Raw genomic sequence first — 56,190 nt, forward strand, 5'->3', positions numbered from 1 at the left:
GAATTTTGACACGCTCAGCCCCCTGCGGCGCTTCCGGCCTGAAGGGCTGTGGCCACGCCATCGAAAGGCACCTCGGTCTGCTGTCCGCTATCAAGGTTCTTGAGCTGCACCACGCCGCGTGCAATCTCGTCGCTGCCAATCACCACGACATGCGACGCATTCATGCGGTTGGCGCGTTCCATGCGGCGTTTCATGTTGCCGCGATAGGATGTTTCCGCCCTAATGCCAGCCGCCCGCAGGCCCTGCAGCACGGTCAGGGAAGCAGCCTGCGCATCCGCACCCATCGGCACGACGGCAACCGGCCGCGGCTCGGCCGGAACATCCTCAAGCAGCATGGACAGGCGCTCGATCCCGCCCGCCCAGCCGATGGCCGGCGTGGCAGGGCCACCCATCTCGGCCACGAGGCCATCGTAGCGCCCACCAGCCAGCACGGTACCCTGCGCGCCAAGGCGCTCGGTTACGAACTCAAAGGCGGTATGGCCGTAATAATCCAGTCCCCGCACAATGCGCGGGTTTTCCCGAAAGCGCACGCCCATCGTGTCCAGCGTGCCGCGCAGCCCATCCCAGAATGCCTGGGCCTCGGGCGTGAGGAACTGGGCAATAGTAGGCGAATCCGCCACCAGCGCGCGATCCTGCGGGGCCTTGCTGTCAAGAATGCGCAGCGGGTTACGCTCCAGCCGGGCCTGGCTGTCAGCGGAGAGTTCGGCGCCGCGTTCGCTGAAATAGGCGATCAGCGCCGTGCGCCAGGCGTCGCGGCTGGCGCTGTCGCCCAATGTGTTGAGTTCCAGCACCACTTCATCGCCAATGCCGAGCGCGTGCAGCACATCGCGGCCCATGGCAATGACCTCGGCATCGGCCAGCGGCTCGGCAGCGCCCAGCAGTTCGGCGCCGATCTGGTGGAACTGACGGTAGCGCCCCTTCTGCGGGCGCTCGTAGCGGAACATGGGGCCGGCGTAGAACACCTTCTGCGGCAGGGACTGGGTCAGCCCGTTGGTGACCAGCGCGCGACAGATGGCTGCCGTGCCCTCGGGCCGCAGGGTCAGGGATTCACCGCCACGGTCCTCGAATGTGTACATCTCTTTCGAGACAACATCCGACGTATCGCCCAGCGAGCGCGAAAAGACCCGCGTATCCTCGAACACGGGGGTCGACCACTCATCAAACCCGTACAGGCCGACAATGCGGCGCGCGGTTTCCACTACATGGTTGAACCGCCTGCGTTCCTCACCAATCAGGTCATGGGTGCCACGAACGGGCTGTAAGCTGCTCACTACGCGATATTCCTGTCTTCACGCCGATGGGCCGCGCGCCCCTTGGCCGGGCACGCGGCATTTGTTTCAGTCCGTGGTGGACATGGTGGCCTCGCGGGCCATTTCCTCGGCGGGGGTGTTGTTGGCATCCGCCTTTTCCAGCACGGCCACCTTCTTTTCAACCAGCTCCACGATATGCTCGATCATGTCACCGGCGGGCATGGTGTGGTCCTGCTTGCCTGCGGAATAGACCATATGCCGGCCCGAACCGCCGCCGGTCACACCGATATCGGTCATCAGCGCCTCACCGGGGCCATTGACCACGCAGCCGATGATCGACAGCGTCATGGGCGTCTTGATATGGGCCAGGCGATCTTCCAGCGTCTGCACGGTCTCGATCACGTTGAAGCCCTGCCGCGCGCAGGACGGGCAGGAAATGATCTTCACGCCACGGTGGCGCAGCCCGAGCGACTTGAGAATATCCCAACCAACCAGCACTTCCTCTTCCGGCTCGGCCGAGAGCGAGACGCGCATCGTGTCACCCACGCCCGCCCACAAAAGGTTGCCCAGCCCGATGGAGGACTTGACCGTGCCCGCGCGCTTGCTCCCCGCCTCGGTAATGCCGATATGCAGCGGATGGTCGCATACATCGGCAAGCTGCTGGTAGGCCGCGACCGCCATGAACACGTCCGACGCCTTCACGCTGATCTTGAACTCATGGAAGTCATGATCTTCAAGGATCTTGGCGTGTTCGAGCGCGCTTTCCACCAAGGCTTCGGGGTTGGGCTCGCCGTATTTTTCCAGAAGGTGCTTCTCCAGCGAACCGGCATTGACGCCGATGCGGATGGAGCAGTTGTGGTCCTTTGCCGCCTTCACCACCTCGCGCACGCGCTCGGCGCTGCCGATGTTGCCGGGGTTGATGCGCAGGCATGCCGCCCCGGCCTGGGCGGCCTCGATGGCGCGCTTGTAGTGGAAGTGGATATCGGCCACGATCGGCACGTTCACTTCGCGCACGATCTCGGCGAGCGCCTTGGTGCTTTCCTCATCGGGGCAGGATACGCGCACGATATCCACGCCCGCGAGCTCGGCGCGGCGGATCTGCGCGATCGTGGCCTCGGCATCGGTGGTCAGCGTGTTGGTCATGGTCTGCACCGAAACCGGGGCATCACCACCGACCGGCACGCTGCCGACATGGATCTGCCGCGACTTGCGGCGTTCGATGTGCTGATAGGGACGATAGCTGCTCATTTCTGTGCCCTCCACATTAAGGCGGCGGTTGTGCTCCGGCCCGCCGTGGCGGGGCGTGGCACGGCCCGTTGGTCTGTTACATGCCGGTTCCCGGCATGGTGACCACAGTGTGGACCATGCCGTAGGAGACCCTTTTACTCTGGATTGATGTGCTGCGGGAGGGGCGGAGAGAGATTATTGCCGCCCCCTGTGGCGGTTGTGCCGCCTGACTGCATGGATGAAGGCATTGGCGGGTGGATATTTTCCGCCGGTGCGGCGTGCAGCACCGAGCCATCAGCCACGCCCGCCGGGCTGAGCGGAATATTGTGCCGCACTTCACCAATACGGCCGAGTGGCTGGGTCGTGACCCCGCCTGCCGCAAGTGTCAGGCCACCTGCATTGCCCACGGTCAGTTCCAGGCCGGACTGGCCCGGTGGCGTCTGCCATGTATCGCCAGCATGGAGCACATGCTCATACAGCACCGGACCGCCATGCTGGCGCACCTCCACCCAGGTCGTGGCCGATGCGTTCAGGGTCACGCTGTCAGTCGCTGTGGTAGCGGGTGCGGGCACTGCAGGCGCAGCCTGCTGGGCCAGCACGTTACGGTCCTCGCCCATTTTCTCAAGCGGCTGCGGGGGGGCAGCCGGTGCTGGCATGGGCGGGAGCACTGCCGCTGGTGGCAGCGTGGCGGGCACCCCGGTCAGCGCATCACGCTCCTGCGGTGGCAGGGGCTGCGGCGCGGGCCGTTCATCTGCAGGCGGCAGCACGGAGGCCACCTGCGGCGACGCGGTCGTGCCCGATGACAGGCCCGGCAGGGTCAGCTTGGCCGGAAGGTCGTGAATGCCCTGCGAACCGGTCAGCTTGTACCATCCGGCATAGGCACCCACCAGGATGACGAGGCCGCACAGCAGGAGCACGCCGGTTGGCAGCCCCCGGTCAGGCAGGGGCACGGGAAAGGACAGTTCGGCCCTGCGGGTGAAGGCCCCGCGGCTTTCTATCTTGAAGCGTTCGACAAGCTGTTCGCCTTCCAGCCCCAGCGCATTGGCGTAGCTGCGCAAAAAACCGATGGCATAGGCCGAGCCGGGAAGTTCGCCGGGGCGTCCATCCTCAAGGGCCTGCAGGTAAGGCAGGCGGATGCGCAGCCATGCCGCGACATCAGGCAGGTTCCAGCCCAGTTCCTCGCGGCGCGCGCGCAGCATGTCGCCTACCGAGGCGATGGAAGTGACGCCGGGTGCCGACGCGGGCGTGTCCGGCGTTACCTTGCCGCGGAAAATGCGCTTGCCATCAGTCATCCGTAGCGGGCCCTCTCTTCCTGACGGATCAGGGCATCGATGGCCTGATCGACCAGCTGATTGATAATTTCGCTGACCGGCTGCTCTGCGGTGATCATGCCCACGGACTGCCCGGCCATGACCGATCCGTTCTCCACATCGCCATCAATCACGGCGCGGCGCAGGGCGCCCGCCCAGAAATGCTCGATATCAAGCTGGGCGGCTTCCTTGGTCAGTTCACCACCCTGGAAGCGGCGCAGCGTTTCCGCCTGGTGCTGCATGAAGCGCCTTGTGCCGGCATTGTTCAGCCCCCGCACCGGAATGACCGGAAAACGCTCGTCAAGCTGCACCGATGTCACGGCATCACGCGCGTTGGCGCGGATGAAGGCCTTCTTGAAGTTTTCATGCGCGATGCTCTCGCGTGAGGCGGCAAAGCGCGTGCCAAGCTGCGCGCCCGATGCGCCCTGTTCAAGGTAGGACAGGATCGCATCCCCCCGCCCCAACCCGCCTGCCACAAACACCGGCACGTCATGGATATGGGGCAGGATTTCCTGCGCCAGCACCGTCAGCGACACGGGACCGACATGCCCGCCCGCTTCCGATCCCTCGATCACCAGCGCATCGACGCCCAGCCGCACCAGCCGCTTGGCCAGCACGAAGGCGGGCGCGAACGCAATGACCTTCGCACCCCCGTCCTTGATGGCGCGGATGACCGGCCCGGACGGAATGCCACCTGCCAGCACGACATGGGTAATGCCTGCCCTGATGCACACCTGCACCAGATCATCAAGCCGGGGGTGCATGGTGATCAGGTTCACGCCAAAGGGCTTCTTGGTCAGGGCCTGTGTCGCGGCAATTTCCTCGGCCAGGCGATCAGGTTCCATCGCGCCGCAGGCCAGCACGCCAAAGCCGCCCGCGTTGGAAATGGCCGAGACGAGGTTACGCTCGCTCACCCATGACATTGCCCCTGCCAGCAGCGCGTATTCGCTACCCAGAAAGCGCGTGCCCCGCCCCCACAGGTGATCGAGCCGGGCGCGGGCCTCGGCGCGGCGCGCGGGGTCGGTCAGGACGGACGGGGCATCAGGGGTGGCGGCCATGGTCGTGCTCACGCCGCATCCAGCCCATAGGCGGTATGGAGCGCACGCACGGCCAGCTCGGTATATTCGGCGGCGATCAGCACCGAGACCTTGATCTCGCTTGTCGAGATGACCTGCACGTTGATGTTGCGCTCGGCCAGGGTGCGGAACATGGTGCTGGCCACACCGGCATGCGAGCGCATGCCAACGCCCACGACGCTGATCTTGACCACGCTGTCATCGGTCTGCAGTTCGGCGTAGCGGGTGGTGGCGCGCGTGTTTTCCAGCACCGAGATGGTGCGCGCGAGGTCGGTCTTGCCAATGGTGAAGGTCATGTTGGTCATGCCGTCATCGCCGGTGCTCTGCACGATCATGTCCACGTTCACATTGGCATCGGCCAGCGGGCCGAACACGGCGGCGGCAATGCCTGGCCGATCGGGAAGCTGGCGGACGGAAACCTTCGCCTCGTCCCGGGAGTAGGCAATTCCGGCGACCTGTTCCTGTTCCACGATTTCGTCCTCATCCACGACTAATGAACCGGGCAGATGCCCTTCCGATGGTGCTGGCCCGTCATTGAAACTGGAGAGCACCTGCACGCGCACGCGCTTCTTCATGGCCAGTTCCACGCTCCGGGTCTGGAGTACCTTGGCGCCGACCGACGCCAGCTCCAGCATCTCCTCATAGGTGATGCGGTCCAGCTTGCGTGCCTTGGTAACAATACGCGGATCGGTTGTATAGATTCCGTCCACATCCGTGTAGATGTCGCAGCGATCCGCCTTCAGTGCCGCAGCCAGCGCCACGGCCGAGGTATCGGAACCGCCACGGCCCAGCGTGGTGATGCGCCCGTCTTCCCCAATGCCCTGAAAACCGGCCACGACCGGCACCTGGCCCGCGCGCATGCTTTCGATCAGCGCCGTGCCGTCGATTGATTCGATGCGGGCCTTGCCGTGGGCGTTATCGGTGCGCAGCGGGATCTGCCAGCCCAGCCAGGAGCGGGCGTTGATGCCCAGCTTCTGCAGCGCGATGGCCAGCAGCCCGCTGGTCACCTGCTCGCCGGTGGAAACGACGGCATCGTATTCGCGTTCATCATGCGTTGCGGAAAGATCGCGGCAGTAACCGACAAGGCGGTTGGTCACGCCAGACATGGCGGAGACCACAACGGCAACCTCGCATCCGGCCTCGACCTGTTTCCGGACTTTTTCCGCCACGGCCCGAATCCGCTCAAGATCAGCAACGGAAGTGCCGCCGAATTTCATCACGATCCGTGGTACGGTAGGGGACATCGGAATAATGGCTCCATTATGGCTCGGGCTTCAGCATATCCGGAACGGGGGCCTGTTGGCCAATCCGGGGCATTGCGTTATGCGCAAGCCGCGTCACATACATCTCCCCAGCTTCCGCGTCCAGCGGGAGAAAGCCAATTGAAAGGCGGTGCACCCATGCAGCATCACGATTCGACCGTCGTGTCGGCGGATTCCGTCGCCCCGGATGAAATCGCCCATTTCAGCGATCTCGCTGCCCGGTGGTGGGATCCCGCAGGCCCCATGCGCCCGCTCCACGCCATGAACGACCTGCGCACGGGCTGGGCCATGCGCCACCTGCCCGCCCCCGTGGCGGAGGATGGCACCCGGCGCACGCTGCTCGATATCGGCTGCGGCGCGGGGCTGGCCAGCGAAGCCTTTGCCCGCGCGGGCTTTGATGTGACCGGGCTTGATGCCTCGCAGGCGGCGATCACGGCGGGGCGGTTGCACCTGCGCCACCACCCCCTGCCCCAGTCCGCAGGCCCGCTGGCCTATCGTTGCGGCAGCGCGGAAGAACTGGTGGCCCATCATGCGCGCTTTGATGCGATTTCCGCCCTTGAGGTCATCGAGCACGTCACCGACCCGGCCGCTTTCCTGTGCATGCTGGGCAGCCTGCTCAAGCCGGGCGGGGCCATGGTGGTCTCGACCATGAACCGCACCTGGCGCTCGATGGCCATGGCCAAGATCGGGGCGGAATACGTGCTGCGCCTGCTGCCCGTGGGCACGCATGACTGGAAGAAGTTCATCACGCCCGCCGAGCTGGGCCAGTACGCCGCCCGCGCCGGCCTGCGCGTGACCGATGTGGCGGGCATGGTGCCCGGCCTGGGCGGCTGGCGCGAGAGCCGTGACATGGCGGTAAACTACATCGCAGCCCTCGTGCGCGACTGAGGAAGCCGCGCGCCCGTTGGGGTCAGGCCACTCAGATCGTGTTCATGAACGCGAAGGTGGTCGGACTGCCCACCGGGGTGAAGTTCCATGTAAAATCGAGCACGCCGGTCTGGGCATTGGCCTTGAAGGACGTGACCGAATCACTGCGCTGGTTGGCACAGAACAGGAAGGTGCCGCTGGGGTCGAACATCATGGCGCGGCCATAATCGGCATGCATCCAGATTTCTTCCACCAGGTTGAGCGTGCCGTCATCGTTCACGTGGAAGCTGGCCAGCGAATCGCCCAGCCGGTTCGACACGTACAGATATTTGCCGTTGGGCGAGAGCAGGATGCCCGCCGCCAGCGTGCTGCCGCGGAAATGCGGGGTAACGGTGCTCACGGTCTGCTGCGGCACGATCTCGCCGGTCTGCGGGTTGAAGGTGGCGGCGACCACTTTCGAATCCTGCTCGCCCAGGATGTAGATCATCGTTCCTTTCTCGTTGAAGGAGAAATGGCGCGGGGCGGAACCCGGCGTCATGGCGATGAAGGGTGTCTTGGCGGGCACGAGGCGGCCGGTATGCAGGTCGAGCGTCCAGACATAGACCCGGTCCAGCCCGGCATCACAGGCCAGCACGTAACGGCCCGAGGGGTCGGAAGCCACCATGTGCACATGCGCCATGGAATGATCGCTGATGGCGAAGTTGCCCGGCGGGTTGTCCGCCGCGCGATCGGGCATGCGCGGGCCGGTGTTGTGCACGACATCGGTCGGGTCGCCAAGGCTGCCATCGGGGTGGATGGGCAGCACGCCAACCGTGCCGCCCATGTAATTGGCCACCAGCACGTATTTGCCCGAGGCATGGATGCTCAGATGCGCGGGCACGGCACCGCCTGAACGCATGACGTTGAGCTTGGTCAGTTCCCCGCTCGAGCGGTTGACCGAGAACGCGGTGACGCAGCCTTCCTTGTTGGCATTGAAATCATCGATTTCGCTCAGGGCGTAGAGATGCCTGAAATCGCTGGACATGGCCATGAAGGACGGGCTGGCGATATCCACATAGGTCATGAGCGGGGAAAGGCTGCTGGTATCGGGGTTCATCTCGAACACCGATATGCCCTGCCCGTTGCCCGCCCCGCCAGGGGGGCCGTGCTGGGTGTAGCCGCCAATGTAGCAGATGGTGCGGGGCTTGTTGCCCGGCGCGGTCTGCGCCACGGCGCGGCGGGAGAGTATGGGCACGCTGGCCGCCAGGGCGGTGGCGAAGGTGCGGCGTGAAAGGGTGGTGCTCATGACAGAAAGGACGATCCTGGTCAGTTGGAACTGTTTTTATTGCTTGCTACGGCAGTCTGCACGCAGGGCCGATATCTCCGGTATAGCGGGTCCATGTTTCGGTTTCACCAAATAAAGGCACCGCCACGAAGCCACGCAGCTTCAGGTCGCCTGATTGCGAGACCCACAGCTTGGCATGGTACACATGCCCGGTATCCGGATCGGTGACATGGCCATTCCAGTGCCCCTTCGTCTCGGGGTCAGGCGTAAACCCGTTGAGCATGGGCAGGTTGCATTCAGGCTCGCCCCGTTTGTCGCGCGGCATGTCGGTGGTGTAGCGCAGCCCTGCCAGCCTTCCGCACACTTCCTGCCCGCACTGGCTGATCTCGAACACGCCATCATGGTCCTTGGTCATCCACCGGCCAATAATGTCCGCCCCTTCGGCATGGGCAGCGACGGGGGACGCCAGCCCGACCGCCATGGCACATAACGCGGTCATGGCCGGCAGGGCGAACGCCCGGAGGATGCGGCCACCCTTCTGGCGCAGGGTCATGTTCCGTTTTGTGTCGTGCATCTTGAATCGTTCCCCCGACATGGCGCGCATTCCGGTCAGTGCCCCGGAGCGCGCTTGCGTCTACCCTCTAGCTGTCAGCACGCCGGACCCATGGGATGGCGTGGATTTCAACCCCCGCCTCATCAAGTTCGGCATGCTCCTCTTCCGTCATGCTACCATAAATGCCCCGGGCTTCACGCTCGCCACGATGCATGCCCAGAGCTTCCTCGGCAAAGCGGTCGCCCACGTCATCACAATGCGCCTCAACGGTGTCACGTATTTTCTGTAACAGGGCGAGCATGGTATCGGGCATGGCCTGTGGCGCATGGCCGGGTGGCGTGGACGTGGGCGCAGGCATGGGCGTAACGGGCGTGGTAGCGGCTTCAGCCTGCCGCGCGGGCATGCCCGTATGGACGGCGGGCGCCATGAGGGCGCGCGTTACATCGGGCGTGCCGCAATGCGGGCACGACAGCAGCCCGGCCGCGGCCTGCCGCTCGAACGCGGCGCTGCCGGGAAACCACCCTTCAAACTCATGCCCCGCGCCGCAGCGCAACTGATACCGGATCATGCCGTCATGTCAGTCCTTGCCAAGCAGGCCATCGAGCCGGCCTGCGCGTTCAAGCGCCATCAGCTCATCGCACCCACCAATGGGCGTGTTGTCGATGAAGATCTGCGGCACGGTGGTGCGCCCGCCCGAGCGGCTGATGGATTCCGCGCGCTCGGGCGTGCCGTAGGGGGCATCGATTTCGTTGAAGGAGACACCCTTCTGCTTCAGCAGCCGCACGGCGCGGATGCAGTAGGGGCAGCCGGGTTGGGTGTAGATATCGATTGCGGGCATTGAACCTTCACTTGGCTTGCGGGTTGATCCGCCACCCATAATCCGGGGCGAATGCGTCTGTCTCGGGTCATCCTATCCTATTGCGGCGCATGCTGGCCACTGGCACGCGCGGCGGCAAGCACATCAACCCGCGCAGCGCCCGCCGCAAGCAGGGGAACAGCGCAGGCCGCCAGCGTGGCGCCGGTGGTCATCACGTCATCCACCACGATGACATGCCGCCCCGACAGCGCGGGAATCCGCTCGGGCCGCACCGTAATCGCCCCATGCATGAGGTGCTGGCGCTGGCTGCGGCCCAGCCCTTCAAGCGGGCGGGTGGCGCGGATGCGCTCAAGCCCGTCGCACAGGGCCATGCCCCCCGCAAGACGCGCCAGCGCGCGGGCCAGAAGTGCTGCCTGGTTGTAGCGGCGGCCAAACAGCCGCAGGCGATGCAGCGGAACCGGCATGAAAAGGCTTTCCCCCGTCATGATGTCCCTCCCCGCCATGGCCATGTAACGCGCCAGCAGCGATACGTTTTCCGTGCGGTCGGCATATTTCAGCGGCAGGATGAGGCCGCGCGCGGTCTCATCATACATCATGGCGGCACGGGCTTCGCGCCACGGCGGCGGGTTCTGCTGGCATGTGGTGCAGGTCATGTCCGGCCCCGCGGCCGCGCGGGAGGAGAACGGCAGGGCGCAGCGGCGGCAGAAGGGCGGCGTAATCAGATGCATCTGCCCCACGCACGTCCCGCACAGATGCCCCGCCTGCGTCACCTCCGCCCCGCAGGCAAGGCAGCGGGGCGGAAACAGCAGGTCAAGCACCGGCGTTGCGGCCCTGCGCCACCACGGGGCGGAACGGGTCATCGGCTCACACGATCGTGGGCTTGGCAGGGCGCGGGCATGGGTTCAAACCAAGGGGCATGAGCCCGGATGTGCCGCAGATATTCGACCGCCATGCCGTCAGGTTGCACCGTGACCGCGCGGCGCGCGACGTGGCGGCGGTGCGCCCCGTTGTGGAGGAAGCCGCCACCCGCCTGCTCGACCGGCTTGATGATGTCACGCGCCCGTTCGCCACGGCGCTGGATATTGGCGGGCGTGGCGTTGTAAGCCCGATGCTGCGCGCGCGCGGCATCGAAACCCTTGCCGCCGATCTCTCGCCCCGCATGGCGGCCCTTGATGCCGGGCCTGCCGTGGCCATGGATGGGGAATGGCTGCCCTTTGCCCCGCACAGTTTCGATCTGGTGGTGGCGTGTCTTTCGCTGCACTGGGTTAATGACCTGCCGGGGCTGCTGGCGCAGGTACGCACTGTTCTGGCGCCGGATGGGCTGTTCCTGGCCTGCATGCCGGTCCTGCCCACGCTGGGCGGGCTGCGCACGGCGCTGATGGAAGCCGAGATGGCGCAGCGCGGGGGTGTCTCGCCGCGCGTCTCGCCCTTTCCCGGCCTGCGCGACTGCGCGGCCCTGCTGCAACGCGCGGGGTTTGCCCTGCCGGTGGCCGATGCGGATGTGATCGAACTGAGTTACGCAACCCCCATGGGCCTGCTGGCCGACCTGCGCCACGCAGGCGAGACCAATGCCCTGTGCCAGCGCGCGCGTGGCCTGACATCCCCTGCCCTGTTGACCGAGGCGCTTGACCGCCTGCCGCGTGATGCCGATGGTGCCGTGGCACAGTCGCTGCACATCGCGGTCATGACCGGCTGGGCCCCTGCCCCCACGCAACCCCGGCCGCTGCGGCCCGGCCAGTTCAGCGTGAGCCTGGAGGAGGCGCTGCGCGGGCCACCGTAACATTCAGCCGCCCGTAACACTCATGTGGCGCCGCACGCGGGCGGGATCATCCGCATCGCGCCCGATCTCGAAATCATGCCCCTTCGGCTTGCGCAGGATGGCGGCGCGGACATGGTCCATCATCGCCGCATCATCCTCACCCGCGCGCAGGGGCGCGCGCAGGTCGGTCGAGCCTTCATGCCCAAGGCAGGTGTAAAGCCTGCCGGTGCAGGACAGGCGCACGCGATTGCAGCTTTCACAAAAATTATGGGTCATGGGCGTGATGAAGCCGATGCGCCGGTCCGTCTGGCCAATGCGGGCATAACGCGCGGGGCCGCCGGTGCGGTACGCCAGCGGTTGCAGCGTCCAGTTCTGCTCAAGCCTGCGGCGCACGGTCGAGAGTGGCAGGTAATGGTCGGTGCGGTCCTCGCCCGTCTCGCCCATGGGCATGGTCTCGATCAGGCACAGATCGGCGCCGATCTCGCCGCACCAGGCAATCAGCGTGTCGAATTCATCTTCATTCACGCCCGCCATGGCCACGGTGTTGATGCGCACGGCAAGTCCCGCCTCCCTCGCCGCGCGGATGCCATCGAGCGTGCGGGCAAGGTTGCCGCGCCGGGTGATGCGGGCAAAACGGGCGGGATCAAGCGAATCAAGGCTGACATTGACGCGGCGCACGCCACAGGCATGCAGGCCATCGGCAAATTCGGCCAGCCTGCTGGCATTGGTGGTGAGCGTGAGTTCATCAAGCCCCGGCTGGCCGGTATCGCGGTGCAGCCATTTACCCATTTCGTGGAAGAAGGACATGACATCGCGCCGCACCAGCGGCTCGCCTCCGGTCACCCGCAGCCTGCGCACGCCGTGGCGGATGAAGGCTGCGCACAGGCGCTCGAGTTCAGGCAGCGACAGGATTTCCGCCTTGGGCAGGAAGGTCATGTCCTCGGCCATGCAGTATATGCAGCGCATGTCGCACCGGTCGGTGACTGACACGCGCAGGTAGGTCAGCAGGCGGCCGTAGGAGTCGGGTAGCGGGGCATGGTTCATGCAGTCACTGGCCCTGGGACAGCACGGTCAGGTGCACGACCGTGGCATTGACCATCACCTTGCCTGCATGGGGAAACATGACCGTAACGCGTTCGCCAATGGCCGACTGCACCGCGCCATCGCCCCATTCCGGGTGCTCGGGGTGGCGGACGATCTGCCCCGGAACGAGAAAGGACCGGAAAGGTAAAGGGGCCATGATGCTGCGCGGTTCCTGCATGGGGGTCATGACCGGCATATCGGACCGGTGCGGGCCTTATTAAACCCCATTGGCGGGTATTCAACAAAAAAACAGCCTGCCTGCCGTCGCAGCCCCGCCTTTTCCCCCATCACAAGGCATGTTACCGCAAGGACATGCGCACGCCCTTTTCCCGGCCGGTACAGGCATGACCCAACGCCCCACCATAAGGGGGCGCCTGTGCGGAGCCTTGCTCGGGGCGGGGTGGCATGGCCTGTCTGCCCTGCTGGCCCCTGTCTTGCGCCTCAACCTGCGCCGCAGGCTGGCGCGCGGTAAGGAAACCCGGGCCAGCCTGCCCCAGCGTCGCGGCCTCGCCACCCGCCCCCGCCCTCCGGGATTGCTGGTGTGGCTGCATGCGGCCAGCGTGGGCGAGACGGTTGCCCTCCTCCCGGTCATGGCACACCTGCTTGAGGCTGATCCCGCGCTGCACGTTCTGGTCACGACCGGCACGGTCACGGGAAATGCCATCCTGCATGACCGCCTGCCCGCAATAGCTGGACAGGACCAGGTCATCGCGCAATTCGCGCCGCTCGACGTACCGCGCTGGAGCGCGCGGTTTCTTGATTACTGGCGGCCTGACGTGGGCGCGCTGGTGGAAAGCGAACTGTGGCCCAACATGATTGCGGCCTGCCACGCGCGGCATATGAGGCTGGCGCTGCTCAACGGCCGCATGTCCGATCGCTCGCTGGCCCATTGGCGCAAGGCCGCCTGCCTGCTGGCCCGCATGCTCTCGGCCTTTACATGGGTCATGGCCCGCAGCGCGGAAGATGCGGCCCGACTGCAACAGGGCGGCGCGACCCGGATCGACCTGATTGCCGACCTCAAGGATGCAGCCGCCCCCCTGCCACATGACCCCGCGGCGCTGGCCGAACTGCAAACCCTTCTGGCCGGTCGGCCGGTCTGGGTCGCGGCCTCCACCCATGAGGGAGAAGACGCCACCGTCATCGCCGCAAGCGCCCTTGTGCGGCAGGTGGTGCCCGATGCCCTGACCATCCTCATCCCCCGCCACCCCGAACGCGGCGCGGATATAGCCGCGCGCGCCAGCGCCCCGCGCCGCGCATTGGGTCAGGTCCCTGCCGCGCAGGACGGGCTATGGATCTGTGATACGCTGGGCGAGATGGGCCTGTTCCTTGCCCTTGGCGCGCCGGTGCTGATGGGCAACAGCCTGCCCGGCTGCGCGGGCGGTGGCCATAACCCGCTGGAACCCGCGCGCGCTGCCTGCCCTGTAGCCAGCGGGCCGCAGATCGGCAATTTCCGCCAGGCTTATGCCCGGATGGCAGACAGCGTGCAGTTTGTCGAAACCCCGCCCGATATTGCCCGATGGCTTATCCCGCTCCTCCAGAACCCTGATGCCTGCCACAAGGCTGGCGCATGCGCCAAGCAGCACGCCCTGCCCGATTCCGCGCTGGTCGGGCGCATAACCCAGGCCCTTCTTGCACTGGACCCGCGCTAATGCAGCCGCCCGCCTTCTGGTGGCGGCCAGCCACCGATTCTGACCTTGCGGCGTGGCTCCTTGCCCCCCTCGCCCATATTTACGCCGCCGCAACCGCACGTCGCCTGCGCCGTGCATCATGGCAGGCCCCCGTGCCGGTGCTGTGCTGTGGCAATATTGGCGTGGGTGGCGCGGGCAAGACGCCACTGGTGATGGATCTGGCAAAGCGCGCCATAAGCCGGGGGCGCAGGCCCGCTTTTCTCTCACGCGGATATGGTGGCCGGGCACGGGCGGGAACACGGGTTGACCCGAAACTGCACACCGCGCGCGACGTGGGCGACGAACCCCTGCTGTTGGCCCGCATCGCACCATGCTATGTGGGCGCTGACCGGGCTGTATCGGCACGCCGCGCCGTGGCGGATGGCGCGGATTGCCTGTTGATGGATGACGGGTTCCAGAACCCCACCCTGCATCAGGACCTGGCGCTGGTGGTGGTTGATGGCGCGGTCGGTTTTGGCAATGGGCGCGTGCTGCCTGCTGGCCCCCTGCGCGAGCCGGTAGCCACGGCATTCGCCCGCGCCGGTGGCGTCGTCATCATGGGCGGTGACCAGCAGGGCATTGCGGCCAGCCTGCCTGATGGACTGCCCTGTTTTGCAGCAACCCTGCAACCCGACACGCAATCGGTGCCGCGTAACCGGCCCATCATCGCCTTTGCGGGCATCGGGCGACCCGCGAAGTTTTTCGAGGGGCTGGCGCAGAGCGGCCTGCGCCCTGCCCGCTGCCTCGCCTTTCCCGATCATCACGCCTATACCGCAGCCGAGCAGGCCCGGCTGCACAGACTTGCAGCACAGGCCGGGGGCTGCCTTGTTACAACACGGAAGGATGCCGTGCGCCTAAACGCCGCCCTGCAGGCGGAGGTGCATACGGTGGACCTGCAACTGGCATGGACCACCCCCGCCATGCCCGAACGGATACTGGATCTATGGCTGGGCACGACACGGCAATGAAAGCAGAACAGCCCAAGGCACAACAGCCCACACGGCAGATGCGCCTTGAAGCGGCCCTGGTGCGCGGGCTTGTGGCTCTCTTCCGCCGCCTTGGCCCGGTGCGGGCCTCCAATTTTGGCGGGTGGCTGTGCCGCACGGTGGGGCCGCGCCTGCCCATCTCGAAAATAGCCGATGCCAATCTGCGCATGGCCATGCCCGAACTCGACGCCGGGATGCGCCGCGCCGTCATCCGCGCCATGTGGGACAATATTGGCCGCAATGCGGGCGAGTTCCCCCATCTTGCCACCCTGCCCCGCAACCCGACTGATGGCGGCCCCGGCTGGGATGTGGTGGGCGGGGAACACCTCATTGCGCAGGCAGCGAAGGGCGGGCCGACCATTTTCGTATCCGGCCATATCGGCAACTGGGAGATGCTACCCCCCGCCGTGGCGCGGTACGGGCTGCCGTTCTCCTCGTTTTACCGCGCGCCCAACAACCCGCTTGTCGATCATATCCTGTGCGACCTGCGCAATGATGCGATGGGCACACCCGTGCCGCTGTTTGCCAAGGGGGCGCGCGGAGCGCGCAATGCGCTGGGGCACATCCTCAAGGGCGGCCATCTGGGCATGCTGGTGGACCAGAAGATGAATGATGGAGTCGCCGCCCGCTTTTTCGGCCAGCCCGCCATGACGGCGGGCGCCATGGCGGCCATGGCGCTCAGGCTGCGCTGCCCCGTCATACCCGGCTATATCGAGCGCCTCGGCCCGGCACGGCTGCGCATGCATGTCTATCCCCCCATCGACCTGCCCGATAGCGGCAACCGCGCTGCGGACCAGATGACTCTGACGCAGCAGGTGAATGACTGGATTGAAGGCACAATCCGGCAGCAGCCAGGCAGCTGGCTCTGGATTCATCGCCGATGGAATAGGCAAATGCCTACTGAATAGCCTAAAAAATAGTCATGAATGCTACAAAATATTGCTTTTTTGCCACAGGGTGTTGTTTCTGCCTGTTTGTGCAGCTTTCTGCCTGAAATTCAGTTTGGCAAAGCTGCCATGCAGGAATAGCGTTGTTCCTATCTTGTCACGCCAAGACAGTCAGAGGGCCAACGGAATGCACATGATGACCAGGCAGGCTTCCGCCACCAATGTTGTTTCCCTGCGGCAGGGCTTCCTGCCCCGCCACCGCGAATACCTGATGCGCTGGCTTGAAGCCGGTGCGTGCATGGGCCTGTGTGATGCGGATATCTCCGATCACAACGATGATAACGAACCCGATATCGAGCATGTGCTGGTCTGGGTGCGCGAAAATGCCCGGCCTGCCTACATGGTCCGCCCCGAGGGCATGAGTTGGGTACTGGTTGACCAGATCCGCGATCGCGAACTTGCCACCTACAGCAGCTTTGAAGCCGCCCTTCACGCCATCCGCCCGGTGCTGACCCATGGGGCAACCGCCGCCGCCTGAAACAGGAGAGTGACGGTTAAACCACCCTCCTGCACTACCCCCTAGTTGGCGCTGCGCCGCAGCCTGCCCGCAGGGGGAATGACGATCCTGCCGCCACCATTGGGCAGAATCTGGAACACGGCCAGATCACGCCGCGTCCTGCCATTATCCAGAAAGCCAAATGCGCCATCCACCCCGCCAAACCCATCGGGGCGGGTCAGCGCCTGCACGGAGTAGCCATTGGCGCTTCCGGCGGGACGGTTCTGGTCGAGTGCCTTCACCAGGGCTGCCGCATCATAGGTCAGGTCGGCCAGAGGGGTCGGCATATGGTGGTAACTGGCCATGAACTGCTGCACGAATGCCTGCCGCATGGCCGGATCTGGCGCCGCGTACCACGCCCCCTGCAGCGCGCCGAGCTTGGTGGCGAATGCCGACCACAGCCCCGGCCCCATGATCTGCACATGCGTATTGTCCACATGCGTCAGCGCCAGCGCGTTGATGATCATGCCCAGTTGCAGCCCGGTATCGCCCAGAAGCAGCGCATCAAATGGCGGCGCGGGAAAATCGGGCGTGGCAGCGGGTGCCGTGGCGGTTTCCGGCGCGGGCGTGGGGGCCTGCGGCGCGCCATCGGGGTTGGCGGGGTCTATGGCAGCAGAATCGGGGGTGGGTGCGACTGGCGGCTGGGCTGCGGGGTCGGGCTGCGGCACGGCGGCGGCGCGGCTGTCATAGGCCGAGAGGGTTTTCAGGTTGGCAGTAATCGCCTCCTGCGCGCTGTCATGAAACATGATCTGCGGCGATTGCAGGCCATTTTCCTCACACACCTGCTGCAGCGCCTGCCCAAGCGCATGGCCCAGCCGGTTATCGGGCAGGAACGCCGCGAAATGCTGTCGCCCCTGCTGCCGGGCGGCGAGCACCATGCGGCGCACCTGCTGCTCGGGCGCAATGCCAAGGGTCCAGACACCGGGCTGGGCAACCGACGTATCACTGGTAAAGGCCAGCACGGGCACGCCGGCGGCGGTAGCGACGGGTGCCGCCTGCGCTGTCTCATCCATGGTGAGCGGGCCGAGGATCAGCCCGTCACCTGCCTTGATGGCTGCCTGTGCCGCGGTAGCGGCATTGCCGCCGGGGGCTGCGGTATCATGCACGTCAAGCAGCGGGGCCGTGGGCGTGTTCATGGCCATGCGCGTGGCGGTCAGCATTTCCTGGCCCAGGCGGGCGTTTGCCCCGCTCAGCGGCAGCAGCACGCCCACGTTGCGCCCGGCATGGGGCGCATGGTGGCCACCGCCTTCACCACTGGCGCAGGCGGTCAACACCGACAGCGCCAGCCCTGCCAGCAATAAGCGCTTGCATGCAGGGCGCACAGAGGCAGTATCAGCATCCTGTCCTTGCATCTGGGTTCCGAATGTCTGACGCCTCATCTTCCTCGCCTTCAAAATCTCAACATGCCCCGGAACATCCGGTGGATATAAACCGTGACAGTGTTCATAGCGGAGAATCCGCCACCCGTCATGCCGGGAACGCCGATGAGACCGTTCCGGTTGTGCATCAGGATGGAGAAGTTGTGCTTGTTTCCACGCCAATAGGCAACCTTGGCGACATGAGCCGCCGTGCGGTCGAGACGCTCGAAGCCTGCGACCTGATCCTGTGCGAGGACACGCGCACCAGCGCGCGACTGCTGCGCGAATACGGCATCCGCACCCGGACCCGCCCCCTGCATGACCACAACGAAGACAGGCAGATCCCTGCCCTCCTTGAAGCCCTTGCGGCGGGGCAGCGCATTGGTGTGATCTCGGATGCGGGCACGCCGCTGATGTCGGACCCCGGCTACCGGCTGGTGCGCGCCGTTGTGGCGGCGGGCGGCCACGTTACGGCGGTGCCGGGGCCAAATGCCGCAGTCATGGCGCTCACGCTGTCGGGCCTGCCGCCGCACCCGTTCATGTTCTCGGGCTTCCTGCCGCCGCGTGAGGCGGCGCGGCGCGAGATGCTGGCACGGCTGCACGCCGCCGAATGCGCGGGCCTGTCCGCAACCCTGATCTGGCATGAAGCCCCGCACCGGCTGGCGGAAATGCTGACAAGCGTTGCCGATGTCATGGGGGGCGACCGCCCTGCCGCAGTCGCGCGCGAACTGACCAAGCGGTTTGAGGAAGTGCGCCGTGGCACGGTCGCCGAACTCGCCGCCCATTACCGCGAGAACCCGGCACGGGGCGAGATTACCGTGGTGCTCGGGCCGCCACTGCAGGAAGACAGCACGGCAACCGATCTCGACACCCAGTTGCACGAGGCCCTGCGCACGCTCTCGGTCAAGGATGCGGCAGCACTTGTCGCCGGCATTACCAGCCTGCCGCGCCGCACCGTCTATGCCCGCGCGCTGGAACTGGCGCGGGATAAAAAATAAGCAGGCAGGCCGTTACTGCCCCCCGATATCGGTATTGAACAGAGAATCCGCGGGCATGGGGCCGCCCGTGCTGGCATCGAGCAGGTCAACGCGGGTGGTTTCCTGCTGGGCATCCTGAATGATCCAGCCGCGCAGCCGCAGCGGATTATCATGGAACAGCAGCGTCATGCTGCCATCACCCGGCGTGTCGGTGCGCACCACGGTAATGTCGAGCGCATTGCCGTCATGCGACAGGCCGGTCACCGTCACATCACCCGACAGTTGCAGATGCGGGCGCAGCAGCAGGCCAAGCGGGGTCTTTTCCATCGGCATGGTGGTGGTCTGGTCAAGCTGGCTGTCGTTGAACACCACCTGGTCATGATTGGCCACGAGCAGCAGCGGGCTGGGCGGGTCATACTGGAAGCGCATGCGGCGATTCGTGCGGTCGATCCACGCCGTGCCGGTGCTGACCTTGCCATCAGGCGCGGTCTGGCGGAAACGCGCCTTGAGCAGGCTGATCGCATCAAGGTGTTGCTCGACCCGCTCGAGCAGCGCATGGTCCTGGTCCGAAGCCCCCACGGCCATCTGCTCCTGCGCATGGGCAACAGGTGCGAAAAAAGGGCCGCCCAGCAGGCAGGCAACGCCACAGGCGGCAATGACGGGAAGAAATCTCATGATGCGACGCAATCCGTGCAGATACTCTATGCACAGTCGTGCCCCATCATGCCTGCAATATCAAGCCAGCCCCTCCGGCGTGTCATCCTACGAACTGCCAATCAGCACGCCCGCCACGAACACCAGCAGCCCGCCAATGACAATCTGCACGATGGCCGAGCCAAACGGCGTGTCCTGATAGCGCCAGCGTATCCATGAAATGACGAACAGCTCGATCACCACCACGATGATGGCTGCAATCAGGGCGGCCGAAAAATCATCGATCAGGAACGGCAGGGTATGCCCGATGCCGCCCGCCGTGGTCATGAGCCCGCACACCAGCCCGCGCAGCAGCGGCGCGCCACGGCCTGAAAGCTTGCCATCATCGGACAGGGCCTCGGCAAACCCCATGGAAATCCCTGCACCCACCGAGGCCGCCATGCCAACGAGGAAGGCGTTCCACGGCTGGTGCGTGGCAAAGGCTGCGGCAAAGACCGGCGCGAGTGTCGAGACCGAGCCATCCATCAACCCGACAAGGCCGGGCTGGATGATCTGGAGCACGAAGCGGCGGCGGGCATCCTCATCCTCGCTTTCGCGCTTGCTGGTGGGCAGGCGGTCGAGGGTAATGGCGTTGGCGGCCTGCTCGTGCTGGTCCTCGGCATGGGCAAGATCGCCGAGCAGCTTGCGGGTCGCGGCATCGGTGGTGCGCAGGGCGGCCTGGCGGTAGAATCGCGCCGCATCCATTTCCATCTGCCGTGCATGGGCGCGCACGGCCTCGATGCCCTGCGTCTGCACCTGCCAGGCAGGCTTGCGCACCATGAAGTCAGCAATATCGGTCCTGCGGATCAGCGGAATATGCGGGCCGAAACGGCCGACATACAGGTCGATCAGGTCGCGGCGGTGCTCGTCCTCCTCCATCGACATATCGGTAAAGATCTTGGACGTGTCGGGATATTTCTCGCGCAGGGTGTAGGCAAAATCGGAGTAGATACGCCCGTCTTCCTCCTCGTTGGAGATGGCAAGCGCGAGGATTTCCTGATCGGACAGGGAAGAGAATTTACGCATTTTCCAGTCTATGCATAAATTCTCTTAATGACTCAAGAATATTGTAAAGTTACAAATAATTCTCAATTGAAATACCAAAGTAAAACGATCGAAAATGATTATGCTTCTCGATTACGTTTCTTGGTGAAAATATCCGCTCCCTGCCGCTCACACCACGGACGCTTCGGCAAGGACATGGGTAACATCGCCCTGCCACCGGCCATGATAGGCGGCAAGAAAGGCTTCGGCCTGCGTGGGGCCGCCCGCTGCAATTTCATGCAGGGGGGCAAGATAGCGGGTCTCATCATGCCCATTGCCATCACGCAGGGCGCGGGCGCGCAGGCCATCGGTGGCAAGGGCGATCATGCGGGCGGCAAGCGGGCGCAACGTGCCCTGCCCCCACGGCGCATCCAGCCCCAGGCGCGGCACGGCGGCGCGCAGGGCAATGTATTCATCCCAGCCGTGCTCAAGCACCAGTTTCTCGGCGGCATGTAAGGTGGCGTCATCATAGAGCAGCCCGGTCCAGAGTGCGGACTGCGCAAGCATCATGGCGGGCGAGCCCGCATCAGCGCCACGCATTTCAAGAAACTGCTTGAGCCGCACATCGGGGAAGGCCGTGGTCAGGTGGTCCTCGAAATCGCCAATGGTGGGGCGCTCGCCCTCCAGCCCCGGCGGGCAGCGCCCATCAAGCCAGTCGCGGAAGGAATGGCCCGCCACATCGATCATGCGCTCGCCGCGTGTAACGAAATACATCGGCACATCAAGCAGCCACTGCACATAGACCGCAAAGCTGAAGCCATCTTCAAGGAACTGGCGCGGCATGCCCGCGCGCGCGTTGTCGGTATCGGTCCAGACACGGGCACGGTTGGACAGGAAGCCGTTGGGGCGCCCTTCATAGAACGGGGAACTGGCGAACAGAGCGGTCGCCACCGGCTGCAATGCCAGCGAGACCCGCATCTTGCGCGCCATGTCGGCCTCCGAGCCGAAATCGAGGTTCACCTGCACGGTGCAGGTGCGCAGCATCATGTCCAGCCCCAGCGTGCCCACGCGCGGCATGTAGTTGCGCATGATGGCGTAGCGGCTCTTGGGCATCCACGGAATGTCAGAGCGTCTGGCCGTGGGGTGAAAGCCCAGCGGGGCGAAACCCAGGCCAAGCTCGGCGCAGGCCGGACGGATGGATTCAAAGTGGTGCGCCATTTCGGCTGCCGTATCATGCAGCGAGACAAGCGGCGCGCCGGAGAGTTCAAACTGCCCGCCCGGCTCGAGCGAGATGGAACCGCCTTTGGCTGCCCCCTGCCCCTTGAGGCCGATCAGCGCACCCTGGTCGATGATATCCTGCCACTGCGTGCCACCGCCTTCAGTTGAAAGGGCGCGCAGCAGGGCCTCGATCCCGCGCGGGGCGTATGGGGGGGCTGACCATGCCGCACGATCGGGGCCTGCGGCATCGGGTTTTACAAACCCGAATTTCTCGTGTTCGGTGCCGATCCGCCACTGTTCGCGTGGACGCGCGCCCGCCGCCAGCACGGCGACCAACTGGTCAGGGGATTCGATTACGTGTGCATTATGCGCGCCGGGATTCGACATGGCGGGGGCAATATCCTCATGACAGTCAGGGCAAGGCTGGCAACAGGCCGAAAAAAAGCGGGGTGGGTTATTACGAAGTCTTATCACATAAGACGTTGAGGCCCGACCCGACAAGAGCCAGTGCCGCCGCTGCCGCCGTATCCGCCCGCAGCACCAGCGCGCCGAGCGAGAGCGGCCGCACGAAAGCCTGCCTGCACAGCATCTCATGCTCACGCGGCGAAAATCCGCCCTCCGGGCCAATCAGCACGCCATCGCCCACATGGGACCTGGGCGCCGCAGCCCCCTGCGGCCTGCGCTCGAGGGCTGCGAAAAGGGCCGTATCATCAGGCCATTGCGACAGCACCGTGGTCAGCGGCGCCAGCGCGTCGATAGTGGGCACGTCAAGGCGTTCGCACTGCTCGGCAGCCTCGATGGCGATGGCGTTCAGGCGGTCGGCATTGATACGGTGGGTATTGGTGCGCTCGGTCACGACAGGACGGAAATGCGTGACCCCGAGTTCGGTGCCCATGCGGATGACCGTCTCGGTCGCATCGCGCTTGAGGGGCGCGAAGACAAGGCACAGCCCCGGTGTTGCGGCGGGCGCGCGGGTCTGTTCCACAACGCGGATGCGGCAGCGGTCGCGGCGCAGGTGGTCGATCACGCCCTGCCATGCGCCATCACGCGCGTTGAAGACCTCAACCACCGCCCCGGCCTGCTGGCGCATGACCGTGCCGAGGTAATGGGCCTGCCCCGGTTCCAGGTCAAACAGGGCATCAACCGCCATGGGGGGAAGGCTGGCGGGCGGTATGAACAGGCGCGGACAATCCCTCATGCCGGATGGTAACCTTTCAGTATCAGGACAGCATACAGGGGCCGGTCTTGACCCCACGGGGCCTTCCGGCCCATCTGTGTGGCCATTAGCAGCCATGGGGCGCGCCGTCATCGGCAAACCCGGCCCCACGGTCAGCAGGCAAGCGGCAAGGAGTTGTAGCGTGAACCAGCCCATACCCCATACGGACATCAGGGTGGATGGCTGGATCGGCCGCCTGCCGCCCCGCCTACGCCCCTACGCCCTGCTGATGCGGCTCGACCGGCCGATTGGCACATGGCTCCTGTTCCTGCCCGGCGTATGGGGCATCATGCTGCCGGACCATGTGCCAGCAAGACAGCGGCTTTTCCTGATCGCGCTGTTTGGCATTGGCAGCGTGGTCATGCGCGGCGCGGGCTGCGTGGTCAATGACATGTGGGACCGTGACATCGACCGCCAGGTGGCGCGCACGGCAGGCAGGCCGCTGGCCTCGGGCGCGCTGTCCATGCGCGAGGCGGCCCTGTTTCTTGCAGCCCTCCTGCTCATCGGCTTCAACATCCTGATGAACCTCAACGGGCTTTCGCAGGCTCTGGGCGCATCCTCGCTCATTCTGGTGGGACTGTACCCGCTGGCCAAGCGGGTTACATGGTGGCCGCAGCTTGTCATGGGCTTTACCTTCGGCTTTGGCGCGCCTCTGGGTTATGCGGCGGCAGCGGATCATATCGATGCCGCACTCGGCACGCTCTATGCCGCCACCATCGTGTGGCAGCTCGGCTTCGATACGATCTACGGTTTTCAGGACATGGAGGACGATGCCCGCATTGGCGTGCGCTCCACCTCCCGCCTCATGGCCGGGCATGCGCGGCTGTTCGTAGGCGTGTGCTATGGGCTGACGCTGGCCGGCCTGGCGGGCGCAGGCTACCTGGCCCATGTGGGGCCGGGCTTCTGGCCTGCGCTGGCGCTGCCCGCGGCCCTGCTGGGCTGGCAGGTGTGGCGGCTGGATGAACGGAGCCCCGCCACCTGCCTGCGCCTGTTCCGCTTCAACCGCGAAACCGGACTTGCCATCGCGCTGGCCGTGCTGGCGGGAACGCTTACGCGCTGAGATGCAGCGTGCGGGCGAGGAAATCACGCGCCATACCCATGCACTGAAGGAACAGGGCGGCATCAAAGCGATGCCCCTCATCGCGCAGGAAGGCATGCTGGGCGTTGAACTCATGCCACTCATAGCATGTGCCCGCCTTTTCCATCGCGGCACGGATCATCTGTCGCCCTTCAAAAGGCACATGCGGGTCCTGCCGCCCCCACACCATCAGTGCCTCACCACGCATCTCGCCCACGCGGGCCAGCGTATCATCATGCTTTCCATGCCCCAGCGTGGCGGAATGGATATCGGTGGCATAGAAACACACCGCCGCGCGCACCCGCGGGTCAAGGGCGGCACGGAACGCCAGGTGCCCGCCAAGGCACACGCCCATGGTGGCAAGGCTTTCGGTGCAGTGCGGGTTGGCGGCCAGCCAGTCGAGTGCCGCGCGGGCATCATGGTCGTAGCCTGCAACCGGCTTTTCGAATTTAAGGAAATTGCCACGATCCGTGCCCGGTTTGTCATAGGCCAGCACGGTGCCCGCCGGTTCGTATTCATGATAGACCTCGGGCACGGCCACGACGTAACCCTGCCCTGCCATCATGACGGCCAGCCTGCGGATGGGAGCCGTAACCTGATAGATTTCGGAAAACAGCACTATCCCGGGAAAGCGCCCTGCAATGGCGGGACGGAAAACATGCATCCGCATCATACCTGAAGGCGTTGGGATATCTGCCGTCTCGTCGGAATGGATAATCATGATGTCATCCCTGTTTGCCCTCTCGCTCGCCATCTGCGCCATCGTGTCCGTCGTGGTGCTGATCGCACGTTTCCGGATCAATCCGTTCATCGTGCTGTTCTCGGTCTCGCTGGCGCTGGCGCTGTGCGCGGGCATGCCGCCACAAAAGGCCATCGCCTCGTTCGAGGCCGGTGCGGGGCGGGTGCTGGGGCATGTGGCCACCGTTATCGCGCTGGGCACCATGCTGGGCAAGATGCTGGCGGAATCAGGCGGGGCCGACCGCATTGCCCTGACCATTACCCGCCTTGCGGGCGAGAAGCGCGTCAGTTGGGCGATGATGGTGATCGGGCTGCTGGTCGGGCTGCCGGTTTTCTTTGAAGTCGGATTCGTGCTGCTGATTCCGCTGGCATTTACGCTGGCGCGGCGTACCAATACGCCGCTCTTGCGCGTGGCGCTGCCCATGGGGGCGGCCCTTTCGGTCACGCACGCCATGATCCCGCCGCATCCGGCCACCCTGCTCGCCCTTTCGGCCTATCATGCCGATATCGGGCGCACGATCCTGTGGGGCATCGTGATCGGAACGCCTGCAGCGGCTTTGGCCGGGCCGGTCTATGCCCGCTTCATTGCCGGGCGCATCGGCCCCGTGCTGCCCTCCGCGTTGGAGGCGCAGTTCGTCAACCACGAAGTGCCTGCCAGCATGCCCGGCTTTGGCATTACGGTCCTGACCATCCTCTCGCCTGTTGTGCTGATGCTGGTGGGTTCGATGGCGGATGCGGTGGCCCCTGCCCACACCACGCTCAACAATGCGCTGCACTTCATCGGCAATACGGATATTGCGCTGGCGCTGGCAACCCTGCTGTCCTTTCAGGTCTTTGGCACTGCGCGTGGCTTCAGCCGCGAGACGATTCTCAAATTCACCAATGACTGTCTGGCCCCCACCGCGCTGATCATGCTGCTGGTGGGCGCAGGCGGTGGCTTCGGGCAGGAACTGGTCGATAGCGGCGTTTCAACCGCCATTACCGACCTTGCGGTGGGTGCCCATGTGCCGCTGCTGGTGCTGGCCTGGCTGCTGGCGGTGGTGGTGCGGGTGGCCACGGGTTCGGCCACCGTGGCCATGAGCACGGCGGCGGGCATCGTGGGGCCGATCCTTGTGCACACGCATGGGGCTTCGCCTGAACTGATGGTGATCGTGACCGGCGCGGGCTCGGTGGCGCTGGGGCCGCTCAATGATGCTGGCTTCTGGCAGATCAAGGAATATCTTGGCCTGTCGGTTGGCCAGACCATAAAGACCTGGTCGGTGATCGAGACCCTGATTGCCGTGCTGGGGCTGGTCTTTGCGCTGCTGCTGTCGCTGGTGGTGGGGTAGAGGTTATCGGACCGATCTGATCCGGTCGATGATGGCGCGGATGGCATCCCGGTCCAGTTCGAATTCCGGTCCGGCATCCATCACGGCAAGTTCCATCAGGGCATCCGATAATGTTCTGGATCCGGGGTGGGGATGGCTGTTGTCCATCTCCAGCGCCTTGTCAGCAATGGCCTGCACATATGATTCCCGGGCAAGAAAGGATTCGAGCACCCTGGCGATCTGCCGGGGTGCCAGGCCCCTGTCCATCAGGGCCAGTACATCCACCGCATGAGCGGTCTCGATCACCTCACTGACGAGCGCCGCCTCCACCGCAGCGACTGGCTGCGCCACGCTGCGACAGGCATCGGTCAGGACCACGGCGGCAAAACCTGCCCGAACGGCATCGCGCGCGGTCGCGGCCACACAGTAATCCAGCGCCACCCCCACCACGAATACCCGCTTGATCCCCCTGCCCCGCAGCAGGTCATCCAGCCCGGTGCGACTGGTGCGCGCGTTATCCTCGAAGGCGGAATAGCTGTCGGTCTCAGGGCGCATGCCCTTGCGCAGCACCACGCCGATATGGGCCTGCGCCAGATCGGGCACGAGGGCCGCCCCTTTCGTACCCGCCACGCAATGCTCCGGCCACGGGCCGCCCTGCATGTCAAAGGACACATGATCCGCCGGGTGCCAATCCTGGGTTGCGGCAATCAGGCCAAAGGGCAGTTCGCTCAGCCGGTTGATGAGCGGCACGATGCCATCGGCCCCCGCCACGCCCAGCGTGCCGCCGGGCATGAAATCGACCTGCATGTCGATAACCAGCAGCGCATCGGCAGGCGTGATGAACAGGGTCTCTGGATGGTCGTTCGCCGTCATGCTGCCCCCTGCCGAAAAGAAAAAAAGTTTCTGGGTGCAGCCTTTCTTCGTAAAGACTCCATTCTTCGAAGCTTTTTGAAAAAAGCTTCACCAAAAACTTTTATCTGTTTTCCTAGCCCTTGGCGTACGGATTGCTCGAGGCCCGCAGCAGCAGCCTGATGGGCGTGCCCGGCAGGTCGAAGGTCTCGCGCATGCCGTTGACCAGATAGCGCTGATAGTCCTCTGGCAACTGGTCGGTGCGGGTGCCGAACAGGATGAAGGTAGGCGGGCGCGCCTTGGCCTGCGTGATGTAGCGCAGCTTGAGCCTGCGGCCATCGACCAGCGGTGGCGGATGGCGCTCGACCATCATTTCGAACCAGCGGTTGAGCGCGCCGGTGGGCACACGGCGGTTCCATACCTCATAGGCGCGACGCACGGTGGGCAGCAGGCGGTTGATGCCCGCCCCGGTCATGGCCGAGAACGACACGACGGGAATGCCACGCATCTGTGCCAGCGAGGTCTCGATCCGGTCCTTGATGGCCTGGCGGGTCGCGGCCCGGTCCTCCACCGCATCCCACTTGTTCAGCGCCAGCACGCAGCACCGGCCCTCACGCTCGATCAGGCGGGCGATCTGGAGGTCCTGCTCATGCACGCCCAGCGTTGCATCGAGCACGAGGATCACGACCTCCGCCATCTTCAGCGCCTCGATGGAGGCGGAGACCGACATCTTCTCCAGCGTCTCGTCAATCCGGGCCTTGCGGCGCAGGCCCGCCGTATCGACAAGCTGGATCGGGCCTTCATCGTCATGCAGCATGACGGCAATGGAATCGCGCGTCAGCCCCGGCTCGGGGCCGGTGATCATCCGCTCCTCGCCCAGCAGGCGGTTGAGCAGCGTGGACTTGCCGGCATTCGGGCGGCCCACGATGGCAAGGCGCAGCGGGCCTGGCGGGCGCACATCCTCTTCCTCGCCCTCGGCCAGCGCATCCTCGCGCCGGGAGCGGCGGGTGACTTTTTTCACCGGCGGCAGGTCGGTGGGCGGCAGGCGGTCCACGATCTCGCTCATGAGATCGGCCACGCCCTCGCCATGTTCGGCCGACATGGCCAGCGGCGTGCCCAGCCCCAGCGAGAACGCCTCCATCGCAGCGGCGGCACCCTGCCGCCCCTCCGCCTTGTTGGCGATCAGCAGCACCGGGCGGCCCTGGCGGCGCAGCCAGTTGGCAAAATGCTCATCGGCGGGCGTAATGCCGCTCCGCGCATCAATGCAGAACAGCACGAGATCGGCCTCTGCCACGGCGGATTCGGATGAAGCCCGCATGCGGCCGTACAGCGTATCGGGTGCCGCCTCCTCCAGCCCGGCCGTGTCGATGATGCGGATGGCCCGGCCCCGCACGGTGGCCTGGCCTTCCTTGCGGTCGCGGGTGACGCCGGGGGTATCGGCCACGAGCGCCTGCCTGCGGCCAACCAGCCGGTTGAAAATGGTCGACTTGCCGACATTCGGCCTGCCCGCGATCACGACAACCGGCAGCGCATCCACTGGCGCGGATGGAAAAGATGAACTCACTGCGGCAACTTTCTTTTTAGGTATAGGCTATAAGGTAGCCGTTATTGTCCATGAGCAACAGCGTATTATCGACTACGATGGGTGCTGTAGTCACCTCGGCTGGCAGTTCGTACAGGGAGTCGATATGCCCCTGCGCAGGATCGATGATGACAACGCCGTTCTGCTTGAAGTTCGATATGAACACCAGCTTGCCGCCTGCCAGAATCGGACCGTTCCATACGATGCCACGCTTCTGCTTGTCGGAATTCTCATACTGCCGCAACTGCGTGATCCAGCGCACATGGCCTGAAAGCCGGTCAAGGCAGGCCACCTGCTGGTCCATGGAGATGAGGAATATCCAGTCCCCGATCACAAGCGGCGTGTTCTGCCCCGAAATGCCGCGCTCCCACAGCCTGCGGCCCGAGCGCATGTCAATGGCGACAAGAACGGCGCCGGTGCTGATGGCATAGGCCGTGCCATCGGCAATGACCGGCATGCCATGCACGCATGAGAAATCGATCAGCGCCTGCTGGCCGTTGGTGCTGCCGAGCGTATCGGCCCACACCACTTCGCCGCCTTCGGCACGCAGCGCCACGAGATCGCCCGAGCCAAAGCCCGCAAGCACTACGCCATCGGCCACGGCGGGCGCGGGCTGGCCATAGATGATGGTATCGGCGGCTGTTGCGGCATAGGTCCACACCACGTTGCCGTTTTCCGCATCAAGGCAGTACAGGTGTTCGTCAATCGTGCCAAAGAACAGCCGTCCATCGGCGATGGTAGGCGCGGAGCGGCCCGGTGTCTGGATATTGACGCGCCATTTCAGCTTGCCGGTGGCCGCATCGAGCGCAAGCGCCTGCCCGATGCCATCGACGATGTACAGCGTGCCCTTGTCCACGCTGATGCCACCGCCGAGATTGTTCGACATCATCTTGCGCGGCTTGGGGTTGTATTCCCACAGCTTGTGCATGCCGGGCCAGCGATAGGCGCGGATCACGCCCTGCGCGTCAGCAACAAAGATCCGGCCATCCTGCACGACGGGCGTGGCCTGGATGATGCCGCGCCCGCTATCGCCAAGCGCCACATAGGACAGCCATTCCGGCTCGGAATTGCCTGCGCCGATATCATGGGTCCATTCATGGCGCATCTGCCCGGCCCAGGCGATATCGCAGCCCCCATGGTCGGGGGTGATGCCCGATTGCGGCCATGCATTCAGCGCCGTGGGGGCGGGAACGGTCACGGCCTGCGTTTCCTCGGGGTCGACCGTAAGGCCGGCGGCTGTGTGCAGCACATCCGAACGGTGACCGATCAGCAGCGGGGCTTTTTTCTGCTTGCTGGAACACGCGGTCAGCAGGGCTGCCCCCGTGCCCAGCAACACATGGCGGCGGCTCAGGGCTGATTTCATGGTCTTCCTGTTGGTCGGCGTGGGGGATGCGGGGTCAGGGCTAGCCACCAGCGTCATCTCCCAGCGTCTGGAGCATGGCTTCGGCGCGGCTGCGCACGCCATCGGCAATGGTCATGTCCATCGCCAGTCGCTCGAATTTGGCGCGTGCATCTGCTTCCTTGCCTGTTTTCAGGTCAAGCAGGGCTTCGGCCTCGATAGCCTGGCCGCGCCACGGCTGGCCCGCACCATCAATGACCGCAAGGCGTGAACGCAGGGTGGCGGGGTCGCCGCCATCAATCTGGTGCTGCACCCATAGCAGGCTGGCAAGCGATGCAATGGTGGGGTCAACCGCGTGTTCCTGGCTCACGCCATCCCACAGGGCAAGGGCCGCGGGCAGGCTGCCACTTTCAGTCAGCAGGGCCGCGCGTTCCATGCGCTCGAGCACGCGCAGCGGCGGGCGCGCCCGGGCATCCAGTGCTTCAAGCGCCTGCAGGCCCGTTTTCTGCCGTGTGGTCAGGCTGGTATCGGCACCCGTGGCATCGGGCGGGCGGGCGACATCCTGCATGGCGGTGAAATAGGCGGCCGAGACGGCGGCATCTGCCTTGTGGGCGCGCGAGACGGAATACTGCCACCCACCCGCGCCAATGCACACGGCCGCCACCACGACACCGGCCACGACAAGATAGCGCCGCGCCAGTGCCCGGATGCGTTCGGCACGGATTTCCTCATCGACTTCCATGAAGATGTCGTCAGCCACGTTCGTGTCGTTCCCTGCTCGCTTGCGTGGCGCATCGCGCCTTACGCGTCGTGATCCCTGGGCCAGCATATCCGGCCCGGCGCGGCACGGCAAACCACCCGGCCAGTACCGCAGCCCATTTCCGCCTGTTCGATCACATAGACCGGCCTGTTTTGCACCGCCAGCGATAAGCGGGCGGAAAATGCAAAAAATCGGCTTTTTTCACCGTTTCGCATGGCTCCAGTCGCGCAGGAGCATCTGCGCGGTCAGGACCACCTGCTTCACGTTCAGCCCCTCCATCGGGGCATTGCCCACCGGGCCGGGCGCCATGGCCACCCGCCCCCACGGGCCAGCGGGCGCGTATTCCATCGCCTTGCTGCGGCCAAACAGGCCCAGTGTGGGAATCTGGCTGGCAGCAGCCAGATGCATGAGCCCCGAATCATTGCCAATGAACAGCGTGCAGCGCGCAAGCAGGGCTGCAACCTGCGTGACTGACAGGCTGCCCCCGGTATCCAGCGCATCGGGCAGGTGTTCGATCACCGGCAGGGCACGGGCGCGCTCCGCATCACCAGGGCCATACAGGATGACCGGCCGCAGGCACGGATCATCGGCCTGCAGGGCCTTGAAGGCCGCGACAAAGCGCTCGGGCGGCCAGATCTTGCCATCCCAGTTGGCGGTGGGACCAAGGGCAACCCAGCGCGTGCCATCATCGGGAAGCATGCGCGCGGCCTGCGTGCGCTCGGCAGCACTTGTCCAGGTAACCGGCAGCGGCGCGGGATCGAGTTCGAGCAGGTTGCCGATATGCGTGATCCGCGGCCCCCTGCGGCGGCCGCCCTGCATGACGTGGCGCTCGCCCACGCGCAGGAAATAGCTCACGACCGAACTGCGCAGGTCCACGCACAGGTCCCATTTGCGCCCCCTGCACTGCCGCCACAGATCGACCCAGTGCATGTTGCGCGGGCGCTTGACCATCTCGATCGTGCGCACACGGCGCGGCATGTGCACAAACAGCCCGGCGGCCACCGGTCCGCACGCAATGGTGAAATCGGCCTCGGGGTAGCGCCTGAGCAGCGTATCAAGCAGCCCGGTGGAGAGAATGGCATCACCCAGCCGGGTGGATGTGATGAACAGGATGTGCATTTTTTGGTGCTAGTCAGGTTTTGCGTGCGTGCCAACCTCTCTTTGCCCTTGCCTGCGGGCGCGGGCGTGGCCAGATTGCACCCATGGCCAGAATTGCTCATCTTTCCGGGCGCAGCGTGCTCGGCATATCAGGCGCTGATCGCGTCTCCTTCCTGCAGGGGCTTGTCTCCAACGACATGACCACGGTTGCTCCCGGCCGGGCGGTCTGGACCGCGTTCCTGTCGGCCCAGGGCAAATGGCTGGCGGATTTCTTCGTTTTTGCCGACCCCGAGGGCGAGCGCCTGCTGCTTGACTGCACGGCCAGCCAGGCCGACATGCTGCGCCAGCGCCTGTCGCGCTACCGCCTGCGCGCGCAGGTTGAACTGGGCGAGACCGGCTACGCCGTGCATGCGGCCTGGGGCGAGGGCTTCACCCCGCCCGAAGGCTACCCCGCCGCCCCCGACCCACGTGTGGCGCAGGCGGGCTGGCGCTTCCTGCTTGGTCACCCCACGCCTCACCCCACGGCGGATGAAGTGGATTATGACCGCCACCGCCTTGCCCTTGGCCTGCCCGACGGACCGCGTGACTGCGAAAGCGACAAAACCCTGCTGCTCGAAGCCAATTTCGACCAGCTCAATGGCATTTCATGGACCAAGGGCTGCTACATGGGCCAGGAACTGACCGCGCGCACGCGCTACCGGGGGCTGGTGCGCCGCCATCTCGTGCCCGTATCCGCCCATGCCAACCTGCCCGCGCCGGGCACGCCCGTCATGGCGGGAGAAAAGACGGTGGGCGAGATGCGCTCCTCGCGCGATGGCGCGGGGCTGGCCATGATCCGCAGCGAGCATCTGCACGATACGGGTCTTGTGGCGGCAGGCCACGGGGTGCAGGTGCATCTGCCACAGTGGTTCAGCCTGCCGGCAAAGCCGCAATAGGACTAGGACGCGGCATCCGCCCCCTCTTTTCACGTTTCAAGGTCAAGATCCATGCCTTACACGCCACCTGAACCGAGCACGCGCGCCGCCATGATCGAGCGCGTCAAATTCAACGCCGATGGCCTGATTGCCGCCATTGCCCAGCAGCATGACAGCGGCGAGGTACTGATGCTGGCCTGGATGAATGCCGAAGCACTCGACGAGACCCTGCGCACGGGTCGCGTCTGCTACTACTCGCGCAGCCGTAAAGACCTGTGGCGCAAGGGCGAGACATCAGGCCAGGTGCAGACGCTGGTGGATGCGCGGCTGGACTGCGACCGCGATGCCGTGCTGGTGCTTGTCGACCAGAAAGGCGTTGCCTGCCACACCGGGCGGCGCAGCTGCTTCTATAACGCGCTGCGCCCCGAAGGGATTGTGGAGATCACGCAGCCCGAAATCGCGGCTGAAACACTTTACGGCAAGGGCTGAACGGATCATGCAGGAAAACGAGGAAGAAAGACGCGAACAGATCACCAAGCTGGTCTGGATCGGCATTACCGTGGTGGGCACGGTCCTCATGGGCTTTTTCATGCTGCGCAACGAAATGCATGCCCTGATCTCGGAAAACGAACCCGCCTCCCCGCCTGCCGCAGTGAGCGCGCCTGCTACGCCGGGCCAGCCTGCGCCGCCTGCCGCGCCTCAAGCAGGTCAATAATTTCGCAGGCCGCCGCATGGGCCGGGTTTTTGCCCGGCCCGTGCAGGGCCGCGCGGATATGGGCAAACCCCGCGCGCTGCAGGTCGCGGCTGGCCGGGTCTGCCAGCAGGCGCTCGACGGTGGCGGCCAGCAGTTCGGACGTGCAGCGCTCCTGCAGCAGTTCGGGCACCAGCCTGTGGCCCGCCAGCAGGTTGACCATGGCTACATACGGCACGCGGATCAGGCGCCGCGCGATGGCTGCCGTCAGCGGATTGACGCGGTAGGTCACGGCCATGGGCACGTTGGCCATGGCCAGCTCCAGCGTGGAGGTGCCTGATTTGGTCAGGGCTGCGGAGGCGGCTGCAAAGGCATCATGCTTGTCGTGCACATCGGTCACGATCAGGGGGCGCACCGGCCACCGGGCCACGCCCGCGCGCACGATATCGGCAATAACGGGCGAGACCGGCACCACGGCCACGATATCGGGGCGGTTACGCTGCACGAGGGCCAGCATACGGCCAAAAACCGGCAGCAGGCGCGGCGCCTCCGAGCGGCGGCTACCGGGCATGAGCACGAGAATGGGCGCATCCGGCGCAATTTTGTAACGCGCCCTGAAGGCCGCGGCCGATCCCTCATCCGCCCCCGACTGCACCACCGGATGACCAACAAACCGCGCCTCGATGCCGTGGCGGGCGAAGAATTCCGGCTCGAAGGGCAGCAGGCACAGCATGCGCTCCCACAGGCCGGGAAATTCGCGCACTCTGTGCTCGCGCCACGCCCAGACCTGCGGGGCCACGTAATGCAGGCGGGGAATGGAGAGCGGCGCGATCCGGCGCAGCAGGCGCAGGGTAAAGCCGGGGCTGTCGATGGTAATGACCAGCGCGGGTTTGCGCGCGGTAATATCTGCCACGGCCTGATCGAGCCTGCGCGAGAGGTGGCGGAGGCGCGGCAGCACCTCAAGCAGGCCCATCACCGCAAGGTCACGCAGCGGGAAAAGCGATTGCAGCCCCTGTGCGTGCATGCGCTCCCCCCCGATGCCCGCAAAATGCAGGCCAGGCCGCAACTGGCGCAGCGCGATCATGAGGCGGCTGCCCAGCACGTCGCCACTGGCTTCCCCCGCCATGATCCATATGGTCGGGCCGAAGGGGGAAACGCCCGCAGGCGCAGGGGGGAATGAAGGCTTGGTCATGCCAGACCGGCTTATCGTGTCGGGACAAAAGGCGCAAATGGCAGTAGCAAAAATATCTGCTGCCCCTGCGTGATCCCAGCCCTATTTCCGGTCTGAAGCTTTTTGAAAAAAGCTTCACCAAAAACTTCTTTACAATTTTTGGGTCGCTTACCGGTCCTTGAGCAGGCCCGTTATGCTGGCGCGGATATCATCGGGCAGCGGCACGTAGTTCAGCGTCTCCGCCGCCTCGCTGCCATGCGCCATGCTCCAGGTAAAGAATTCCCGCACTGCCCGGCCCTGTGGCGTATCGGCGCGGTCGGTCGGGATCAGCACATAGGTCGCGGCCATGATGGGCCATGCCCCGGTGCCATCACCATCGAGCACATCTGCGGAATGGCTGGCATCGGTTGACCAGTGGGCCGTGGTCACGGCCTGGCGGAAACTTTCATCATCCGCCGTCACCACATCACCATGATGATTGCGCAGCCGGGCTATGGGCATGTGATTGCCTGCCGCATAGGCGTATTCAAGATAGCCGATGCTGCCTTCAGTGTTGCGCACGGCGGCGGCGATACCGTCATTGCCCCGTGCGCCCTCGCCCACCGGCCATTCGATCGAGGTGCCGCTGCCCTGCTCATGCGCCCAATGCTCCGAGACGCGGGCAAGGTAGGACGTGAACACGAAGGTCGTGCCCGACCCGTCTGCCCGGCGCACCGGGGCCACGGGCATGGCGGGCAGGGCCAGGCCAGGGTTTTCCGCCGCAATGCGCGGGTCGTTCCACATGCTGATTTCGCCATCATAGATATCGGCCAGCAGGGGGCCGGTCAGGCGCAACTGGCTGGCATCAATGCCGGGCAGGTTCACCACCGGCACGATGGCGCCGAGCACGGTGGGGAACTGGACCAGCCCGTTCTGCTGCAGCTGGGCCACGCTCATGGGCGCGTCAGAGGCACCGAAATCCACCGTGCGGGCCTTGACCTGGTTCTGCCCCGCGCCTGAGCCGATGGTCTGGTAATTGAGGCGGATATCGGTGGCCTTTGCCGCCCCTGCCCCCCACGCGCCATAAATCGGCGCGCCAAAGCTGGAGCCCGCGCCCGTTATGTCTGTGGCAAGGGCGGGCGTGCTGGCCACGGCCAGCAGTGCTGCCAGCCCCAGCCCCCAGCCGCGCCGCTCAGCCCCGCAGGACGGCATTGCAGCTTTTATGCGCGGCGGCCACCACCCGGTCACACACAGCCTCGATCTCCGCATCGGTCAGGGTTCCGTCCATCGGCTGCAGGGTTATCTCGATGCCCAGCGACTTGTGGCCCGCAGGCACCTTGTCGCCCTCATACACATCAAACAGGCTGACGGCCACGATCAGGTTGCGTTCCGCGCCCTTTACGGCCTTGAGCAGTTTTTCCGCCGGCACATCCGCGCTCACCACAAACGCAAAATCACGCCTGAGCGGCTGGAAAGCCGAAAGCGCTGGCGGCCCCTTGCGCCTGCGCTTGGGCTCGGGTACCGCATCGGGGTACAGCGTGAACGCACAGACCGGCACATCAATACCGCGCGCGGCCAGCAAGGCCGGATGCAACTGCCCGAAATGACCCAGCACCAGCTTTGGCCCCTGCCGGATCACGCCCGAACGGCCCGGATGGTAATAGGCGGGCGCATCGGCGCTCAGGCTCAGCCCTTCCATCGCGGCCCCCATCACCGAGAGGGCGGCAAGCGCATCGGCCTTGACCTGCCACAGGTCAACCGGCCGGGCTGGCTGGCCGGGCTGGCGGGCAGAATGCCCACTGCGGATACCGGCTGCGACCTGCTTCTGGCCATCGGCATCAAAGCCGGGACCAACCTCGAACAGGCCGATATCAGGATAGCCCCGTGCTGCATTCGCCTTGATCGCGGCCAGCAGGTTGACCAGCGGGGTCGGGCGCATCTGGTCAAGGTCAGCGGCAATGGGGTTGAGCAGGTGCAGGCCAGCGGGCGTTTCGCCAAACTGCGCGGCCTGTTCCTGCGCCACGAAGGAGAAGCCCACCGTCTCGAGCAACCCGCGCGCCGCAAGCGTGCGGCGCAGGCTGGCGGTGCGGGCCTGCCGGGGCGTAAGCGCTGGCAGCGGCACGGCGCTGTGCACCGGCAGCGACACGGCGGGCACACTGTCCAGCCCGCGCAGGCGCAGCACTTCCTCGATCAGGTCCACTTCGGGGTTGATCGCCACAGCCCCTTCCGCCGCGGCCCTGCCGCGGGCTTCGGGCAGGCCGGGCTGCTGGTCAAGCAGCATGGGCGTTGCAATATCGTTGCGCCATGAGGGCACGTCCACCACCACGTGACGGGCGTCGCATTCGCGCACTTCAAAGCCCAGCCCCTCGAGCAGGTGCACGGCATGGTCCGGCTCTTCCACAAGGCCGCCAAGGGTTTCAAGCCGGGCGAATTCCAGATGCGCCTGCCGCTGCCAGGCAGGCTCGCCCCCGGCCGAGACCACGTTATCGGCCACGCCGCCACACAGGTCGATGATCATGCGCGTCGCGGCCTCGAGGGCTGCGGGCGGCAGGGCCTGGTCCACGCCACGCTCAAAACGCTGGCGGGCATCGGAGTGCAGGTTGTGCCGCCGCCCGGACAGGGCAATGGCCACGGGGTCGAACAGCGCGCATTCGACGAACACGGTGGTCGTCTCCTCGCTCACGCCACTCTCCGCCCCACCCATGATACCTGCCAGCGACAGCACGCCGCTGCTATCGGCAATCACGCAGTCATCGGGCGTCATGACGTGTTCGCTGCCATCAAGGGCGGTAAAGGTCTCGCCCGCGCCACGGCAGATGGTCAGTTCACCGCCACGAACCTTGTCCGCATCAAACACATGCAGCGGGCGGCCAAGGTCATGGGTGAAGAAATTGGTGATATCGACCAGCGCCGAGATCGGGCGCAGGCCGATCGATTCCAGCCGCCTACGCAGCCATGCCGGGCTGGGGCCGTTTTTTACGCCACGGATGGTGCGCCCGAGCACCCACGGGCAGGCTTCGGGGTAGGTGATGCGCCACGTAATCGTGCTATCGCCCTGCCCCTCCACGGTCTCGACCAGCCAAGGCTTCAGCCTGCCAAGGCCCGCCGCCGCCAGATCACGCGCAACACCACGCACGGCCAGCGCATCGCCCCGGTTGGGGGTGATGGCAATGTCGATCACGGGATCATCAAGCTTGGCAAAGAGCGGGTAGGACTGGCCCGGCGCCGTGCCCTCAGGCAGTTCGGCAATGCCGTCATGGTCCTCGCCCAGGCCGAGTTCACGCAGCGAGCACAGCATGCCGCCACTGGCCTCGCCACGCAGCTTGCCTGCCTTGATGGTGATGCCGGAAGCCGGAATATGCGTGCCCGGCGGCGCGAAGATGACATGCAGCCCCGCGCGCGCATTGGGCGCACCGCACACGACCTGCACGCGCTCGAAGCCTTCGCCCGCATCGACCTGGCACACGCGCAGGCGGTCCGCATTGGGGTGCTGCACGGCCTCGATGATGCGGGCGGTGCGGAAGGATGCCAGCGCCGCACCGGGGTCTTCCACGCCTTCCACCTCAAGGCCGATGGTGTTCAGGGTGGCGGTGATCTCTTCCAGCGTTGCGGTGGTCTCAAGGTGTTCGCGCAGCCAGGACAGGGAGAACTTCATCGATCACAGACCTTCGTGCAGCAGGGCGGGAGACAGGGGGCTGGTGCCGTAATGGCGCAGCCAGCGGACATCGCTTTCATAGAACGAGCGCAGGTCGGGAATGCCATGGCGCAGCATGGTCAGCCGCTCGATGCCCATGCCAAAGGCAAAGCCCTGCCACTCCCGCGCATCCAGCCCGCAATTGGCCAGCACGCGGGGATGGACCATGCCAGCACCCAGCACTTCCAGCCAGTCATCGCCCGCGCCGATCTGGCCGGTCTTGCGCGACCAGCCGATGTCGATTTCCATCGACGGCTCGGTGAACGGAAAGTAGGAAGCACGGAAACGCACCGGCAGGTCCGGCATCTGGAAGAACGCACGCAGGAAGTCCGACAGGCAGCCCTTGAGGTGGCCGAGCGTGATCCCCTTCTCGATCACCAGCCCCTCGCACTGGTGGAACATGGGCGAATGCGTGGCATCATGGTCAGCGCGGTAGGTGCGGCCGGGTGCTATGATGCGGATGGGCGGCTCCTGGCCCAGCATTGTGCGGATCTGCACGCCCGATGTCTGGGTGCGCAGCACGCGCTCGGGCTGGCCCTCGGCCTCGGGCGGCAGGTAGAACGTATCCTGATCGGTCCGGGCGGGGTGATGGGCGGGGGTGTTGAGCGCCGAGAAGTTGTGCCAGTCGCTCTCGATATCCGGGCCTTCGGCAACCTGGAAACCCATCGCGCCGAAAATGGCGGCCATTTCCTCAATGGTGCGGGTGATGGGGTGCAGCAGCCCTTCAGCTTCTGGCGCGCCGGGCAGCGTGACATCCACGCGCTCGGCGGCGAGGCGGGCGTTGAGGGCGGCGGCCTCGAGTTCCTGGCCACGCGCCTCGATCAGGCGGGTCAGGTCATCACGCAGGCGGTTGAGTGCGGCACCGCGCGCGCGCCGTTCATCAGGCGTCATGCGCCCGAGTTCCTTGAGCAGCGCGGTCAGCCTGCCCGACTTGCCCAGCGTGCCCACGCGCACGGCATCCCACGCGCGCTGGTCGGTCGCGGCAGCGAGTGCCTGAACTGTCTGTTCCCTCAGGGTTTCGAGATCGTCACTCATAGCACCTCGCACAGGCTCTCAAATCGGGCGGGCTGGCAGGGGCAGCAGTCTGGCCACCAGACCCGGCGCGTGTCTGCGCCCGCAACCATAGGGGCGCACGGGCATCGTATAAAACAAAACGGGCCGCCCCTGCGGACGACCCGTTTCGTGGACCTGTCGCCACACGGGCGGGAACAGGAATCAGGCCAGAGCGGCCTGCGCCTTCTTCACGATCTCGGCAAAGGTTGCCGCGTCGTCATAGGCGATGGCGGCGAGCACCTTGCGGTCGATCTCGATGCCAGCCTTGTCCAGGCCGTTGATGAAGCGGCTGTAGGTCAGGCCATGCTCGCGCACCGCAGCGTTGATACGCTGGATCCACAGGGCGCGGAACTCACGCTTCTTGTTGCGGCGATCGCGATACGCATACTGAAGCGACTTTTCCAGACGTTCCAGCGCGATGCGGTAATTGGTGGAAGAACGACCCCGGAAGCCCTTGGAAGCTGCCAGAACCTTCTTGTGACGGGCGAGCGTTGTTACGCCGCGTTTCACACGTGCCATATCTCAGGTGCTCCTTATGCCAGGCCGTAGGGGGCCCACTGCTTTACAGTGCGGCCATCCATTTCCGTCAGCACCTGCGAACCACGGTTCGTGCGCTTCATCTTCTGCGAGCGGTTGATCAGGCCATGGCGCTTGTTGCCGGGTCCTGCCAGCACCTTGCCGGTGGCGGTGATCTTGAACCGCTTCTTGACCGAAGACTTGGTCTTCATCTTGGGCATTTGCTTCTCCTTAAGGTTAAAGGCTGCGCCCTGCCCTGTTACAGGCAAGGACACCATTGCGGCCGGGCATGCCCTACAGGCCCGGACGCGCGAACAGGCAGGCTATAGACAACCTGGCATTCCCGATCAACCCCCTTGATGGGCATGACGCGTGCTTTCCCCTGCCCGCCCCATGCTGTAGGAGGAAAAAGCACCATAATAACCGGGAGGAAAACATAATGACCCAACGCGTAGCCTACGTAACCGGCGGCAGCCGCGGCATTGGCGCGGGCATTGCCAAGGCACTGGCGGGTGACGGATATGATGTTGCCATCTCATACGCCCGCAACGAGAAGGCTGCCGAGGCAACCGTGGCCGAAATCCGCGCCATGGGCCGCCGCGCCATGGCCATCTGCTGCGATGGCGAAGGCAATGGCAACCGTGCCGCGATCCAGCAGGTGGTGCGCGACCTGGGCCGCATCGATGCGCTGGTGTGCAATGCGGGCGTCTACCCCCATGGCGACGTGAGCGAGATGACCGACGCGCAGGTCGATGCCGTGCTGGGCCTGAACGTGCGCGCCGTGATGATCGAGGCCATCGAGGCCTCGCGCCACATGACCAAGGGCGGCCGCATCATCCTGATCGGCTCGGCCTTTGCCGATCGCTCCCCCTTCCCCGGTATTTCGCTCTATTCGGCCTCAAAGGCGGCGCTGAACGGGTTTGCCCGGGGGGCTGCGCGCGACCTCGGCCCGCGCGGCATCACCATCAACGTGGTCCAGCCCGGCCCGATCGATACCGACATGAACCCCGCTACCGGGCCGGCGGCCGACCTGCTGCGCAGCTTCATGTGCCACAAGGAATACGGGCAGGTGAGCGATATCGCTACCGTGGTCTCGTTCCTCGCCAGCCCGCAGGCCAGCTTCATCACCGGCTCGGCGCTGACGACCGATGGCGGCATCACGGCCTGATCATGGCCTGACGGCACGGGCGGCGTGATCATATGCCGCCCGCTGCGTGTGCAGCCCGCCTGAAACCGCAAACCCGCAAAAAAAACAACCGCCGCCTTATTTTTCAAAAAGGGGGGGTGTTCCTCGAAGCCTTTCGAAAAAAGCTTCACCAAAAACTTCTTTATGATTTCGGGATATTTTCCAGGCTGACTTTTAAACGGCCCCTAAAGACGTGCCGCCTCCGTCATGGCGGATTTGCGCCCTGACGGACTTACCGCTCGACATACCGGCTTAACATGCGCGCCAGAAAAGGGCCGGTAAACAGCACGAGCACGAACCGCACGGTCTGCATCGCCATGACGAAAGGCATATCCACCCCCGCCGTCGTGGCCGCGATGATGGCCACGGTATCCTCGCCCCCTGGACTGGTGGCCAGATAGGCGGTCAGCAGCGAGACATGCTTGAGCCGGACCAACACAAGCGCCATCAGGCAGCAGCTTGCAATCATCAGCACGACCGCAATCAGAATATAGGGAAACGCACGGGCGGCATAATGCAGCGTCGCGCGTGTAAACCGCACGCCAATGCCCCAGCCCAGTATCGCGTAGCCCGCAAGCAGCAGCCACGGCGGCAGTTCGATGGACAGCAGCCCCGTATCCTGCAGCACGGTTGCGATGATAAGCGGAATCATGAGCGCGCCTGCCGACAGGCGTAGCCTGTGCGCCAGCGCCACTCCGGCCACGATCACCATGAGCGTCTCACCTAAAGCGGGCCACGCCACGGGCGCGAACCAGCCCTGCCCCTCGCCATCAGCACCTGTGCTGGTCGTGCTGCGCGCCATGACGGTGGCTGCCATGGCCACTGCTGCTGCGCGAAAATACTGCATAAAGGCGACAAGCCGCATATCCGCGCCATAGGCCTGCGACATCAGGGTCATGGCCGTGGCGGCACCGGGCGATGCCCCCCATAGCGCCGTGCTGCCCGGCAGCACCTTCCAGCGCGCCAGGCAAAAACCGATCAGGGTGCAGACCAGAATGACGCACAGAACGCCACCCAGAAAAAGCGGGCCTTCGCCGATGACCTCGGAAAAGATCGAAAGCTGGAGACTCCGGGCAATCATGCACCCCACAATGCCCTGCGCCAGCAGGAAACAGGGCGCGGGAATGGGCAGGTCAGCCTCGTGAACGGCCAGGACCACGGCGGCAAACATGGGGCCGATCAGGATCGCTGCAGGCAGATGCATGTAATGCAGGGGAACGGTAAAAATAACCGACAGGGCAATGAGCCAGCACCATTTTACAGGGAGGCCACTGTTCTGGAACGACAGGCGCTTTGCTGTCATTACCGGTCCTGGGGACGGAATTCTGTTGACCATGAAAATTCTCGACTGAACACAATCATGCATGAATGCCATGTTTCATGCGGCCGGGATATGGGACAGGCCGCATGGACCGTGCGTTTACATGGACCGCGCCTGACTTCAGCCCGTATCGGGCATCCGCGGGTCAGGGCAAGGTGCGTTTTTCCTGAATGTTTCTTTCAGCAAATAAAATGTTCGGGTGCCTTGAAGGAGCAGGTTCATCCCGCCGGTCACGGCGGCCTCCCCTGCCCCATCATCATGCAACCCGTATCCGTCACATGGCGGTGGCACGGTTAAAAAATACTTCAGCCGGGATCATCATTGCATATGGCAGGCCAGGAGCCTGCCACATTCCACCTGCCCTTTATTCCCACAACCGCGTGCGGTAACGCGCCAGACGTTCGGGATCCACCTCAACGCCCAGGCCGGGGCTTGTGGGAACCTGTATCTTGCCATCCACCTCCGGGAAAGGATGGGCAAGAATATCCTCCACAAGGAAGCAGGTCGGCATATAGAACTCACACCCCAATGTCAGGTCAGGAATGGCCGACATCATGTGCAGGCCCGCCATATGGGCGATGCCGGTTTCCAGCATGCAACCCCCATACACGCCAATGCCTGCCGCACGCGCGATGGCAGCAACTTCCAGTCCGCGCCGTATGCCGCCGCTTTTCATAATTTTCAGGCTGAACAGGTCGGCGGCCTGCATCTTGACAACCGTCAGCGCATCACGCGGGCCGAACACGGATTCATCGGCCAGGATGGGCGTGTCGATCGCCTGGGTGATGCGGGCCATGGCCTCGATATTGGTACGTGGCACCGGCTGCTCGATGAAGGTCAGGTCGAAGCGTTCCAGATCCTTGAGCCTGCGGATGGCTTCATAGGCATGCATGCCCTGATTGTAGTCAACACGCAGGTCGATCTCGCTGCCATAGGTATTGCGCAGGTCCTGCAGGCGCATGACATCGAATTCATGCGAGGCAAACCCCGCCTTGAGCTTGTAGATGCGGATATTGCGCGCGTAGAATTCCTTTACCGTCTCGCGGTCGAGATCATAATTCGGGTTCGCGACCGAAAAACTCAGCGGAATGGCGTCATGGCAGCGCCCGCCAATCAGGTCGCCCACCGAGAACCCAGACATCTTGCCCATGATGTCGAGCAATGCCATTTCAACCGCCGCCTTGGCCTCCGTGCAGTTGACGACCATGCGGTCCATGGCGGCGAGATGCTTTTCAACCAGGCAGGGATCCGCCCCCATCAGGTAGGGCCGCATGAAAACATGCAGGGCCGCGACACTGGCCTCGACCGTGCCGGTAAAGACGGGCCAGGGCGACGCCTCGCCCCATCCGGTAATGCCACTTTTGGTTTTCAGTTCAAGTATAATGGTATCAAAGGACGACACATCACCAATACCATGCGCATGCGTAGCCAGTGTTGGCATGCGCAGTACATGAACACGCATGGCGATGATAGGATCAGAAACGCGGGTCATTGAGGTTATCCTAGACAATTTCAGGTTTACGCAATGTCAGATACGGACCAGATCAGAACAGGCCTGAATAATCGCCACCATCGACAAGCAGGCTCTGCCCCGTCATGAAACCGGCCTGCGCCCCGCACAGGAAAGCCGTGGTGCAGGCAATTTCCTCTGGCGTGCCAAACCGACCCGCCGGGTTTGCCCGCGCCTTTTCCGCCCAGAGCTCATCGTAGCTGCGCCCCGTCATCGCACTCAGGCCACGGATATGGCTGAACTGCGCCTCGGAGGCGACAATGCCCGGCAGCACGCTATTGATCGTGACATTATGCTTTACAACCTGCCGTGACAGGCCGGATGAGAACGCGACAAGCCCCGTCCGCGCCGCAGCCGAAAGACCAAGCACCGCATGGGGGTTCTTGACGCTGCGCGCGGTGATGTTAACAATCCGGCCAAATCCGCGCGCGATCATGCCATCCATCACGCGGCGGATCATGTCGATGGGCGCAAGCATCATCATGTCAAGCGCATGAACCCATTCCGGCCGCGCCCAGTCGCGAAAATCGCCGGGCGGCGCGCCACCACCGTTATTGATCAGGATATCGGGGCTGGGGCAGCATGTCATGACATGCATCCGCCCCTCTTCCGTCATCAGGTCCGCCACCACGATCTGGGGGGCGGGCAGTCCTGCCGCGCTGATCTGGCCCGCTGTTTCGGCCAGCCCTTCACGGGTGCGGGCGACAAGGCTGACCACCACCCCTTCGCGGGCCAGTTGCAGCGCGATGGCCTGACCGATGCCCCGGCTGGCGCCACACACGATCGCCCTGCGCCCCTCGATACCAAGTTCCATCCATTTTCCTCCGGTCCTGTAAGGAGAAGCGCGCCCTGCGCGGCGGTCCGGGCCTATGCCTTCAGGTAACGCTGCGGCACGGGAAAGACGCGCGGGCAGATCCCGCCCACAAACCAGGTCACGAGAGTATAGATGTCATAGACCGGCAGGCCGGTCGCGGCCGCAACGGCTGCGGCATAGGGCGGCATGTTGGTGCATTCCAGCACGATCGCCCCGACATCGGGGTTTTTCGCGACGAGTTCACGCGCGGCGGCGACGACATCCGCTTCAGCGAGGTCGATATCAAGGTCGTCCTTTTCCGCCTTGATCAGAACGCGGAAGAATTCCCTGCCGTTTTCGGTGCCGCATGTGGGGGTATCTTCTGGCGCGCCCACCGCGCGGAAATGGGCCGGTGTCAGCGTCGCGGCCGAAACCGTCACCACCCCAACCCGCTTGCCCGGCGGCAGGGTCGCCTGCACCGAGGGGATCTGCATGAGCGATGAGGTGGCGACCGGCACATCGAGTGCCGCCGCAAGTTCTGGCTGCAACAGCGCCAGAAAGCCACAATTGGTGGTGATGGCGCTGACCCCGCGCGCAATCATCTGCCGTGCGGACTCAATGGCCACGGGCAGGTAATCAAGCGGGTTGCCCATGACGACGTGTTCAGGCGTCACATTGGGCATGATGTGCAGTTCCACCGGGAAAGGCCATGTCTCGCCATTGCCCATGTCACCCGGAATGCGGGGAAAGCGGGCATCGAGCATGAGAACGCCAAGGTTCACACCATAAACGGCCTTGCCGCCGCGCGCCACGCGGCTGCCAGATACTACAGGTTGTGTCATCTGTCTTTGCTCACTTCATCATTTCATCAGGCTACAAGCTGGCTGACAGCCTTCGCAAGCCGCGCCATGGCGGTTTTCAGGTGATCATCCGATGCCGCGTAAGAAATACGGAAGAACCCCGGCAGCGCGAAACATGAACCCGGCACGATCGCCACCTCATGCTCATGCAGGACGTAATGGCACAACTCGCTATCCGTCGTGATGCCTTTTGCCCGCACCTGCGGCAGGTCAAGCAGCCCCTGGCAACTGGCGAAGGCATAGAACGCCCCCTTGGGCAGCAGGCAGTGAATGCCCTGCATGGCGTTCAGCGCGTCCACCACGATCGAACGGCGGTTGCAGAACACGGCCCGACGCTCGGCCAGTACATCTTGCGGGCCGGACAGGGCCTGTGCCGCTGCCGCCTGGCTGATGGAGCACGGGTTGGAGCTGCTCTGGCTCTGCACCACGGCCATGGCGGCGATGATGGGCTGCGGCGCGCCTGCAAACCCGATACGCCAGCCGGTCATGGAATAGGATTTGGAAACCCCGTTGATCGTAACCGTGCGGTCACGCAGATCCGGGCAGACTGCGGCCATCGTGACGAATCTGGCATCGTCGTAAACAAGGTGCTCGTAAATATCGTCGCAGATCACACCCACATGCGGGTGGCGACGCAGCACCTCCGCCAGCGCTTTGAGCGCCCCGCCATCATAAACGGCGCCCGTGGGGTTGGAAGGCGAGTTCAGCAGCAGCCAGCGCGTGCGCGGCGTAATGGCGGCTTCCAGTTTCTCGGGCGTGAGCAGGAAGGCGGTGTCCTCCGCACAGGGGCAGGTCACGGGCACGCCACCCGCAATGCGGATCATGTCCAGATAGGATGTCCAGCACGGCGTGGTGAGGATGACTTCATCATCCTGGTCCAGCGTTGCCATCAGCACGTTATAAAGCACCTGCTTGGCGCCCGGCCCGACGCTGATCTCGTTCAGTGCAAAGGACAGGCCGTTTTCGCGGCGGAACTTTTCCTGTATCGCCGCTTTCAGCGCGGGCGTGCCGTCAAGCGCCGTATAGCGGGTCTGGTTTGACAGGATTGCGTCGATAGCGGCCAGCTTGACATTATCCGGCGTGGGGAAATCAGGCTCGCCCGCAGCCAGAAGAATGACATCACGCCCCTGCTTGCGCAGGGCATTGGCATCGGCAACGATACGGATGATCTGAGATACTTCTATATCCTGTATGCGCCGCGCACGTGAAAAGCCGGAATAGACGTCCATATCATTCTCCTGGACCTGTAAAAATTTCACAAGCAGATAATGGCACCTGTCAGGGCAAGGCTTTGCCCCACAGGTACCATTTGCGTTTTATTTGTTTTATTTTTCTGTTTTCAGCTATCAGAACTGCAGGGACGCCTTGACATAGTAGAAACCACCCATGAAGCCATAGGGCGAGTTGAACGGATACTTGTAAGCCCCGTTCGACGTGCTGACCGATACCGCATGGTTGACCTGGTTGGGATAGTAGTTGAACAGGTTGTTGGCGCCAGCGGCAAGATGCAGGCGGTCAAGGACATCGTAACCGACTTCAAGATTGGTGATGTAGCCGGGCTTGACGACCGTCCACTGCGAAGTCGCCAGGCTCGGGCTGGCAATATAGGTGACCGTGCCGTAGCGCTCTTCTTCCGCGCGGATCGTCAGGCGCTTCCACTTCCACTGCACGCCCACCATCTCGCGGTTTTTCGGAGCCGTGTGCAGCAGGGTGTTCTGGGCATAACCGTTAAAGAGCTGCTGCGAGACATTGAAGTGCGAAATCTCGGTATCAGCGAAGTTGATGCCCATATTGAAGCGCAGCGTGCCCATCCGCCCGACACGCAAAGTATAGTCGGTGGTCACGTCGCCGCCATAGGTCAGCGTATTGACCGGATTCATGTAATACTGCCCATACGTCACGCTTGCGAGGCCGTAGTTTTGCAGAATACTACCAATCGGCGTGCCATTGTAGCTGGTGAACTGCGTCGAGTTCGCCATGCGGTCATTAATGGCGATGCGGTACAGGTTGGCCGACAGGTGCCAGTTATCAAGCGGCGTTGCATCGACACCGATGCTGTAGTTGCGTGAAGATTCACCCTTCAGCCCGCTCGAACCCAGCGCCTTTGCGGCAGCGCCATTCGCGGGCAACTGCGATGTGGCGTAGGTGGGGAAGTCGGTAACGATGAAGTAGTTTTCCTGCCCGAGCGTTGGCGGGCGGTAGCCCACGCCAACACTGGCCCGGATGGCCCAGCGCTTGTTGAAGTTGTAGCGCGTGCCGACCGTGCCGGTTTCCGCCGTCTTGTTGAGGTCGGAATAGTGCGCGACATGGCCGCCAAGGGTCCATTCCCACTTGGGCGTAACGTACAGGTCAACGTTGGCATACCCGTCATATACATCACGCGAGCTATTGCTGGCATCGACCGGAGCCGCACCGGCATGGCCACCAGCACCCGGCGTGGCCCCTGCCCGCATGCCGCCATCCGACCAGGACTGCAGGTCACCGGCTTCAAGCTGGAAGGTATCATGACGATATTCGCCGCCGAACATGAAGTTGATCGGCTTGGGCAGGAAGCCGACCTTGAAGTTCCGCGACATCTTGCCGCCAGCCACGAGTTCCGTTGCAATGTTGGAGCCATCGTAGAACGAGGTCTGGCTGTTCAGCCCGTAGGTCGCGTTATCCGAATCAAGCGTGCGGTAGTTCTGGTAGTCGCGGCCATACGTTACATATGTGTCCCATGACCATTTATGGAAATTCTTGCCACGGAAGCCGCCATTGACCTGAAAGTCATCTTCCGTCAGGCCCATGACGGGCTGGAACCCGTTGGGGTAGAATTCGGTAATGGTGTTGACGTTTGCAGCCGAACGGATGGTCTGCGGCGTTTCGTAGTCACGATGCGAATAGGTGGCGGTCAGGTAAGCCTTCACATCCGGCGTGATTGGCATTTCGCCGTTTGCCGAGAAAGTCTCGAGCATCTGGCGGCCCATGCCCATCATGCGGTTCAGGTTCTGGCCCGACTGCGGGTCCCCCGCCTTTTCATAAGTGCCGGAACGGTTGGTGGGCTGGCTGTGCGTCACCTGACCCGCGAGGTCCATGAAACCGCCGTTATGGCCAAGCGGCATGGCGTAGCTGGCCGAGCCATCAACCGCCTGGCCATCACCCGCGTAATAACCACTGTTCTGAATATTGAAGACACCGCCATGGGTATCTTTTTTCAGGACAATATTGACTGCGCCCGCAATGGCTTCCTGCCCGTACAGCGCGCTTGCGCCATCGGTAATGACCTCGACATGGTCGATTGCCGTAATGGGGATCAGTGAAATGTCAGCCGGTTCGGTGCCACTGTTCGGCCCGGCATTGGCATTGAAGTTTGCCGTCAGGTGCCGCCGCTTGCCATTGACAAGGATAAGGGTCTGGTCAGCCGACAGGTTGCGCAACTGCATGGTGCGCACGAAACCGTTGGCGCCAAGACCACTGAAGGATGGCGAGCTGAGTGACGGCGTCAACTGCTCGAGCGCGGCCATGACGTTGGTCTCGCCAGTCTGCTTGAGCTGTTCGGCGCTGACGACCTGCACGGCGGTCGTGCTGTGCACCTGCGTTGAATCGGACAGGGCCGAGTTGACACGCCGCACGCCAGAAACGGAAATGGATTCCGGATGCAGCGCGACATGCGCCGCAGTGGCAGTGGAAGCATGCGCGCCAGGCACCGGTTTCGGCTTGGCATGGCTCGAAGTCATGACAGGCGAGGACGCGGTCTGCGCTCCGGCCCTGAGTGGCGTAAGGGCACTCCCGACCATAAGAACCGCCCCAGCGGAAAACAGACTTTTTTTCCATACAAGTCGTTTCACCACAACATTGCTCTCCAGCTTACGGGTTACAGGCCGACGCGATAACATTTCCAGCACACTTAAAAGAAAGTCGAACGTTTGTTGTCACCTTAGTGCCTGCAATTACGTTTCGATTAAGTTACGATAACATATATTGGCCGGGAGGCTAGAAACTAACGCGGAAAAAAATTCAACCAATCATTATTTTTTGTCTTATTTTTAACAATATGTAGCGTTTACAACACGAAATCCATATCGTTTCAATTTAATAACGTTATTACACGCCAAAAAAACGATTTTTTATTTTTGAGAGACCGCCTGAAACACGCCAGGTCCGAAACCACAGCAACGTTTCCGGTGCAGCCCTGCTCACAACGCTTCGGCAAATGCTGCTGTTAAAAACAGTCAGGACAGGCAACAGGGGCGGAACATATCCGCCCCTGCCCGGATTTATACAAATAAAAACCCGGTATTACGGCTTGACCGCCACAACCATGATTTCCACCAGAATGTCGGGCAATGCCAGCCTGACTTCCCCACAGCATCGCGCAGGGGCACGTCCCTTGACAATCCAGTTGTCATAAACGCCATTCATCGCATCAAAATTCTTCATGTCCGACAGCCAGATCGTAACATTTACAATATGGCCCTTATCCGTACCTGCCTGGGCGAGTACACCTTCGATCGTTTCAAGAATCTGCGCCGTCTGGCCCGCGGCATCGCGTGAACGGTCAGCCGCCGTGCAGCCCGCAAGGTAAACCGTATTGCCTGCAATAACCGCGCGCGAGCGACGGGCATTCTGATCGATGTATTGTACGTCTGTCATGTTCATTCCTTTTTATTCATGAAATGCGGTGTTAATCCGGTATTCCGCACTTTCTTTCCTGATCCATTCAATAAACTGCATGATGGATGCGTTATTCTGTTTCTCTGTCGGGATTACAGCATAGTAAGCGCCCTGACCTTTCAACAACTCATCTGACAGTACGACGAGCTTGCCCTCGCGCAGTTCGCGCTCAACGAAAATATGCGGCACGAGGGCTGCACCAAGCCCACTCAATGCGGCTTCTATGGTTGCATTGAACTGGTCAAATATATTGCCATGCAATGGTTTGCTGGTCTTGATACCTGCATGTGACAGCCAGTATTCCCACAGTCCCGGCCGGGTTGTGAGCTGTATCAGGTTGATCCTGTTAAAATCTTCGGGTTTGCTGAAACCCGTCTTTTCCCGATAGGCCGGGCTGCACACCGGTATGATGATCTCGTCAAACAGATGATAGAGAATACCATTCGGCCATACGGCCTGACCGTAATGAATGGCGACATCGCAATCCGTATCATCAAAAGTGAATGCTTCAAAAACAGTGGAAACATTCACATTGAAATCAGGATACTGCGCAAACAGCCCGGCAAAACGTGGAATAAGCCAGCGTGAGGAAAAAGTTGAAAAAACGGAAAGGTTTATATTGTTCGTCTTGTCCGAGGACGAGATGATCTTGTAGGTCGTGCTGCTGATCTGCTCGATAATCGAAGCAATGGAAGGCAGGAGCAAACGCGCCTGGCGGGTCAGGACCAGGCGCTTGCGCCGCCGGTCAAACAGGGAGACCCCAAGCGTCAGTTCCAGACTGCGGATCTGTTTACTTATGGCGCCCTGGGTCAGATACAGTTCTTCCGCCGCCGCGCTAAAGTTTTCATGCCGCGCCACAGCCTCGAAAGCAATCATTTCTGAAATCGATGGTATAACCCGACGTGGTAACAACATGACCGTCTCCCCTTCCCTCTTGATTTACGACGAAACCATTCTCCCTGCTTGCGGGCGCCGCAGGCGCGAGGCGCTGATGAGTGCCGCGACCCAGGCGGTTGCTGTTGCCCATTCAAGGCAGTGCAGCGACGGATTGACCCTGACGCGGGCCAGGATGAAGGCCACCCCGATTGCGCCAAAGGTCTGGCCAAGAATACGACTGATGGAAATCATGCCGCTGGCACTTGATGAGCGGCTCGCCGGAGACGCCACAACCATTGAACGGTTGTTGGGTGACGTAAACAGGCTGTAGCCCATGCCCGCCACGGCAAAACGCCACATGATGTTGAAATTGCTGGCATCTGGCGGCAGGAGCCTGACCAGCAGGAACCCCACCCCGGTCATGAACAGCCCGATCGAGACCAGACAGCCTGCCGAATACCGGTCCGCCAGGCGACCGACTACCGGGGCCATCAGTACCATGCTGCCCGGCCAAGGCATGATGAGCAGCCCCGTTTCAATGGCGGAACGATGAAACAGGCCATTCAGCGTAAAGGGAATGGAGATCATGTAGAAATTCGCGGCTACGTAGGCCAGGAAACACGTCACGAACCCGGTGCGGAAGGCCGGGATGCCCAGCAGGTCAAGCGGCAGCATGGGGGTGGTCATGTTCTTCTGGTGCATGACCAGAACACCCATCGCCACCACGCCTGCCAGCACCAGCCCCGCGCCAATGCCAGCCGCCTCGCCATGCGCCAGCATGTCGGCACCGATGAGGAAAGCAGTAAACGTGACGATATTCAACCCGATGGCCAGGCTATCCATCCGCCGGGGCTGGCCCTGAATGGGCGGCAGGCACTTCAGCACGAATGCCAGCGTGATCAGGCCACAGGGCAGGTTGAACAGAAACAGCCACCGCCATGACCCCAACATCAGGATCAGTGCCGCGACCGATGGGCTGAGCGCCACCCCCAGCGAAGTGGCCAGCGCCGTCATGGCCAGCCCCCGGCCAATGCGCTGCGGCGGGCAGACAGCACGCACCAGTGCGGCATAGACCGCCATGATGCAAGCGCCCCCCACGCCCTGGATCATGCGCGCCACCGCCATGACCGGCAGGTTCGGCGCCCATGCGCACAGCACGGAACCAGCCATGAGAATGACCAGCCCGACCTGGCACAGCCTTACAGCGCCAATCTTTTCCGACCATGTGGCCAGTGGCAGCATGAGCGCGCAACCCGCCAGCTGGTAGGCATTGACCACCCACACGCCAGCCGAAGGACTGGCCCCGAGTTCACGCGTGATGGTGGGCAGGGCGATATTGGCAACCGCATAGTCAAGGACCGACAGCAGCACGGCCATGACAATGGCCGCCATGGCCATGACATGCCCGTATGGCGCCGGGCGCGGAGGGCTTGTTGTCATTTGCTCAGGCACAGGCGCTCCACTCCCTCGCGCGCTTACAGGCGAAAGCGGCAAAAGCGCGCCGGGTCGTAGGGCTTGATATCGGTGCGCGAAACGCCATCGATCAGATCCGCCACGATCTCGGCCGTATAGGGAGAACTGACCAGCCCCAGATGCCCATGCCCGCTGGCATAGACAACATTGGATGCATGGGGCGACACCCCGATGACCGGCAGGCAGTCAGGCGTGGAGGGACGGTTGCCCATCCAGCGCGCCACTTTTTCAAAGCTCTCGATACGGGCTGACGGAAAGGAGGCACGGATGCACTCGAGGATGATGCGCGCGCGCCGCCAGTCTGGCGCGCGGCCACGGCGGGCGAACTCCACCTGCCCTGCCCCGCGGATTTCGTCGCCCATCGGGGTAATACCGAATTTGAGATCCGACATCATGACAGGCACCGGCATCGCCACATCCTGAGCCGATACCTGCACATGGTAGCCACGCTCGCTGACCAGCGGCACCGTGTCAGACAGCATGCGCGCCAGTTCCGTCGTGCCGATACCGCCTGCAATCACCACGCGATCACAGGCGATCTCGCCACCGGCATGCTCCACCGCCAGCACCTGCCCGCCACTTTTACGAAAGCCGCTGACACGCCCGCTTACCTGCGTCACCCCAAGCCCTGCGGCATAGGTTGCCAGCGCGCTGGTGTAACCGCCCGGGCTGGTACAGTAGCCGCCATCGGTAATCAGCGCGCCGAACTGATAACGTTCGCTCAGGCCGGGGCACAGCGTGCGGAGTTCTTCGCCTTCAAGCTCGCGCCATGCCACCCCATTGTCGCGCCGCATCGACCAGCCAAGCGCATCCGCCCCATAGGCCGCACGGTCCGGATACACGATCAGCAGGCCACCGCCCCTGATCATCTGCGGCACGCCGGCCTCCCTGGCCAGGGCCTCGTGCCGCTCCAGCGCATCATGCAGGAAGGGCCGCAGGGCCGCCGCTATGGCGCGCGCCCGGCGTGGCGTGCAGCCTGCCGCCATGAAGCGCACCAGCCACGAGGCCAGTTGCGGCACGGCAGACAGGCGCAGCGTGAGCGGACCATTGGCGTTGAGCAGGTATTCGGGCACCTTGCGCCACAGGCCAGGCATGGACAGGGGCACGACCGAACCCGGATTGAGCCAGCCGGCATTGCCGTAGCTGGCCATCTCGCACGAGCCCGGCTGGTCGGTCCCGATAACGGTTACCCGGTGCCCCTTGCGGGCCAGGGCGATTGACACCACGGTGCCGACAATACCGGACCCGACAACAACAACATGTTGCGACATGACTTTCATCTCCGCACAGGAATTGATGGTTTTCAGTTGCGACCGACGTGAAAATGACGAAGGAATTCTTTGGTCCTGTCTTCCTGCGGGTTCTCGATCACGTCATGGGCAGGGCCTTTTTCCACCACGTAGCCACCACTCATGAACACCACCGTATCGGCAACATCGCGCGCGAACGCCATTTCATGGGTTACGACAACCATCGTCATGCCAGCGGCCGCAAGGTCGCGCATGACACCTAGCACTTCGCCCACAAGCTGGGGGTCGAGTGCGGAGGTCGCCTCGTCAAACAGCATAACCTTGGGCTGCATGGCCAAAGCCCGTGCGATGGCGACACGCTGCTTCTGCCCGCCCGACAGGTTGGAAGGCGAAACATCCGCCTTGTGCGCCATACCCACGCGATCAAGCAGTTCAAGCGCCTGCGCGCGCGCCGCATCACGCGGCACATGCTTGACATAAAGCGGGCCAGCCATGACGTTCTCGATCACCGTCATGTTGGGAAACAGGTTGAAGGACTGGAACACCATGCCGGTCTCGGCCCGGAAACCGGCAAGCCTGGCACCGCCGGGACGCTGGCTGCGCGGCCCGAATTCCATGACCTGGCTGTCAACGCGGATGCTGCCCGCACTTGGCTCTTCAAGCAGGTTGATGCAGCGCAGCAGTGTTGACTTGCCCGACCCGCTCGGCCCGATCAGCGCCACGCTCCCGCCCTGCGGCACATCCAGCGAGATATCATGCAGCACGGTATTCTTGCCGTAGGCCTTGCTGAGATTGGTGATCTGGATCATCGGAGGCTGTTGCGACATTATGAATTCTCCGCCACGGATCGCATCATGCCCACCGCCGTTCCAGCAGCCGCGACAACTGGGTCAGGGGGAAGAGGATCAGGAAATAAAGAATGGCAATGGTCGTGTACACTTCCAGCGGACGATAGGTGGCCGAAGCAACCATCTGCCCCTGATAGACAAGATCCGGCACCGTCACGACAGAAACAAGCGATGTATTCTTGAGCTGCAGCACCGTCTGGCTGACCATCGGCCCCACCATGCGCCGCAGCACCTGCGGCAGGATGACGCGACGCATCATGGTCCATGAAGTCATGCCCAGCGCGCGCGCGCCATCCCACTGCCCCGGATCGATCGAACGCAGCCCCGCGCGAAAGATCTCGCCGTAAAACACGCCCCCATAGATCGACAGGGCCAGCAGGGCTGCCGACATGGGCGAAAGCGTAATCCCCAGCACGATGGGCAGCGCATAATAACACCAGATCAGTTGCACCAGCGATGGCGTACATCGGAACACTTCCGACACCATGCCCAGCGGCACGGATATGAACCACATCCGGCTCTGCTGGCACAGGGCGAGGCAGGTGCCGATCACCATGCCGATTACAGAAGTAACAACCGTAAGGCCCAGGGTATATTCAATACCTGTTCCCAATAGTGGTGCGTAATGCCAGACGAGGCCAAAATCCCACTGGTAAGACATTATCGGTTACTTTCCCGCATATTGACCCCTCTCTCCACCATTATGGCAATCAGAAATTGAGGCCCGGCGGCAGGCTCTCGCTCTTCACGCCCTGGCTTGCCAGGGCCTCGAACATCCACTGGCGGATAATTCCCTCAGAGCGGCTGTAGAGCAGCCAGTTGTTGATATAGGTCAGCCAGCGCGGGTCGCTTTCAACCGGCACCCCCACGCAGGTGGGCTGGCCAATCATGGGCTGCGGCACGATCAGGGTGCCCACGTTGGGCGCACGACCATGCATCACTGACGCAATGGCGATGACCTGCACCACGCAGTCGGCACGGCCGGTCTGCAGCGCCATGATCGTATCGGTAGGTGACTGCACGGCCACCTTGGTGCACTTCGGCAGCGCACGGTTGACAAAGATATCGTGCGAGGACCCGACATCGAACGCAACCCGGACTTCAGGCTTGTTCAGGTCTTCCCACTTGCTCACCTCAAGGCCATTGCGCACGATGGCGGTAAAGGTGTTGTCGATCATGAGGTTGCTGAACTGCACCACCAGCCCGCGCTGCGGCGTGGGGCTGAGGGCGAACATGACATCGATCTTGTCGCTCTGCAGGTCCATCACCGCCCCGCCCCACTGGGCATCGACGATTTCACACGCAACACCGAGCGACTTCGCAAGGTCCTGCGCCATGGACACGCATGCGCCCGACCAGCCGCCGCCCATGATGTCCTTATGGAAAAACGGCTCCGCCCCCACCACGGCCGCCGTGCGCATCTTGCCTGTGCGACGGATGCGGTCGAGGCGGTTTTCGCCCGCGCTGTCGGCGCGGGCAGGAGCAGCACGCAATGCACCCGCCGCCACCACGGACCCCAAAGCGATTTTGGAAACAAGATCACGGCGCGTTGTCATTTCGTACTCTCCTTGTCCTGCGCGACCATTCCATTATGGCAAGGATGGCCGCGCGACCCATTTCGTTATCAAGTCGATATTAATT

General features: G+C 63.7%; 56 protein-coding genes (1 of these 56 cut by a window edge). 13 read left to right on the forward strand and 43 right to left on the reverse strand.

What is annotated here, in order from left to right; all coding sequences use genetic code 11:
• The 6 genes from prfA to QEG70_RS03410 form a co-directional block, all read right to left on the reverse strand.
• Positions 1 to 12: the beginning of a peptide chain release factor 1 gene (gene prfA, locus QEG70_RS03385; RefSeq protein WP_308719352.1), read on the reverse strand. 1,050 nt of this gene lie to the left of the window's left edge; the window shows 12 of its 1,062 coding nt (coding positions 1–12); the start codon lies at positions 10 to 12; its stop codon lies off the left edge, out of view.
• Between the two features lie 2 nt (positions 13 to 14).
• Positions 15 to 1,271 carry a histidine--tRNA ligase gene (hisS, locus tag QEG70_RS03390; RefSeq protein WP_308719353.1) on the reverse strand — a complete coding sequence of 419 codons (1,257 nt, stop codon included), beginning with the start codon at positions 1,269 to 1,271 and terminating at the stop codon, positions 15 to 17.
• 66 nt (positions 1,272 to 1,337) lie between these two features.
• Positions 1,338 to 2,498: a flavodoxin-dependent (E)-4-hydroxy-3-methylbut-2-enyl-diphosphate synthase gene (gene ispG / locus QEG70_RS03395; RefSeq protein ID WP_308719354.1), complete on the reverse strand. Its 1,161-nt coding sequence runs from the start codon at positions 2,496 to 2,498 to the stop codon at positions 1,338 to 1,340.
• A gap of 134 nt (positions 2,499 to 2,632) precedes the next feature.
• On the reverse strand, positions 2,633 to 3,769 hold the full coding sequence (locus tag QEG70_RS03400; protein ID WP_308719355.1) for a helix-turn-helix domain-containing protein: 1,137 nt from the start codon (positions 3,767 to 3,769) through the stop codon (positions 2,633 to 2,635).
• Positions 3,766 to 4,845, reverse strand: coding sequence for an NAD(P)H-dependent flavin oxidoreductase (locus QEG70_RS03405; protein WP_308719450.1), 1,080 nt, complete (start codon positions 4,843 to 4,845; stop codon positions 3,766 to 3,768). The genes QEG70_RS03400 and QEG70_RS03405 overlap by 4 nt, the downstream gene beginning before the upstream one ends.
• 8 nt (positions 4,846 to 4,853) lie before the next feature.
• Positions 4,854 to 6,107 (reverse strand): aspartate kinase, encoded by a 1,254-nt coding sequence (locus tag QEG70_RS03410; protein WP_308719356.1) that lies wholly within the window; start codon positions 6,105 to 6,107, stop codon positions 4,854 to 4,856.
• Between the two features lie 156 nt (positions 6,108 to 6,263).
• Here QEG70_RS03410 and ubiG point away from each other — a divergent pair, with 156 nt between their 5' ends.
• Positions 6,264 to 7,013 (forward strand): bifunctional 2-polyprenyl-6-hydroxyphenol methylase/3-demethylubiquinol 3-O-methyltransferase UbiG, encoded by a 750-nt coding sequence (gene ubiG / locus QEG70_RS03415; protein WP_308719357.1) that lies wholly within the window; start codon positions 6,264 to 6,266, stop codon positions 7,011 to 7,013.
• Between the two features lie 31 nt (positions 7,014 to 7,044).
• On the opposite strand, the gene QEG70_RS03420 is transcribed toward ubiG, so the two are convergent.
• The 5 genes from QEG70_RS03420 to QEG70_RS03440 form a co-directional block, all read right to left on the reverse strand.
• Positions 7,045 to 8,277, reverse strand: coding sequence for a lactonase family protein (locus QEG70_RS03420; protein WP_308719358.1), 1,233 nt, complete (start codon positions 8,275 to 8,277; stop codon positions 7,045 to 7,047).
• A gap of 46 nt (positions 8,278 to 8,323) precedes the next feature.
• The gene (locus QEG70_RS03425) at positions 8,324 to 8,830 is read right to left on the reverse strand and encodes a DUF2147 domain-containing protein (RefSeq protein ID WP_374762534.1); all 507 of its coding nucleotides are present in this window, start codon (positions 8,828 to 8,830) and stop codon (positions 8,324 to 8,326) included.
• Positions 8,831 to 8,897: 67 nt separating this feature from the next.
• The gene (locus QEG70_RS03430; RefSeq protein WP_308719359.1) at positions 8,898 to 9,377 is read right to left on the reverse strand and encodes a DUF1178 family protein; all 480 of its coding nucleotides are present in this window, start codon (positions 9,375 to 9,377) and stop codon (positions 8,898 to 8,900) included.
• A 9-nt stretch (positions 9,378 to 9,386) separates the two neighbouring features.
• On the reverse strand, positions 9,387 to 9,647 hold the full coding sequence (gene grxC / locus QEG70_RS03435) for a glutaredoxin 3 (protein WP_308719360.1): 261 nt from the start codon (positions 9,645 to 9,647) through the stop codon (positions 9,387 to 9,389).
• A 77-nt stretch (positions 9,648 to 9,724) separates the two neighbouring features.
• Entirely contained in the window at positions 9,725 to 10,486 is a 762-nt protein-coding gene (locus QEG70_RS03440) for a ComF family protein (protein ID WP_308719361.1), read from the reverse strand.
• A 56-nt stretch (positions 10,487 to 10,542) separates the two neighbouring features.
• Between QEG70_RS03440 and QEG70_RS03445 the strand changes: the two genes are divergently transcribed.
• Positions 10,543 to 11,406 (forward strand): methyltransferase domain-containing protein, encoded by an 864-nt coding sequence (locus QEG70_RS03445; RefSeq protein WP_308719362.1) that lies wholly within the window; start codon positions 10,543 to 10,545, stop codon positions 11,404 to 11,406.
• A 3-nt stretch (positions 11,407 to 11,409) separates the two neighbouring features.
• Here the strand turns inward: QEG70_RS03445 and moaA are convergent, their stop codons facing one another.
• Complete coding sequence (gene moaA, locus QEG70_RS03450; RefSeq protein WP_308719363.1) at positions 11,410 to 12,429, reverse strand: GTP 3',8-cyclase MoaA; 1,020 nt, start codon at positions 12,427 to 12,429, stop codon at positions 11,410 to 11,412.
• A gap of 4 nt (positions 12,430 to 12,433) precedes the next feature.
• The gene (locus tag QEG70_RS03455) at positions 12,434 to 12,664 is read right to left on the reverse strand and encodes a DUF3553 domain-containing protein (RefSeq protein WP_308719364.1); all 231 of its coding nucleotides are present in this window, start codon (positions 12,662 to 12,664) and stop codon (positions 12,434 to 12,436) included.
• 148 nt (positions 12,665 to 12,812) lie between these two features.
• On the opposite strand from QEG70_RS03455, the gene QEG70_RS03460 reads away from it, so the two are divergent.
• The 4 genes from QEG70_RS03460 (at position 12,813) to QEG70_RS03475 (ending at position 16,546) form a co-directional block, all read left to right on the forward strand.
• Positions 12,813 to 14,117: a 3-deoxy-D-manno-octulosonic acid transferase gene (locus QEG70_RS03460; protein ID WP_308719365.1), complete on the forward strand. Its 1,305-nt coding sequence runs from the start codon at positions 12,813 to 12,815 to the stop codon at positions 14,115 to 14,117.
• The gene (lpxK, locus tag QEG70_RS03465) at positions 14,117 to 15,103 is read left to right on the forward strand and encodes a tetraacyldisaccharide 4'-kinase (RefSeq protein ID WP_308719366.1); all 987 of its coding nucleotides are present in this window, start codon (positions 14,117 to 14,119) and stop codon (positions 15,101 to 15,103) included. The genes QEG70_RS03460 and lpxK overlap by 1 nt, the downstream gene beginning before the upstream one ends.
• Complete coding sequence (locus QEG70_RS03470) at positions 15,100 to 16,029, forward strand: LpxL/LpxP family acyltransferase (protein WP_374762535.1); 930 nt, start codon at positions 15,100 to 15,102, stop codon at positions 16,027 to 16,029. Before lpxK ends, QEG70_RS03470 begins: the two co-directional genes overlap by 4 nt.
• 172 nt (positions 16,030 to 16,201) lie before the next feature.
• Positions 16,202 to 16,546, forward strand: coding sequence for a hypothetical protein (locus QEG70_RS03475; RefSeq protein ID WP_308719367.1), 345 nt, complete (start codon positions 16,202 to 16,204; stop codon positions 16,544 to 16,546).
• Positions 16,547 to 16,587: 41 nt separating this feature from the next.
• Here the strand turns inward: QEG70_RS03475 and QEG70_RS03480 are convergent, their stop codons facing one another.
• Positions 16,588 to 17,916, reverse strand: a complete 1,329-nt coding sequence (locus tag QEG70_RS03480) for a penicillin-binding protein activator (protein WP_308719368.1) — start codon at positions 17,914 to 17,916, stop codon at positions 16,588 to 16,590.
• Positions 17,917 to 17,927: 11 nt separating this feature from the next.
• Here QEG70_RS03480 and rsmI point away from each other — a divergent pair, with 11 nt between their 5' ends.
• On the forward strand, positions 17,928 to 18,920 hold the full coding sequence (rsmI, locus tag QEG70_RS03485; protein WP_308719369.1) for a 16S rRNA (cytidine(1402)-2'-O)-methyltransferase: 993 nt from the start codon (positions 17,928 to 17,930) through the stop codon (positions 18,918 to 18,920).
• Between the two features lie 12 nt (positions 18,921 to 18,932).
• Here the strand turns inward: rsmI and QEG70_RS03490 are convergent, their stop codons facing one another.
• The 4 genes from QEG70_RS03490 to QEG70_RS03505 all read right to left on the reverse strand — a co-directional run bounded on the left by QEG70_RS03490 (position 18,933) and on the right by QEG70_RS03505 (position 22,992).
• Complete coding sequence (locus QEG70_RS03490; RefSeq protein ID WP_308719370.1) at positions 18,933 to 19,574, reverse strand: LolA family protein; 642 nt, start codon at positions 19,572 to 19,574, stop codon at positions 18,933 to 18,935.
• Between the two features lie 87 nt (positions 19,575 to 19,661).
• Positions 19,662 to 20,618: an iron exporter MbfA gene (mbfA, locus tag QEG70_RS03495; RefSeq protein ID WP_308719371.1), complete on the reverse strand. Its 957-nt coding sequence runs from the start codon at positions 20,616 to 20,618 to the stop codon at positions 19,662 to 19,664.
• 147 nt (positions 20,619 to 20,765) lie between these two features.
• A complete protein-coding gene (locus QEG70_RS03500; protein WP_308719372.1) occupies positions 20,766 to 22,181 on the reverse strand; it encodes a glutamate--cysteine ligase in 1,416 nt (471 codons plus the stop codon).
• Between the two features lie 70 nt (positions 22,182 to 22,251).
• Positions 22,252 to 22,992: a 16S rRNA (uracil(1498)-N(3))-methyltransferase gene (locus QEG70_RS03505; RefSeq protein WP_308719373.1), complete on the reverse strand. Its 741-nt coding sequence runs from the start codon at positions 22,990 to 22,992 to the stop codon at positions 22,252 to 22,254.
• A 160-nt stretch (positions 22,993 to 23,152) separates the two neighbouring features.
• Between QEG70_RS03505 and ubiA the strand changes: the two genes are divergently transcribed.
• Positions 23,153 to 24,070, forward strand: coding sequence for a 4-hydroxybenzoate octaprenyltransferase (gene ubiA / locus QEG70_RS03510; RefSeq protein ID WP_308719374.1), 918 nt, complete (start codon positions 23,153 to 23,155; stop codon positions 24,068 to 24,070).
• On the opposite strand, the gene QEG70_RS03515 is transcribed toward ubiA, so the two are convergent.
• Positions 24,060 to 24,809: a dienelactone hydrolase family protein gene (locus QEG70_RS03515; RefSeq protein ID WP_308719375.1), complete on the reverse strand. Its 750-nt coding sequence runs from the start codon at positions 24,807 to 24,809 to the stop codon at positions 24,060 to 24,062. The genes ubiA and QEG70_RS03515 overlap by 11 nt on opposite strands.
• Between QEG70_RS03515 and QEG70_RS03520 the strand changes: the two genes are divergently transcribed.
• Positions 24,808 to 26,154, forward strand: coding sequence for a GntT/GntP/DsdX family permease (locus tag QEG70_RS03520; RefSeq protein ID WP_374762536.1), 1,347 nt, complete (start codon positions 24,808 to 24,810; stop codon positions 26,152 to 26,154). The genes QEG70_RS03515 and QEG70_RS03520 overlap by 2 nt on opposite strands.
• Positions 26,155 to 26,157: 3 nt before the next feature.
• Here the strand turns inward: QEG70_RS03520 and QEG70_RS03525 are convergent, their stop codons facing one another.
• The 5 genes from QEG70_RS03525 to QEG70_RS03545 form a co-directional block, all read right to left on the reverse strand.
• Positions 26,158 to 27,006: a nicotinamidase gene (locus QEG70_RS03525; protein ID WP_308719376.1), complete on the reverse strand. Its 849-nt coding sequence runs from the start codon at positions 27,004 to 27,006 to the stop codon at positions 26,158 to 26,160.
• Between the two features lie 112 nt (positions 27,007 to 27,118).
• A complete protein-coding gene (gene der, locus QEG70_RS03530) occupies positions 27,119 to 28,546 on the reverse strand; it encodes a ribosome biogenesis GTPase Der (protein WP_308719377.1) in 1,428 nt (475 codons plus the stop codon).
• 16 nt (positions 28,547 to 28,562) lie between these two features.
• Positions 28,563 to 29,927, reverse strand: a complete 1,365-nt coding sequence (locus QEG70_RS03535) for an outer membrane protein assembly factor BamB family protein (protein ID WP_308719378.1) — start codon at positions 29,925 to 29,927, stop codon at positions 28,563 to 28,565.
• Between the two features lie 40 nt (positions 29,928 to 29,967).
• Positions 29,968 to 30,663, reverse strand: coding sequence for a hypothetical protein (locus QEG70_RS03540; protein WP_308719379.1), 696 nt, complete (start codon positions 30,661 to 30,663; stop codon positions 29,968 to 29,970).
• Between the two features lie 201 nt (positions 30,664 to 30,864).
• Positions 30,865 to 31,782 (reverse strand): glycosyltransferase family 9 protein, encoded by a 918-nt coding sequence (locus QEG70_RS03545; protein ID WP_308719380.1) that lies wholly within the window; start codon positions 31,780 to 31,782, stop codon positions 30,865 to 30,867.
• An 83-nt stretch (positions 31,783 to 31,865) separates the two neighbouring features.
• Here QEG70_RS03545 and ygfZ point away from each other — a divergent pair, with 83 nt between their 5' ends.
• Genes ygfZ through QEG70_RS03560 form a run of 3 tightly spaced genes read left to right on the forward strand, consistent with a single transcriptional unit; the run spans position 31,866 to position 33,390 of the window.
• On the forward strand, positions 31,866 to 32,696 hold the full coding sequence (gene ygfZ / locus QEG70_RS03550) for a CAF17-like 4Fe-4S cluster assembly/insertion protein YgfZ (RefSeq protein WP_308719381.1): 831 nt from the start codon (positions 31,866 to 31,868) through the stop codon (positions 32,694 to 32,696).
• Between the two features lie 51 nt (positions 32,697 to 32,747).
• Positions 32,748 to 33,164, forward strand: coding sequence for a phosphoribosyl-AMP cyclohydrolase (gene hisI / locus QEG70_RS03555; RefSeq protein WP_308719382.1), 417 nt, complete (start codon positions 32,748 to 32,750; stop codon positions 33,162 to 33,164).
• A 7-nt stretch (positions 33,165 to 33,171) separates the two neighbouring features.
• Positions 33,172 to 33,390: a hypothetical protein gene (locus QEG70_RS03560; RefSeq protein ID WP_308719383.1), complete on the forward strand. Its 219-nt coding sequence runs from the start codon at positions 33,172 to 33,174 to the stop codon at positions 33,388 to 33,390.
• On the opposite strand, the gene lpxB is transcribed toward QEG70_RS03560, so the two are convergent.
• From lpxB to rpmI, 6 genes are all read right to left on the reverse strand, one after another.
• On the reverse strand, positions 33,341 to 34,558 hold the full coding sequence (gene lpxB / locus QEG70_RS03565) for a lipid-A-disaccharide synthase (RefSeq protein ID WP_308719384.1): 1,218 nt from the start codon (positions 34,556 to 34,558) through the stop codon (positions 33,341 to 33,343). The genes QEG70_RS03560 and lpxB overlap by 50 nt on opposite strands.
• A gap of 147 nt (positions 34,559 to 34,705) precedes the next feature.
• Positions 34,706 to 35,728, reverse strand: coding sequence for a phosphate ABC transporter substrate-binding protein PstS (gene pstS, locus QEG70_RS03570; protein WP_308719385.1), 1,023 nt, complete (start codon positions 35,726 to 35,728; stop codon positions 34,706 to 34,708).
• Positions 35,709 to 38,171, reverse strand: a complete 2,463-nt coding sequence (gene pheT / locus QEG70_RS03575; protein WP_308719386.1) for a phenylalanine--tRNA ligase subunit beta — start codon at positions 38,169 to 38,171, stop codon at positions 35,709 to 35,711. Before pheT ends, pstS begins: the two co-directional genes overlap by 20 nt.
• A 3-nt stretch (positions 38,172 to 38,174) precedes the next feature.
• Positions 38,175 to 39,245, reverse strand: coding sequence for a phenylalanine--tRNA ligase subunit alpha (pheS, locus tag QEG70_RS03580; protein WP_308719387.1), 1,071 nt, complete (start codon positions 39,243 to 39,245; stop codon positions 38,175 to 38,177).
• Between the two features lie 180 nt (positions 39,246 to 39,425).
• On the reverse strand, positions 39,426 to 39,782 hold the full coding sequence (rplT, locus tag QEG70_RS03585; RefSeq protein WP_014104634.1) for a 50S ribosomal protein L20: 357 nt from the start codon (positions 39,780 to 39,782) through the stop codon (positions 39,426 to 39,428).
• Positions 39,783 to 39,796: 14 nt separating this feature from the next.
• Complete coding sequence (gene rpmI / locus QEG70_RS03590) at positions 39,797 to 40,000, reverse strand: 50S ribosomal protein L35 (protein WP_007400447.1); 204 nt, start codon at positions 39,998 to 40,000, stop codon at positions 39,797 to 39,799.
• A gap of 218 nt (positions 40,001 to 40,218) precedes the next feature.
• On the opposite strand from rpmI, the gene QEG70_RS03595 reads away from it, so the two are divergent.
• Positions 40,219 to 40,947, forward strand: coding sequence for an SDR family NAD(P)-dependent oxidoreductase (locus QEG70_RS03595; RefSeq protein WP_308719388.1), 729 nt, complete (start codon positions 40,219 to 40,221; stop codon positions 40,945 to 40,947).
• A 250-nt stretch (positions 40,948 to 41,197) separates the two neighbouring features.
• On the opposite strand, the gene QEG70_RS03600 is transcribed toward QEG70_RS03595, so the two are convergent.
• The 13 genes from QEG70_RS03600 to QEG70_RS03660 form a co-directional block, all read right to left on the reverse strand.
• Entirely contained in the window at positions 41,198 to 42,268 is a 1,071-nt protein-coding gene (locus QEG70_RS03600) for an AbrB family transcriptional regulator (protein WP_308719389.1), read from the reverse strand.
• Between the two features lie 382 nt (positions 42,269 to 42,650).
• Positions 42,651 to 43,778, reverse strand: coding sequence for an enolase C-terminal domain-like protein (locus tag QEG70_RS03605; RefSeq protein WP_308719390.1), 1,128 nt, complete (start codon positions 43,776 to 43,778; stop codon positions 42,651 to 42,653).
• A gap of 52 nt (positions 43,779 to 43,830) precedes the next feature.
• A complete protein-coding gene (locus QEG70_RS03610) occupies positions 43,831 to 44,610 on the reverse strand; it encodes an SDR family oxidoreductase (RefSeq protein WP_308719391.1) in 780 nt (259 codons plus the stop codon).
• 53 nt (positions 44,611 to 44,663) lie between these two features.
• Positions 44,664 to 45,431, reverse strand: coding sequence for an aspartate/glutamate racemase family protein (locus QEG70_RS03615; protein ID WP_308719392.1), 768 nt, complete (start codon positions 45,429 to 45,431; stop codon positions 44,664 to 44,666).
• Positions 45,432 to 45,457: 26 nt separating this feature from the next.
• Positions 45,458 to 46,678, reverse strand: coding sequence for a pyridoxal phosphate-dependent aminotransferase (locus QEG70_RS03620; RefSeq protein ID WP_308719393.1), 1,221 nt, complete (start codon positions 46,676 to 46,678; stop codon positions 45,458 to 45,460).
• Between the two features lie 117 nt (positions 46,679 to 46,795).
• On the reverse strand, positions 46,796 to 49,225 hold the full coding sequence (locus QEG70_RS03625; RefSeq protein ID WP_308719394.1) for a TonB-dependent receptor plug domain-containing protein: 2,430 nt from the start codon (positions 49,223 to 49,225) through the stop codon (positions 46,796 to 46,798).
• 502 nt (positions 49,226 to 49,727) lie between these two features.
• Positions 49,728 to 50,081, reverse strand: coding sequence for a RidA family protein (locus tag QEG70_RS03630; protein WP_061271683.1), 354 nt, complete (start codon positions 50,079 to 50,081; stop codon positions 49,728 to 49,730).
• Between the two features lie 12 nt (positions 50,082 to 50,093).
• A complete protein-coding gene (locus tag QEG70_RS03635; protein WP_308719395.1) occupies positions 50,094 to 51,017 on the reverse strand; it encodes a LysR substrate-binding domain-containing protein in 924 nt (307 codons plus the stop codon).
• 24 nt (positions 51,018 to 51,041) lie between these two features.
• Positions 51,042 to 52,418, reverse strand: a complete 1,377-nt coding sequence (locus QEG70_RS03640; protein ID WP_308719396.1) for an MFS transporter — start codon at positions 52,416 to 52,418, stop codon at positions 51,042 to 51,044.
• Between the two features lie 35 nt (positions 52,419 to 52,453).
• A complete protein-coding gene (locus tag QEG70_RS03645; protein ID WP_308719397.1) occupies positions 52,454 to 53,722 on the reverse strand; it encodes an NAD(P)/FAD-dependent oxidoreductase in 1,269 nt (422 codons plus the stop codon).
• Between the two features lie 32 nt (positions 53,723 to 53,754).
• Positions 53,755 to 54,528 carry an amino acid ABC transporter ATP-binding protein gene (locus QEG70_RS03650; protein WP_061271679.1) on the reverse strand — a complete coding sequence of 258 codons (774 nt, stop codon included), beginning with the start codon at positions 54,526 to 54,528 and terminating at the stop codon, positions 53,755 to 53,757.
• 25 nt (positions 54,529 to 54,553) lie between these two features.
• Positions 54,554 to 55,210 carry an amino acid ABC transporter permease gene (locus QEG70_RS03655; protein WP_308719398.1) on the reverse strand — a complete coding sequence of 219 codons (657 nt, stop codon included), beginning with the start codon at positions 55,208 to 55,210 and terminating at the stop codon, positions 54,554 to 54,556.
• A 49-nt stretch (positions 55,211 to 55,259) separates the two neighbouring features.
• Entirely contained in the window at positions 55,260 to 56,105 is an 846-nt protein-coding gene (locus QEG70_RS03660) for a transporter substrate-binding domain-containing protein (protein ID WP_308719399.1), read from the reverse strand.
• Positions 56,106 to 56,190: the final 85 nt, after the last annotated feature.

Origin of the sequence: Komagataeibacter xylinus (assembly GCF_031081985.1) — a bacterium.
In the GTDB taxonomy this organism is placed as follows: Bacteria; Pseudomonadota; Alphaproteobacteria; order Acetobacterales; family Acetobacteraceae; genus Komagataeibacter; species Komagataeibacter xylinus_E.

Bases quoted from the DNA above. Each gene is read 5' to 3' on its own strand.
- ispG (WP_308719354.1), bottom strand. From the start codon at position 2,498: ATGAGCAGCTATCGTCCCTATCAGCACATCGAACGCCGCAAGTCGCGG.
- QEG70_RS03400 (WP_308719355.1), bottom strand. From the start codon at position 3,769: ATGACTGATGGCAAGCGCATTTTCCGCGGCAAGGTAACGCCGGACACG.
- QEG70_RS03405 (WP_308719450.1), bottom strand. From the start codon at position 4,845: ATGGCCGCCACCCCTGATGCCCCGTCCGTCCTGACCGACCCCGCGCGC.
- QEG70_RS03410 (WP_308719356.1), bottom strand. From the start codon at position 6,107: ATGTCCCCTACCGTACCACGGATCGTGATGAAATTCGGCGGCACTTCC.
- ubiG (WP_308719357.1), top strand. From the start codon at position 6,264: ATGCAGCATCACGATTCGACCGTCGTGTCGGCGGATTCCGTCGCCCCG.
- QEG70_RS03420 (WP_308719358.1), bottom strand. From the start codon at position 8,277: ATGAGCACCACCCTTTCACGCCGCACCTTCGCCACCGCCCTGGCGGCC.
- QEG70_RS03425 (WP_374762534.1), bottom strand. From the start codon at position 8,830: ATGCACGACACAAAACGGAACATGACCCTGCGCCAGAAGGGTGGCCGC.
- QEG70_RS03430 (WP_308719359.1), bottom strand. From the start codon at position 9,377: ATGATCCGGTATCAGTTGCGCTGCGGCGCGGGGCATGAGTTTGAAGGG.
- grxC (WP_308719360.1), bottom strand. From the start codon at position 9,647: ATGCCCGCAATCGATATCTACACCCAACCCGGCTGCCCCTACTGCATC.
- QEG70_RS03440 (WP_308719361.1), bottom strand. From the start codon at position 10,486: ATGACCCGTTCCGCCCCGTGGTGGCGCAGGGCCGCAACGCCGGTGCTT.
- QEG70_RS03445 (WP_308719362.1), top strand. From the start codon at position 10,543: ATGAGCCCGGATGTGCCGCAGATATTCGACCGCCATGCCGTCAGGTTG.
- moaA (WP_308719363.1), bottom strand. From the start codon at position 12,429: ATGAACCATGCCCCGCTACCCGACTCCTACGGCCGCCTGCTGACCTAC.
- QEG70_RS03455 (WP_308719364.1), bottom strand. From the start codon at position 12,664: ATGCCGGTCATGACCCCCATGCAGGAACCGCGCAGCATCATGGCCCCT.
- QEG70_RS03460 (WP_308719365.1), top strand. From the start codon at position 12,813: ATGACCCAACGCCCCACCATAAGGGGGCGCCTGTGCGGAGCCTTGCTC.
- lpxK (WP_308719366.1), top strand. From the start codon at position 14,117: ATGCAGCCGCCCGCCTTCTGGTGGCGGCCAGCCACCGATTCTGACCTT.
- QEG70_RS03470 (WP_374762535.1), top strand. From the start codon at position 15,100: ATGAAAGCAGAACAGCCCAAGGCACAACAGCCCACACGGCAGATGCGC.
- QEG70_RS03475 (WP_308719367.1), top strand. From the start codon at position 16,202: ATGATGACCAGGCAGGCTTCCGCCACCAATGTTGTTTCCCTGCGGCAG.
- QEG70_RS03480 (WP_308719368.1), bottom strand. From the start codon at position 17,916: ATGCAAGGACAGGATGCTGATACTGCCTCTGTGCGCCCTGCATGCAAG.
- rsmI (WP_308719369.1), top strand. From the start codon at position 17,928: ATGTCTGACGCCTCATCTTCCTCGCCTTCAAAATCTCAACATGCCCCG.
- QEG70_RS03490 (WP_308719370.1), bottom strand. From the start codon at position 19,574: ATGAGATTTCTTCCCGTCATTGCCGCCTGTGGCGTTGCCTGCCTGCTG.
- mbfA (WP_308719371.1), bottom strand. From the start codon at position 20,618: ATGCGTAAATTCTCTTCCCTGTCCGATCAGGAAATCCTCGCGCTTGCC.
- QEG70_RS03500 (WP_308719372.1), bottom strand. From the start codon at position 22,181: ATGTCGAATCCCGGCGCGCATAATGCACACGTAATCGAATCCCCTGAC.
- QEG70_RS03505 (WP_308719373.1), bottom strand. From the start codon at position 22,992: ATGAGGGATTGTCCGCGCCTGTTCATACCGCCCGCCAGCCTTCCCCCC.
- QEG70_RS03520 (WP_374762536.1), top strand. From the start codon at position 24,808: ATGATGTCATCCCTGTTTGCCCTCTCGCTCGCCATCTGCGCCATCGTG.
- QEG70_RS03515 (WP_308719375.1), bottom strand. From the start codon at position 24,809: ATGATTATCCATTCCGACGAGACGGCAGATATCCCAACGCCTTCAGGT.
- QEG70_RS03525 (WP_308719376.1), bottom strand. From the start codon at position 27,006: ATGACGGCGAACGACCATCCAGAGACCCTGTTCATCACGCCTGCCGAT.
- QEG70_RS03535 (WP_308719378.1), bottom strand. From the start codon at position 29,927: ATGAAATCAGCCCTGAGCCGCCGCCATGTGTTGCTGGGCACGGGGGCA.
- QEG70_RS03545 (WP_308719380.1), bottom strand. From the start codon at position 31,782: ATGCACATCCTGTTCATCACATCCACCCGGCTGGGTGATGCCATTCTC.
- ygfZ (WP_308719381.1), top strand. From the start codon at position 31,866: ATGGCCAGAATTGCTCATCTTTCCGGGCGCAGCGTGCTCGGCATATCA.
- hisI (WP_308719382.1), top strand. From the start codon at position 32,748: ATGCCTTACACGCCACCTGAACCGAGCACGCGCGCCGCCATGATCGAG.
- QEG70_RS03560 (WP_308719383.1), top strand. From the start codon at position 33,172: ATGCAGGAAAACGAGGAAGAAAGACGCGAACAGATCACCAAGCTGGTC.
- lpxB (WP_308719384.1), bottom strand. From the start codon at position 34,558: ATGACCAAGCCTTCATTCCCCCCTGCGCCTGCGGGCGTTTCCCCCTTC.
- pstS (WP_308719385.1), bottom strand. From the start codon at position 35,728: ATGCCGTCCTGCGGGGCTGAGCGGCGCGGCTGGGGGCTGGGGCTGGCA.
- pheT (WP_308719386.1), bottom strand. From the start codon at position 38,171: ATGAAGTTCTCCCTGTCCTGGCTGCGCGAACACCTTGAGACCACCGCA.
- pheS (WP_308719387.1), bottom strand. From the start codon at position 39,245: ATGAGTGACGATCTCGAAACCCTGAGGGAACAGACAGTTCAGGCACTC.
- rplT (WP_014104634.1), bottom strand. From the start codon at position 39,782: ATGGCACGTGTGAAACGCGGCGTAACAACGCTCGCCCGTCACAAGAAG.
- rpmI (WP_007400447.1), bottom strand. From the start codon at position 40,000: ATGCCCAAGATGAAGACCAAGTCTTCGGTCAAGAAGCGGTTCAAGATC.
- QEG70_RS03595 (WP_308719388.1), top strand. From the start codon at position 40,219: ATGACCCAACGCGTAGCCTACGTAACCGGCGGCAGCCGCGGCATTGGC.
- QEG70_RS03600 (WP_308719389.1), bottom strand. From the start codon at position 42,268: ATGACAGCAAAGCGCCTGTCGTTCCAGAACAGTGGCCTCCCTGTAAAA.
- QEG70_RS03605 (WP_308719390.1), bottom strand. From the start codon at position 43,778: ATGACCCGCGTTTCTGATCCTATCATCGCCATGCGTGTTCATGTACTG.
- QEG70_RS03610 (WP_308719391.1), bottom strand. From the start codon at position 44,610: ATGGAACTTGGTATCGAGGGGCGCAGGGCGATCGTGTGTGGCGCCAGC.
- QEG70_RS03615 (WP_308719392.1), bottom strand. From the start codon at position 45,431: ATGACACAACCTGTAGTATCTGGCAGCCGCGTGGCGCGCGGCGGCAAG.
- QEG70_RS03620 (WP_308719393.1), bottom strand. From the start codon at position 46,678: ATGGACGTCTATTCCGGCTTTTCACGTGCGCGGCGCATACAGGATATA.
- QEG70_RS03625 (WP_308719394.1), bottom strand. From the start codon at position 49,225: ATGGTCGGGAGTGCCCTTACGCCACTCAGGGCCGGAGCGCAGACCGCG.
- QEG70_RS03630 (WP_061271683.1), bottom strand. From the start codon at position 50,081: ATGACAGACGTACAATACATCGATCAGAATGCCCGTCGCTCGCGCGCG.
- QEG70_RS03635 (WP_308719395.1), bottom strand. From the start codon at position 51,017: ATGTTGTTACCACGTCGGGTTATACCATCGATTTCAGAAATGATTGCT.
- QEG70_RS03640 (WP_308719396.1), bottom strand. From the start codon at position 52,418: ATGACAACAAGCCCTCCGCGCCCGGCGCCATACGGGCATGTCATGGCC.
- QEG70_RS03645 (WP_308719397.1), bottom strand. From the start codon at position 53,722: ATGTCGCAACATGTTGTTGTTGTCGGGTCCGGTATTGTCGGCACCGTG.
- QEG70_RS03650 (WP_061271679.1), bottom strand. From the start codon at position 54,528: ATGTCGCAACAGCCTCCGATGATCCAGATCACCAATCTCAGCAAGGCC.
- QEG70_RS03655 (WP_308719398.1), bottom strand. From the start codon at position 55,210: ATGTCTTACCAGTGGGATTTTGGCCTCGTCTGGCATTACGCACCACTA.
- QEG70_RS03660 (WP_308719399.1), bottom strand. From the start codon at position 56,105: ATGACAACGCGCCGTGATCTTGTTTCCAAAATCGCTTTGGGGTCCGTG.